Source organism: Campylobacter sp. RM12640 (genome assembly GCF_020137595.1).
In the GTDB taxonomy this organism is placed as follows: domain Bacteria; phylum Campylobacterota; class Campylobacteria; order Campylobacterales; family Campylobacteraceae; genus Campylobacter_E.
On sequence record NZ_JACGAU010000004.1, the window covers coordinates 57,672 to 114,899 of the forward strand.

The 57,228-nt window shown below is 27.6% G+C and carries 58 protein-coding genes (1 of these 58 cut by a window edge); 14 read left to right on the forward strand and 44 right to left on the reverse strand.

All coding sequences use genetic code 11. The features are described 5' to 3' along the window. The 21 genes from AVBRAN12640_RS02245 to AVBRAN12640_RS02345 form a co-directional block, all read right to left on the reverse strand. Positions 1-896: the 5' portion of a CCA tRNA nucleotidyltransferase gene (locus tag AVBRAN12640_RS02245; RefSeq protein ID WP_336608616.1), read on the reverse strand. Its footprint begins 166 nt before the window's first position; only the first 896 of its 1,062 coding nucleotides appear in the window; the start codon lies at positions 894-896; the stop codon falls past the left edge of the window. Then, the gene (locus AVBRAN12640_RS02250) at positions 896-1,264 is read right to left on the reverse strand and encodes a CiaD-like domain-containing protein (RefSeq protein WP_214117842.1); all 369 of its coding nucleotides are present in this window, start codon (positions 1,262-1,264) and stop codon (positions 896-898) included. Before AVBRAN12640_RS02250 ends, AVBRAN12640_RS02245 begins: the two co-directional genes overlap by 1 nt. After that, positions 1,261-1,503 (reverse strand): hypothetical protein, encoded by a 243-nt coding sequence (locus AVBRAN12640_RS02255; RefSeq protein ID WP_214117843.1) that lies wholly within the window; start codon positions 1,501-1,503, stop codon positions 1,261-1,263. Before AVBRAN12640_RS02255 ends, AVBRAN12640_RS02250 begins: the two co-directional genes overlap by 4 nt. Next, positions 1,503-2,540: a 3-isopropylmalate dehydrogenase gene (leuB, locus tag AVBRAN12640_RS02260; RefSeq protein ID WP_214120498.1), complete on the reverse strand. Its 1,038-nt coding sequence runs from the start codon at positions 2,538-2,540 to the stop codon at positions 1,503-1,505. Before leuB ends, AVBRAN12640_RS02255 begins: the two co-directional genes overlap by 1 nt. Further along, the gene (locus tag AVBRAN12640_RS02265; RefSeq protein WP_214117845.1) at positions 2,537-3,013 is read right to left on the reverse strand and encodes a 3-isopropylmalate dehydratase small subunit; all 477 of its coding nucleotides are present in this window, start codon (positions 3,011-3,013) and stop codon (positions 2,537-2,539) included. Before AVBRAN12640_RS02265 ends, leuB begins: the two co-directional genes overlap by 4 nt. Positions 3,014-3,022: 9 nt before the next feature. Further along, on the reverse strand, positions 3,023-5,986 hold the full coding sequence (locus AVBRAN12640_RS02270) for a S8 family serine peptidase (RefSeq protein ID WP_336608615.1): 2,964 nt from the start codon (positions 5,984-5,986) through the stop codon (positions 3,023-3,025). Then, positions 5,976-8,732 carry a S8 family serine peptidase gene (locus AVBRAN12640_RS02275; RefSeq protein WP_336608614.1) on the reverse strand — a complete coding sequence of 919 codons (2,757 nt, stop codon included), beginning with the start codon at positions 8,730-8,732 and terminating at the stop codon, positions 5,976-5,978. The genes AVBRAN12640_RS02270 and AVBRAN12640_RS02275 overlap by 11 nt, the downstream gene beginning before the upstream one ends. Before the next feature lie 9 nt (positions 8,733-8,741). Beyond that, positions 8,742-9,059 carry an AzlD domain-containing protein gene (locus tag AVBRAN12640_RS02280; RefSeq protein ID WP_214117848.1) on the reverse strand — a complete coding sequence of 106 codons (318 nt, stop codon included), beginning with the start codon at positions 9,057-9,059 and terminating at the stop codon, positions 8,742-8,744. Next, positions 9,044-9,700: an AzlC family ABC transporter permease gene (locus AVBRAN12640_RS02285; RefSeq protein WP_214120295.1), complete on the reverse strand. Its 657-nt coding sequence runs from the start codon at positions 9,698-9,700 to the stop codon at positions 9,044-9,046. The genes AVBRAN12640_RS02280 and AVBRAN12640_RS02285 overlap by 16 nt, the downstream gene beginning before the upstream one ends. Beyond that, positions 9,697-9,855 (reverse strand): hypothetical protein, encoded by a 159-nt coding sequence (locus tag AVBRAN12640_RS02290; RefSeq protein ID WP_214117850.1) that lies wholly within the window; start codon positions 9,853-9,855, stop codon positions 9,697-9,699. Before AVBRAN12640_RS02290 ends, AVBRAN12640_RS02285 begins: the two co-directional genes overlap by 4 nt. Before the next feature lie 154 nt (positions 9,856-10,009). Beyond that, entirely contained in the window at positions 10,010-11,569 is a 1,560-nt protein-coding gene (gene rmuC, locus AVBRAN12640_RS02295) for a DNA recombination protein RmuC (protein ID WP_336608613.1), read from the reverse strand. Next, on the reverse strand, positions 11,559-12,269 hold the full coding sequence (kdsB, locus tag AVBRAN12640_RS02300; RefSeq protein WP_214120293.1) for a 3-deoxy-manno-octulosonate cytidylyltransferase: 711 nt from the start codon (positions 12,267-12,269) through the stop codon (positions 11,559-11,561). Before kdsB ends, rmuC begins: the two co-directional genes overlap by 11 nt. Next, positions 12,266-13,642, reverse strand: coding sequence for a threonine synthase (thrC, locus tag AVBRAN12640_RS02305; RefSeq protein ID WP_214117853.1), 1,377 nt, complete (start codon positions 13,640-13,642; stop codon positions 12,266-12,268). Before thrC ends, kdsB begins: the two co-directional genes overlap by 4 nt. Then, positions 13,642-13,932, reverse strand: coding sequence for a divalent cation tolerance protein CutA (gene cutA, locus AVBRAN12640_RS02310; RefSeq protein WP_214120292.1), 291 nt, complete (start codon positions 13,930-13,932; stop codon positions 13,642-13,644). The genes thrC and cutA overlap by 1 nt, the downstream gene beginning before the upstream one ends. Further along, entirely contained in the window at positions 13,904-14,845 is a 942-nt protein-coding gene (locus tag AVBRAN12640_RS02315; RefSeq protein WP_214150325.1) for a tetraacyldisaccharide 4'-kinase, read from the reverse strand. The genes cutA and AVBRAN12640_RS02315 overlap by 29 nt, the downstream gene beginning before the upstream one ends. Next, positions 14,845-15,972 (reverse strand): DegT/DnrJ/EryC1/StrS family aminotransferase, encoded by a 1,128-nt coding sequence (locus tag AVBRAN12640_RS02320; RefSeq protein ID WP_214117856.1) that lies wholly within the window; start codon positions 15,970-15,972, stop codon positions 14,845-14,847. The genes AVBRAN12640_RS02315 and AVBRAN12640_RS02320 overlap by 1 nt, the downstream gene beginning before the upstream one ends. A 2-nt stretch (positions 15,973-15,974) precedes the next feature. Further along, positions 15,975-16,682, reverse strand: coding sequence for an NAD(+) synthase (nadE, locus tag AVBRAN12640_RS02325; protein ID WP_214117857.1), 708 nt, complete (start codon positions 16,680-16,682; stop codon positions 15,975-15,977). A gap of 38 nt (positions 16,683-16,720) precedes the next feature. Then, complete coding sequence (locus tag AVBRAN12640_RS02330) at positions 16,721-18,511, reverse strand: penicillin-binding transpeptidase domain-containing protein (protein ID WP_214117858.1); 1,791 nt, start codon at positions 18,509-18,511, stop codon at positions 16,721-16,723. A gap of 3 nt (positions 18,512-18,514) precedes the next feature. After that, a complete protein-coding gene (fliE, locus tag AVBRAN12640_RS02335; protein WP_214117859.1) occupies positions 18,515-18,814 on the reverse strand; it encodes a flagellar hook-basal body complex protein FliE in 300 nt (99 codons plus the stop codon). An 11-nt stretch (positions 18,815-18,825) separates the two neighbouring features. Beyond that, complete coding sequence (gene flgC / locus AVBRAN12640_RS02340) at positions 18,826-19,317, reverse strand: flagellar basal body rod protein FlgC (RefSeq protein WP_214117860.1); 492 nt, start codon at positions 19,315-19,317, stop codon at positions 18,826-18,828. A 10-nt stretch (positions 19,318-19,327) separates the two neighbouring features. Beyond that, on the reverse strand, positions 19,328-19,798 hold the full coding sequence (locus tag AVBRAN12640_RS02345; RefSeq protein WP_214117861.1) for a flagellar basal body rod protein FlgB: 471 nt from the start codon (positions 19,796-19,798) through the stop codon (positions 19,328-19,330). A 138-nt stretch (positions 19,799-19,936) separates the two neighbouring features. Here AVBRAN12640_RS02345 and AVBRAN12640_RS02350 point away from each other — a divergent pair, with 138 nt between their 5' ends. The 6 genes from AVBRAN12640_RS02350 to AVBRAN12640_RS02375 all read left to right on the forward strand — a co-directional run bounded on the left by AVBRAN12640_RS02350 (position 19,937) and on the right by AVBRAN12640_RS02375 (position 25,157). After that, a complete protein-coding gene (locus AVBRAN12640_RS02350; RefSeq protein WP_239803527.1) occupies positions 19,937-20,437 on the forward strand; it encodes a Rieske 2Fe-2S domain-containing protein in 501 nt (166 codons plus the stop codon). A 2-nt stretch (positions 20,438-20,439) separates the two neighbouring features. Further along, a complete protein-coding gene (locus AVBRAN12640_RS02355) occupies positions 20,440-21,660 on the forward strand; it encodes a cytochrome b (protein WP_214142682.1) in 1,221 nt (406 codons plus the stop codon). Next, positions 21,660-22,730 (forward strand): c-type cytochrome, encoded by a 1,071-nt coding sequence (locus AVBRAN12640_RS02360; protein ID WP_336608612.1) that lies wholly within the window; start codon positions 21,660-21,662, stop codon positions 22,728-22,730. The genes AVBRAN12640_RS02355 and AVBRAN12640_RS02360 overlap by 1 nt, the downstream gene beginning before the upstream one ends. Before the next feature lie 197 nt (positions 22,731-22,927). Further along, on the forward strand, positions 22,928-23,989 hold the full coding sequence (locus AVBRAN12640_RS02365) for a hypothetical protein (RefSeq protein ID WP_336608611.1): 1,062 nt from the start codon (positions 22,928-22,930) through the stop codon (positions 23,987-23,989). Positions 23,990-24,218: 229 nt separating this feature from the next. Then, on the forward strand, positions 24,219-24,767 hold the full coding sequence (locus AVBRAN12640_RS02370) for a hypothetical protein (RefSeq protein ID WP_336608610.1): 549 nt from the start codon (positions 24,219-24,221) through the stop codon (positions 24,765-24,767). Positions 24,768-24,779: 12 nt separating this feature from the next. Next, entirely contained in the window at positions 24,780-25,157 is a 378-nt protein-coding gene (locus AVBRAN12640_RS02375) for a hypothetical protein (RefSeq protein ID WP_336608609.1), read from the forward strand. Positions 25,158-25,472: 315 nt separating this feature from the next. Here AVBRAN12640_RS02375 and AVBRAN12640_RS02380 read toward each other — a convergent pair whose 3' ends face one another. From AVBRAN12640_RS02380 to AVBRAN12640_RS02405, 6 genes are all read right to left on the reverse strand, one after another. Further along, positions 25,473-26,363 (reverse strand): radical SAM protein, encoded by an 891-nt coding sequence (locus AVBRAN12640_RS02380; RefSeq protein WP_214149766.1) that lies wholly within the window; start codon positions 26,361-26,363, stop codon positions 25,473-25,475. A gap of 84 nt (positions 26,364-26,447) precedes the next feature. After that, positions 26,448-27,074, reverse strand: a complete 627-nt coding sequence (locus AVBRAN12640_RS02385; protein ID WP_214117868.1) for a helix-turn-helix transcriptional regulator — start codon at positions 27,072-27,074, stop codon at positions 26,448-26,450. 71 nt (positions 27,075-27,145) lie between these two features. Beyond that, positions 27,146-28,417, reverse strand: coding sequence for a D-serine ammonia-lyase (locus AVBRAN12640_RS02390; RefSeq protein ID WP_336608608.1), 1,272 nt, complete (start codon positions 28,415-28,417; stop codon positions 27,146-27,148). A 9-nt stretch (positions 28,418-28,426) separates the two neighbouring features. After that, positions 28,427-29,725 (reverse strand): GntT/GntP/DsdX family permease, encoded by a 1,299-nt coding sequence (locus AVBRAN12640_RS02395; protein ID WP_239803520.1) that lies wholly within the window; start codon positions 29,723-29,725, stop codon positions 28,427-28,429. A 250-nt stretch (positions 29,726-29,975) separates the two neighbouring features. Beyond that, positions 29,976-30,977 (reverse strand): sugar phosphate isomerase/epimerase family protein, encoded by a 1,002-nt coding sequence (locus tag AVBRAN12640_RS02400; RefSeq protein ID WP_336608607.1) that lies wholly within the window; start codon positions 30,975-30,977, stop codon positions 29,976-29,978. Position 30,978: 1 nt separating this feature from the next. Next, the gene (locus tag AVBRAN12640_RS02405; protein WP_336608606.1) at positions 30,979-32,271 is read right to left on the reverse strand and encodes an MFS transporter; all 1,293 of its coding nucleotides are present in this window, start codon (positions 32,269-32,271) and stop codon (positions 30,979-30,981) included. A gap of 166 nt (positions 32,272-32,437) precedes the next feature. Between AVBRAN12640_RS02405 and AVBRAN12640_RS02410 the strand changes: the two genes are divergently transcribed. The 5 genes from AVBRAN12640_RS02410 (at position 32,438) to AVBRAN12640_RS02430 (ending at position 36,890) form a co-directional block, all read left to right on the forward strand. Continuing rightward, on the forward strand, positions 32,438-32,794 hold the full coding sequence (locus AVBRAN12640_RS02410; RefSeq protein WP_214117879.1) for a RidA family protein: 357 nt from the start codon (positions 32,438-32,440) through the stop codon (positions 32,792-32,794). 109 nt (positions 32,795-32,903) lie between these two features. Continuing rightward, on the forward strand, positions 32,904-33,893 hold the full coding sequence (locus tag AVBRAN12640_RS02415; protein WP_214117880.1) for a GMP reductase: 990 nt from the start codon (positions 32,904-32,906) through the stop codon (positions 33,891-33,893). Between the two features lie 344 nt (positions 33,894-34,237). Continuing rightward, on the forward strand, positions 34,238-34,711 hold the full coding sequence (locus tag AVBRAN12640_RS02420; protein ID WP_336608605.1) for a hypothetical protein: 474 nt from the start codon (positions 34,238-34,240) through the stop codon (positions 34,709-34,711). After that, on the forward strand, positions 34,708-34,905 hold the full coding sequence (locus AVBRAN12640_RS02425; protein WP_336608604.1) for a hypothetical protein: 198 nt from the start codon (positions 34,708-34,710) through the stop codon (positions 34,903-34,905). The genes AVBRAN12640_RS02420 and AVBRAN12640_RS02425 overlap by 4 nt, the downstream gene beginning before the upstream one ends. 341 nt (positions 34,906-35,246) lie before the next feature. Continuing rightward, positions 35,247-36,890, forward strand: coding sequence for a methyl-accepting chemotaxis protein (locus AVBRAN12640_RS02430; RefSeq protein ID WP_336607307.1), 1,644 nt, complete (start codon positions 35,247-35,249; stop codon positions 36,888-36,890). Positions 36,891-36,932: 42 nt separating this feature from the next. Here the strand turns inward: AVBRAN12640_RS02430 and AVBRAN12640_RS02435 are convergent, their stop codons facing one another. From AVBRAN12640_RS02435 to AVBRAN12640_RS02485, 11 genes are read right to left on the reverse strand one after another with little or no spacing between them, the layout of a single operon-like run. Then, positions 36,933-37,691 carry a 5'-methylthioadenosine/S-adenosylhomocysteine nucleosidase gene (locus AVBRAN12640_RS02435; protein ID WP_336607306.1) on the reverse strand — a complete coding sequence of 253 codons (759 nt, stop codon included), beginning with the start codon at positions 37,689-37,691 and terminating at the stop codon, positions 36,933-36,935. Next, positions 37,688-39,052: a uracil-xanthine permease family protein gene (locus tag AVBRAN12640_RS02440; RefSeq protein WP_214117884.1), complete on the reverse strand. Its 1,365-nt coding sequence runs from the start codon at positions 39,050-39,052 to the stop codon at positions 37,688-37,690. The genes AVBRAN12640_RS02435 and AVBRAN12640_RS02440 overlap by 4 nt, the downstream gene beginning before the upstream one ends. A 1-nt stretch (position 39,053) precedes the next feature. Beyond that, entirely contained in the window at positions 39,054-40,172 is a 1,119-nt protein-coding gene (locus tag AVBRAN12640_RS02445; RefSeq protein WP_214149779.1) for a GDSL-type esterase/lipase family protein, read from the reverse strand. Continuing rightward, a complete protein-coding gene (locus AVBRAN12640_RS02450) occupies positions 40,169-41,089 on the reverse strand; it encodes a DUF459 domain-containing protein (RefSeq protein WP_336608603.1) in 921 nt (306 codons plus the stop codon). The genes AVBRAN12640_RS02445 and AVBRAN12640_RS02450 overlap by 4 nt, the downstream gene beginning before the upstream one ends. Further along, on the reverse strand, positions 41,089-42,426 hold the full coding sequence (locus tag AVBRAN12640_RS02455; RefSeq protein WP_336608602.1) for an MBOAT family O-acyltransferase: 1,338 nt from the start codon (positions 42,424-42,426) through the stop codon (positions 41,089-41,091). Before AVBRAN12640_RS02455 ends, AVBRAN12640_RS02450 begins: the two co-directional genes overlap by 1 nt. Position 42,427: 1 nt before the next feature. Continuing rightward, a complete protein-coding gene (locus tag AVBRAN12640_RS02460) occupies positions 42,428-43,408 on the reverse strand; it encodes a UDP-N-acetylglucosamine--N-acetylmuramyl-(pentapeptide) pyrophosphoryl-undecaprenol N-acetylglucosamine transferase (RefSeq protein ID WP_214149782.1) in 981 nt (326 codons plus the stop codon). After that, the gene (locus tag AVBRAN12640_RS02465) at positions 43,405-44,586 is read right to left on the reverse strand and encodes an FtsW/RodA/SpoVE family cell cycle protein (protein ID WP_214117889.1); all 1,182 of its coding nucleotides are present in this window, start codon (positions 44,584-44,586) and stop codon (positions 43,405-43,407) included. The genes AVBRAN12640_RS02460 and AVBRAN12640_RS02465 overlap by 4 nt, the downstream gene beginning before the upstream one ends. 2 nt (positions 44,587-44,588) lie before the next feature. Further along, positions 44,589-44,810 carry a hypothetical protein gene (locus tag AVBRAN12640_RS02470; protein WP_214117890.1) on the reverse strand — a complete coding sequence of 74 codons (222 nt, stop codon included), beginning with the start codon at positions 44,808-44,810 and terminating at the stop codon, positions 44,589-44,591. Further along, positions 44,807-45,742: a UDP-3-O-(3-hydroxymyristoyl)glucosamine N-acyltransferase gene (gene lpxD / locus AVBRAN12640_RS02475; protein ID WP_267524846.1), complete on the reverse strand. Its 936-nt coding sequence runs from the start codon at positions 45,740-45,742 to the stop codon at positions 44,807-44,809. The genes AVBRAN12640_RS02470 and lpxD overlap by 4 nt, the downstream gene beginning before the upstream one ends. A 1-nt stretch (position 45,743) precedes the next feature. After that, on the reverse strand, positions 45,744-46,205 hold the full coding sequence (ilvN, locus tag AVBRAN12640_RS02480; protein ID WP_214117892.1) for an acetolactate synthase small subunit: 462 nt from the start codon (positions 46,203-46,205) through the stop codon (positions 45,744-45,746). Then, positions 46,202-47,905 carry an acetolactate synthase large subunit gene (locus AVBRAN12640_RS02485; RefSeq protein WP_239803509.1) on the reverse strand — a complete coding sequence of 568 codons (1,704 nt, stop codon included), beginning with the start codon at positions 47,903-47,905 and terminating at the stop codon, positions 46,202-46,204. Before AVBRAN12640_RS02485 ends, ilvN begins: the two co-directional genes overlap by 4 nt. 267 nt (positions 47,906-48,172) lie before the next feature. Between AVBRAN12640_RS02485 and AVBRAN12640_RS02490 the strand changes: the two genes are divergently transcribed. Both AVBRAN12640_RS02490 and AVBRAN12640_RS02495 read left to right on the forward strand, forming a co-directional pair. Continuing rightward, a complete protein-coding gene (locus AVBRAN12640_RS02490) occupies positions 48,173-49,744 on the forward strand; it encodes a methyl-accepting chemotaxis protein (protein WP_442862375.1) in 1,572 nt (523 codons plus the stop codon). Beyond that, positions 49,741-50,517, forward strand: a complete 777-nt coding sequence (locus tag AVBRAN12640_RS02495) for a tetratricopeptide repeat protein (protein ID WP_214117895.1) — start codon at positions 49,741-49,743, stop codon at positions 50,515-50,517. Before AVBRAN12640_RS02490 ends, AVBRAN12640_RS02495 begins: the two co-directional genes overlap by 4 nt. Before the next feature lie 21 nt (positions 50,518-50,538). Here the strand turns inward: AVBRAN12640_RS02495 and AVBRAN12640_RS02500 are convergent, their stop codons facing one another. The 6 genes from AVBRAN12640_RS02500 to AVBRAN12640_RS02525 all read right to left on the reverse strand — a co-directional run bounded on the left by AVBRAN12640_RS02500 (position 50,539) and on the right by AVBRAN12640_RS02525 (position 55,906). Beyond that, positions 50,539-51,858, reverse strand: a complete 1,320-nt coding sequence (locus AVBRAN12640_RS02500; protein ID WP_214117896.1) for a DnaB-like helicase C-terminal domain-containing protein — start codon at positions 51,856-51,858, stop codon at positions 50,539-50,541. 81 nt (positions 51,859-51,939) lie between these two features. Further along, positions 51,940-53,019: a flavodoxin-dependent (E)-4-hydroxy-3-methylbut-2-enyl-diphosphate synthase gene (ispG, locus tag AVBRAN12640_RS02505; protein ID WP_336608600.1), complete on the reverse strand. Its 1,080-nt coding sequence runs from the start codon at positions 53,017-53,019 to the stop codon at positions 51,940-51,942. A 1-nt stretch (position 53,020) separates the two neighbouring features. Next, positions 53,021-53,740 (reverse strand): transporter substrate-binding domain-containing protein, encoded by a 720-nt coding sequence (locus AVBRAN12640_RS02510; protein ID WP_267523204.1) that lies wholly within the window; start codon positions 53,738-53,740, stop codon positions 53,021-53,023. 9 nt (positions 53,741-53,749) lie between these two features. Then, complete coding sequence (locus AVBRAN12640_RS02515) at positions 53,750-54,454, reverse strand: transporter substrate-binding domain-containing protein (protein ID WP_214119994.1); 705 nt, start codon at positions 54,452-54,454, stop codon at positions 53,750-53,752. An 8-nt stretch (positions 54,455-54,462) separates the two neighbouring features. Further along, the gene (locus AVBRAN12640_RS02520; protein WP_214117900.1) at positions 54,463-55,197 is read right to left on the reverse strand and encodes an amino acid ABC transporter ATP-binding protein; all 735 of its coding nucleotides are present in this window, start codon (positions 55,195-55,197) and stop codon (positions 54,463-54,465) included. After that, the gene (locus AVBRAN12640_RS02525; protein WP_250325159.1) at positions 55,190-55,906 is read right to left on the reverse strand and encodes an amino acid ABC transporter permease; all 717 of its coding nucleotides are present in this window, start codon (positions 55,904-55,906) and stop codon (positions 55,190-55,192) included. The genes AVBRAN12640_RS02520 and AVBRAN12640_RS02525 overlap by 8 nt, the downstream gene beginning before the upstream one ends. Positions 55,907-56,288: 382 nt before the next feature. Between AVBRAN12640_RS02525 and AVBRAN12640_RS02530 the strand changes: the two genes are divergently transcribed. Then, positions 56,289-57,228, forward strand: a 940-nt coding sequence (locus tag AVBRAN12640_RS02530) for a cache domain-containing protein (RefSeq protein ID WP_336608599.1), incomplete at its 3' end; no start/stop codon positions are given.

Sequence of the window (57,228 nt, forward strand, 5' to 3'; positions counted from 1 at the left end):
ATTTTAATAGCAATTTTGCATAAATTATAGTCATTTAAATCATTAAAATTTGGCTCTTTTGTTAAAAAGAAAAGCATTTTTTTATAAGGCATAAATTGATAATATATATTAAAATAATCAATAAAATAAAAAAACATTAAAGCAAATCTTTTTTCCTTACAAACTAAATTCTTATTATCTTTAATCTTTTTTAAAACAGCAAAAAATTCATATTTGCTAACGCTAAAACCAAAACATTTTTCAAATAATTTTAGCTTATACAAATAATAAAGCCCAATTTCAGGGTATTTTGCTTCAAATAATTTTATTAATTCATTATAAATTCTATCCTTGCTAAGGTTTGAAATATCAATTTTTTTTAGATACCTTAAATCCTTTTTCTTAGTCTTTAGCTTAAATCTTGCGATAAATTGAATAAATCTTAAAAGCCTTAGCGAATCTTCTTTGAATGTAGAATAATTCACTATTCTAATTAGCTTTTTTTTACAATCTTGAATGCCTTTATGTAAGTCTATTATTTCTTGTGTAAAAATATTAATCATTATTGTATTCATACGAAAATCTCTTCTAAGCGAGCCTTTGTATATGCTTTTTTCAACTTTTACACGAAAATCCGTATGTAAATCGCCTGTTTTTTTCTCTGTTCTTGCAAGTGCTAAATCATAATTTGCTTTTTTATATACAAAAAAACTTTTGCCTACACCTAAAGCGTTTAATTCTTTAGCAATCTGCTCCATTTTACTAGGACTTACATCATAAATCTCTATATCATAATCATTTGTATTATTACTTAGATAAATATCTCTAACACAACCACCCACAAAATAAGCTCTTTTTGTGTATTTTGATAAAATTGATTGTATTGTTACAAAAGTCTCATCATCCCAAGGAAGCATTAATTTTTTAAACGCTCTTCAATACTTGCTAGTAAAAATTCTATAAAAGATATTGTTATTTCTAATCTTTTTTGTAAATCTTCTTCATTTTGCTTGGTGTTTAAAGCTTCAAAAAGAACTAAAATTCTTTCTTTAATTTTCAATAAATATTGCTTTTCATAAGTTGATAGCATAGCTGTGCTAGTAGTTTCTTTAGCTCTTTGAATATCTTCAATCTTAGCTATTATCTCTTCTTCGCTACTGATTTCATTTACTGCTTTTACTTCATTTATTTGCTCTTCTTCAGTTTTTTCATATTCTTTTTTAATCTCTTCTGCTGCTACTTGAGATAATCTATCAATCATTTGTGATAATTCTTCATTATTCATATATTTATTAGCCACCTTTTAAACTCATTATATTCTTGTTCGCTTTTAGCATTCATAAAAAAATCATACATTAATAAATTAAGCTCAAGTTTATGCACCTTAGCACCACTTAATCTATAAATACCTTCTTTAGCTGCTTGATTGTTTTTATCACGCTTTAAAATATTTTTATATATTTCAAGGGCTTCTTCTCTTAGCCCTTGTTCTTCATAAATCTTTGCTGCGGTAATTGTTTGCATTAGCAATACTTCGCTACTAATTCGCCCATTTCTTGGGTATTTAATTTAATTTTTGCATTAGCTAAATCAGCACATCCATAGCCTTCGCTTATTACTCTTTTTACTGCATTTTCTATTTTTGATGCTGATACTTCATCGTTTAATGCAAATCTTAACATCATAGCAGCACTCAAAATTGTAGCAATTGGATTTGCTATGCCTTGACCAGCAATATCAGGAGCACTTCCGTGAATTGGTTCATAAAGTCCAACTTTTCCACCTATACTAGCACTTGCAAGTAGTCCGATTGAGCCAACTACCATACTAGCTTCATCACTTAAAATATCTCCAAATAAATTCTCTGTTAAAATCACATCAAATTGCTTTGGATTTTTAATAAGTTGCATAGCAGCATTATCTACATACATATAGCTTAATTCAACTTCAGGATAATTTACAGCCAACTCATCGCAAACTTCTCTCCATAAAGCCGAAGTTTCAAGCACATTAGCTTTATCTACCATACATAATTTTTTGCGGCGTTTCATTGCACTTTCAAAACCAATTTTTGCAATTCTAATTATCTCATCACGAGTATAAACCATTGTATTATAAGCTCTATCTGCTAGTTTTTCTCTAGGTTGTCCAAAATAAATTCCACCCGTTAATTCTCTTACTACAAGTAAATCAACGCCTTTTACAACACTAGCTTTAATAGTGCTAAGCTCTTCAAGTCCATCATATACAAAAGCAGGACGAAGATTTGCAAATACTCCTAAAGCTTTTCTAAGTGCTAATAATCCACTCTCAGGTCTTAAATGGCGTTCTAGCTTATCCCATTTTTCTCCACCAATTGCACCAAATAAAACTGCATTAGAATTTAATGCTACATCAATAGTTTCTTGTGGTAAAGGAACTCCAACAGCATCAATCGCAGCCCCACCCATTAAGCATTCAGTATATTCTAAATCAGGGCGAACTACTTTTAAAACTCTTATAGCTTCATTAATTATTTCAGGGCCTATTCCATCGCCTTTAATTACACAAATTTTATTCATTTTGCAACCTTACTAGCGTATTCAATCAAACCACCCGCATTTAATAATTCTTGCATAAATACAGGGATTGGATTTATTTTATAGCTTTCGTTTTTTGTGATATTTTTAATAATTCCATTTGTAATATCTATATCTAACTCATCATTTTCTGCAATTTTATCAGTATCGTTGCACTCTAATATTAAAAGTCCAGTATTATATGCGTTTCTATAAAAAATTCTCGCATAAGTTTTTGCGATTACACATTTAATATTTGCAGCTTTAATAGCAATTGGTGCGTGCTCACGACTAGAACCACAGCCAAAATTCTCTCCTGCAACTATGCAATCATTTTCTTTAATTTCTTTAAAAAATCCAGGTCTAGCATCTTCCATAACATAACTAGCTAATACTTTTTCATCACTTGTATTTAAATATCTTGCGGCTATGATTAAATCTGTATCTATATTATCGCCAAACTTAAAAACTCTCATTAAAGCTCCTTAAAAATTATAATTAATACCCAACATAAACTTATTAGCAAAATAATCTTTAGCATAATTTAACTTATAATTTATCCCAAGATTAAGCCTATCGTTAAAAGAATAACCTAAACCTAAATTAATATTAGTTAATAGTTTTTTTGAAAAACCATTACTAATATCAATGCTATTTTGATAGCTTATATTTTTTGCCTTTAATAAATAATGTTTGTAAAAATTATATTCTAAATCAACACTAGCTAACAAGTTTAAATAATTTAAATTTTTCTTATACTCAAGTCCTATATTTGAATAAGTAAAAAACTTTTTAAAGCTATTAACACTTACGCTAAAATCATTACCTAATTCATTAAAAGAATTTTGTTTATAAAAAATACCATTTAAAGCGACAAAAGGATAAAAATCATTCAATTTATAAGCAAATTTTAAAGTATATGCTAAAGAATTATCATAAAATTTCGCATAATTGCCAAATCTTTCTGTCTTATTTAAAGTATTAATATAACTTAATTTATTATTGATATAAAAATCATCTAAATTAAAATTCGCATTAGCAATTAAGCCAAGAGTTCTTGCATTGTTTTTAAAATCATCATTATAAATATTTGAATTATTATAAACAAAACCTAAAGCGAATTTAAAATCATCTTTTATTAAAGCATTGCTAATTAAAGTCTCATTTGAGCTTTCTTTTAAAGAATTAATTTTATTATATTTATAACTTTGTTCTATATTAAAATCATCTTTTAAATCATTTGCTTGAATACTTTTAACCTTTGCAATATTCATTAAACTATTATCGTATAAATCATTAGCAAAAAGCTTATTTGTATTTTTTGCTAATTCGTCTTGGGTAGTATTTAAAATACTAGCATAAAACAAATCAGCTCTTCTTAAATTGTATTCAGCTTCGCTTAAATGCCCATCTAAATTAATATTATTATAAGCTAAATCATCGCTTGTTTTATCTCTTTTACCAACTTCGTATTCTAAATAATTATCAAGTTGATTAAACAATAATTGATAATTTTTGCTTGCAAAATCATTTAAATTATTAATTTTATTTAAATCAATTCTTTTAACCATAACGCTTACTTTATCATTAGTATAAGTTGGCTCATTAATTTCTAAAAAGGTTACTAATGATTGCACTGATTTAAATCTATTTTCAATGCTTTTTGCCGTTAGAATATCTACATTTTGACCTTGAGTTATATTTGCACCTGATTTAACACCTACTAAATTAAATTCCCCGTCTAATTTAGCATTACCTAAAACTCTAAAACTCTCGCCTAAATTAGAATAAATCTTGCTATTTGCACCTAATTCAAGGCTACCTAAAGTTAAACCTTCGTTTATTAAAACACTATTATTTGTAATACCACTTGCAGTTGTATTGCTTACTCTTAAAACACCATTTGTATTTGTAAAATGTGCTTGATTTTTCTTACCAGTTAGCCACAATGTGCCGTTTTTAATCTCGCTATTACCTTTAAAAGTATTATCCCCACTTAATACTAAAGTCCCAATTCCATCTTTAATAAGACCAAAATCACCTTTAATATTATTTGAAAATACATATAAATTATCTAAATCCACATTAGCATAAAAGTCTTTTCTAAACTCAGCAACCCCATTCATAGCACGAGTAGGATTTAAAATCCCTACCCCAAAACGAGCCTTAATATCATCAGCATTATTTGTAGTGCTTGTAACCTTAAATGCGGTTGTAAATAAACTCTCTTTAATATTATCATTACTCATCCAAGGGTATTTTTCATAAATTAAAGCCGCCACACTAGCAGTTATTGGGGTGCTATAACTTGTGCCTTCAATTCCATTTATTTCAAAAGGAGCTGAAATACAATCATCCCAACCATTTTTCTTGCAAGTATTTCCGTGATGAAAAACTTCTTTAATTGCTCCATCATTATCTTGTATGTAAAAATGCTTTCCATATTCATCTACTCTTGCAGCATTGGTTTTATATCCTAAAACAATTACCCAACCTTTTCTTAAAGGACTATCAAGTGGGATTGCGTGGGTTGTAAAAGGCTTATTAATATTATCAGTAATATTACCTGCTGCGTTAAAAACTAAAGCATTATTTTTCATAATTGCCGTATAAAATATGCCTGTATTTGGACTTGAATAATCTAAATTACTATATTCATAAGATTGATTAAAAAACCTAACTCCACTATTTGATAAAGCATCAATTGTAGCGGCTAAATTAATATCATCGCCAATTTCACTTTTACTAATAGGATTTACTATATTTGCAAATTTAATCTCACTTGCAATTGTATTTGCAGTATTCATTACATTTTTGCCGTGTAAAATAGGGCTATTATTGCTATCTTTTAAAAAAGAATTTGAATAGTTTTTACTTATAAAATTATCATCATCTATCCTATTTGCCAATGAATTCCATTTAGTTTGATTTGTCTTTTTATAATCAAAATGCTTATTTACTAAGACATTTTTTAAATCATCAGTCCCCGAATCATTTACCCCGATAATTATTCCTTTTCCTAAAAAGCCTTGATTCCAATTAGGGCTAAATCCATAGCTAGTTTGATTATTATTTGACCTTGAAACTTCTTTGTTTGAATAGCTTGATGGATTATTTGCACTTTGAAAAGTAGCTAAATTTGTATCATAAAGCTTAGCAAAAACACTAATAGTAGCAGTATCAGTTTTAGTGTTTAACTTAGTGGCTATATTGGTTTTTTTAGGTGTATTAATTACAGGCAAATTAGAATAATCCGAAGTTATTTTGGCATTTTCAACTATGTTTTGAAAATTCTCATTAGTTGATACTTTAGCTGTAGGTTTATGTGGTCTTGAAATAGAAGTATTTTGTGAAGATTTTATATTAGGAGTTTGAGTATTAGCTTCGCCTCCACCACCACAAGCACTTAATAAAAATATAGAAGCAATTAATGATAGTTTAAAATTCATATAAAAATCCTAAATTAAATTTATTTGCAAAATAATTCTTAGCAAATGAATTATTATAATCAAAATTAAAATTAACTTTATCATTTAAACGATAAGATAAATTAATACCTAAATTAAATAAATATTGTTTATAAAAGCCATTTGATATTTTTAATTCATCAGAAAAATCATATTTAGCTAAAAAATAATAATCTTTATTGAAATTATATTCTAAATCAGCATAAGTTTTAAGATTTAGCTTTTTAAAAGCAAAATTAGAATTAATTCCTAAATTAGCATAATAAAAGTCTTTATTAAACTTATTAAACGATAAAGCTAATAGATTGCTATTTTCACTAAAACTATCTTGAAAATACTTCAAATAATTTAACCTAAAATAAGGACTAATATTATTATTTAATCCTAATTCACTTGAGATTAAAAAGGCTTTATTTTTAAATTTTGAGCTTAAATCAAATCTATTTGCATTATTTTTAATATCAAAATATGAAATCAAATTCTTAGAATAATAATCATCTAAATCTATTTTATAACCTGCTAAAAAGCCTAAAGTTCTTGAAGTGTTTTTAAAATTATCATTATAAATCCTAGCGTCATTATAAACAAAAGCAAGACCTAAATTATCAAAATTATTAGCTATTTTATATTCACTTGAACTTTCTTTTAAATCACTAATTTTATTGTAATTATAACTTACTCCAAAATTATCAAAACTTATTTTATTTAGTGATTTTATCCTTGCGATATTTAAAATTGAGTTTGTATAAATATCTTCTGCAAATAATAATTTCGTAGTAGATGCTAATTCATCTTTTGTTGTATTTATTATCGCATTTGCAATCATATTGTATTTTAAAAACTCGCTTTCGCTTAAATTACCATTTAAATTCACTTCTTTATAATTTGCCTTATCCAATGGTAAATCAGGCTTTTTTGTTTCATAAAGTAATCTATCAAATTTTGAAAATAAACTTGTGTAATTTTTCTTAGCATAAGCATTTAATTCAGGTAAAGTATTTAAATCATCAATTTTATCTACCTTAATACTTAAATTATTTTTATCATATATTGGTTCGCTTAATTTCAAAAATGTAGAATTTGGTTTTATATTTTTAAACTCACCTTCAATACTTCCTGCTGTTAAGATATTTTCTCTTTCTTTATTTAAAGTATAGCCGTATTTAACCCCAACTACATTTAAATCCCCATTAAGTATAGCTTTATTAATTACATTAAATTTTTCGCCTATATTTGTATAAACTACGCTTGTATTAGCTAATTTTAGATTATTAACTTCCATTCCTTCATTAACTAAAATTCCATTATTAGTTAAATTTGCAGCACTAGCATTACTCATTCTTAATATAGAATTATTAGTAATACTAGCTTTATTTGAATTACTAAGCCACAAAACACCTTTTTTAATACTTATATCTCCTGTAAAAGTGTTTGCTCCACTTAAAGCAAGAGTTCCAATCCCATCTTTAATAAGCCCTGCATTACCACTAATATCATTTGAGAATACATATAAATTATCTATATCTACATTGGCATTAAAATCATGCCTTAAACTTGCAACTCCATTCATTGCTTTTGCTGGATTTATAATGCCTTCTCCAAAATGAGCTTTAATATCACTTGCACTTGCTCCATAAACCTTATAAGCTGTTGTAAAAATACTCTCTTTAATATTATCATTACTCATCCAAGGATATTTTTCATAAATTAAAGCACCAAGAGTTAAAATAGCTGGGGCACTAAAGCTAGTTCCTCTATTATTATTTATTAAAAAAGGAGCTGCTATACAATCATCCCAACCATATTTTTTGCAAGTATTTCCTGCAGAATATACATATTTTTTAACCCCATTATCCATAATATAATAAATATTTTTGTAATCTTTTTTTGGTTTTTCATCATAATAACCAAGTGCAATTATCCAACCTTTTCTAAGTGGGCTATTAATAGGTAAAGCATGAGCTGAAAAATCTCCTGTTGTTTCCTCATTTCCCGCTGAACTAACTATAAGAGCATTATTTTGCATAATTGCTGGATAAAAATTCCCAACTAATTCTTCGCTTTTATTAATTTCGCCTATTTCTGCAAAAGAACGATTAAAAAACCTTATCCCACTATTTGATAAATAATCAATTGTAGCGGCAAGATTTATATCATCTCCTGAACTTAACTTATTTTTATATGCATCAAGTAAAGGTAAAGGCACATTAGCAAATCTTATATCCTTTGCTAAATGATTTGCTGTATTCATTACTAGCATTCCATGAGTTGCTTTTGCTTTTGTTTTTTCATTAATCAAAACAGAGCTTTTGTAAGTGTTAGCAGTAAAATTAGTATTTTTTAATCTATAATCTAGTGATTTCCAATGTTTTCTATCTACTTCTTTATATTCATAATGATTATTAAAAGCTAATTTGCTTAAATCACTTGTCCCTGTATCTAGGATAGCTAAGATTATTCCTGTTCCTAAAAAACCTTGATTCCAATTAGAGCTAAAGCCTATATTTGTAACATAGATTGATGAAGAATTTTGCGGTGTGAATTTTAAATAACTACTATTATATAAACTATCTTCTAAATTAAAATTAGCAGTAGGCAAATAATTTGTATAATCTTTATTAATTGTGCTTTGATTATTTGAATTATTTGGCTCTACACTAGCAGCACCACCGCCACCACCACAAGCACTCAAAAACAATAAACTAAGTAATAAAACACTATATCTCAATGTAAATTCCTAAAAAATAATTTCGTGTAAAACATAAAAAACACAAGTTGCTAAAATAATGCTAATAAAACCTTTTTTAAACATTATATGAGAGATTAAGGCAACAAGCCCAGCTACTAAATAATCACTTGCATAAGGTGGGTTTTCATAATCTAAGCCTTTATATAAAAAGCAAACTAAGATAACCATAATCAAAAGTGGCATATGTTTTTCAAGATACATTAAAAGTTCATTTGGTTTTTTTGTCCCAAAAAATATATAAGCTAAAGCCTTTAAAACAACAGCACTAAAACCAGCAATTAATAAAGCACTCATCGTATAAGACATAATTTCTTTCCTAAAATCAATATAAAAATTCCTGAAAAAATACAACTTAACATCATATATTGTTTATCTATGAAAAATAAACCTATAAGCCCAAGAGTTAAGGCTATGAAAAATACTTTATTTTCTTTATGTTTTATGTAAAGTTCGTAAGCTAAAACTATAAATAAAGCATTTAAAGAAAATCCTAAAGCACTATAATCAGCCTTAGCAAAACTTGCTATAAAATACCCTACAATACAACCAAAAATCCAATAAAAATGATTAAAAGTTAGAATTAATACGGCAGTTTTTTTATCATAATCTTTTGCACTAAGTAAGGCAAAACTCTCATCAGTTAAAGTAAAAATCGCATAGTATTTTATAAAGCCTAAATCTCTAAAATATTTTAAAGCTCCTAAAACATAGAAAAAATGTCTAAGATTTAGCAAACTTGAAGCTATTAAAATCTCTACTAAACTAGCACCAGAGCTAAGTAAAGATAATAATAAAAATTGCAATGACGCAGAAAAAACAAAAACAGCAGCCACAAAAACTTCAAAAAAACTAAAAGAATTTGAATAAGCAAGAATGCCAAATGCAATACCAATTACTATATAAGCAACGGCAACGGCAAAAGTATCAATTAAAGCTTGTTTTATCATTTTGTATACTTTTTGATATATTCATCTACATTGCTTACTTCTTGTTTTTTTATAACTTTTTCTTGTTTTACATTATTATCATCATCTTGAAAATATATGTAATCAATCCCAAAAAGTATTCCTATAAATATAATTAATGGTATTAAAAAAATCATTTTCTCTCCTAAATGTATGCTTATAAATAATAACAAATTTTTTTAAAAAAACAATTCAAAAATTTTAAAAAAATCCCCTTAAAATAGAACTTTTAAAAGGATTTATAATTTATTATTTAATTCATAAAACTTTTAAAAATAATTAATACTTTAATTATTTTTCATCAATCAATCTAGTAATTTCACTATCTTTTAAATCTTTTGCTAATTCGCTTAATTCTTTTTTGTTTTTAATACCTAAGGCTTTTAGATTTTCTAAACGAGAACTAATACTACCTTTACCATATAAATGAGTATCAATTTTTAAAAAACCATTTTCGCATTGTTTTTTTAATTTTTCATAATCTTCATAAAAACTAGCGTATTTATCATAAAATTTACCAAATTCATTAAAGACTTTTAAAGCGTTTTGATTTACTTCATAGTTTTTCCAGCCAAAATAAATCATTTTAAGTCCCATAAAAAGCGTAGTAGGACTTACTAAAAATATCTTTTTAGCTTCGGCTTTTTTAAAAATCTGCGAATCACTTTCTAAGGCTAAATCTAAAATATTTTGATAAGGCACAAATAAAATCACATATTCATTTGCAAAATCAACTGCTAATTCATAATCTTTTTTCGCAAGTTCATTTATCCTAGCATTTAAATTATTTGCAATTTCATCTTTATAAACTTCTAAATTATCACTACTTGGTAAAGAGAACTTAGAATCAATAATAACGCATTTGTTAGGTTCAAAATACACAATCGCATCTGGTCTTTTTGTATTATTATCACTATCTTTAAAGCTTTCTTGCATAAAAAAATGCTCGTTTTCAATAAGCCCACTAGATAATAAACACTGCTTAAGCATAATCTCGCCAAAATCCCCACGAGCCTTTTTATCACCTTTTAAAATATTAGCAAATTCATCAGCCTTTTTGCCTAAATTCTGACTTGTTTCAAACATTGTTTTTATATTGTTTTCTATACTTGTATTTTGCTTTAATAAAGCTTTTTCATATTCGCTAATTTGCTCTTTTAAAGGGCTAAAAATCTTGTTTAAAAGCTCATTTGAATTATTTAATAATACTTTTGTGTTTTCTTCATAAATTAATTTTGAGCTTTTTTCATTTTGCTCTTTTAGGTTATTCTCTAAGGTTTTTAAAGTATTTTCATATTTTTCTTCTAAAGATTTTAAATTGTTTTCATACAATTTTACTTTTTCGTTTAAAGCTTCGTTTTTAGCATTTTCTAAATGGTATTTAGAAGATAAATTATCTAAAATATCTTTTGTATTTTTTAAGTTTTCACACTCTTTTTCAAATTGCTCTTTAGTATTTTTAAGCTCTTCATTTAGCCTTGAAAGTTCTGTATTTAAAATTTCATTTTGATTACGCTTGTTTGCTATTTCAGCATTTATAAAATTATTCTCGTTTTTTAATTCTTTATAATCATTTTCAAGATTACTTATTTTTTCGCTTAAAGCCGAGTTTTGAATATTTAAATTATTTCTTTCATTTTCAATTTGCACTAAATTATTTTTATAATTATTTAATTCTTGTTTTAAATTCTCACTCAAAACACTCAAATATTCTTTATCTTTAGCAAGAGATAAAAACTCGTTTTTAAGCAAGCTCTCACTCTTAAAAATATTTATATAACGAATATAAAAAATAATGCAAACTATAAAAAATACAATACTAATAATGGCTAAAATTAGCTCATTTGTCATTTTCTAAAACCTGCAATAATCTTTCATAATCAGCCTTTGTATCAATACCAAAAGACTTTGTATTAATCTCACACATTTTAATGATTTTGCCATTTTCAATAGCTCTTAATTGCTCCAATTTTTCAATATGTTCTAAGCTTGATTTAAGAGTTATAAATTCTTTTAAAGACTTAGCTGTATAAGCGTATATGCCTAAATGATGATTGTATTTTACACCCTTTTTATCTCTATCATAAGGAATTGGTGCTCTTGAAAAATATATAGCATTTTGCTTAGTATCAAGGACTACTTTTACCATATTTTCATCACTTGGAGTATCTTTTATAGTATAGCAACTCGCCATAAAAAATTCATTCTTAAATTCATTGCAAAATTCTTTAAACTTAATTAAATTGCTAAGCTCAAATAAAGGCTCATCTGCTTGAAGATTTATAATTAGTTCATCATCATTAAGACCTAAAATATCAACGCATTCAGCTAATCTTTCAGTCCCACTTTCGTGAGTTTGCTTTGTTAAAATAGCTGTTAAATTATATTCTTTTGCTAATTCTAATACCTTAGAACTATCAGTGGCAATCACAACCCTATCAGCCTTACTAGCATTTAAAGCTGTGTAAATACACATAGGAATGCCTTTGATTGGCACTAAAATCTTTTCACTAAAACGACTTGATTTAAGTCTAGCAGGAATTATAATCATTGTTTTATCCATTCTATTATTGTTTTTTTAATCTCATCTACTTTTATATCTTTTGCATAATAATTAGTTGAATTTAAAGCATTTAAAAGACTATCATTCAGCTTATAATTATACTTTTTAGCCAAATCTTTAATGCCACTTAATTCATCTTTAAATATGCCTAAAGCTTTTTGAATACTAGGGGTAAACTTAGTCCATTCAGCAGTAGAGCAAATCACATTAAAACTATCATCAAGAGCATTAATAGCTGTTGCTGTGTGTGGGTCTAATAAATAATTTTTATAAGCTTTAATATTTTCTAAAGTTTCGGTATCACTGCATTTATAAGCTATAAAATGCTCTTTTAATCTAGCAAGTTCATCTTTAGTGATTTTAAAATATTTATCACTTTCAAGACTTAAATATAATTGTTTAGTTCTACTAGCTCCGAAGAAATAATACATTAAGCGTTCAAGATTTGATGATTTTAAAATATCCATAGCAGGAGAATAAGTGCATTTAAACTCACGATTTCTTAAATCATATTCACCTGTAGTAAAGAAATCATAAAGAATTGTATTTTCATTGCTTACGATTTTGATTTTATCTATATTTGCACCCATTTGCTTAGCATAAAAACAAGCAAGTGCATTACCGAAATTCCCACTAGGAATTATCACATTTATTGGGTTTTTGTATTGAAGACTAAGATAATAATGATATAGCAATTGATAAGTAATTCTTCCGAAATTAAGTGAATTTGCAGCACTTAGATTTAAGCCTTGATTTTTTACAATTTCTTTAAATTCTTTATCATTTAATAGATTTTTTAATGTGCTTTGAGCATCATCAAAATTACCATCAATTGCTAATACTAAAGAATTACCATAATCTACATTAGCCATTTGACGCTCTTGAACAGCACTTGTTTTTCCTTTTGGGAAAATACAAACTACTTTTGAACTTTTGTTTTTACTAAATGCACTAAGAGTTGCTGGGCCTGTATCTCCGCTAGTAGCACAGATAATTAAATGCTTATCATTATCCATAAGTCTTGCAAGTGGTGCTAATGCTAAGTCCTTAAAAGCTCTAGTTTTTCCGTGAAATAATTCACATATATCAGTTTTACTATCAAGTTTTTTGATAACAAAAGGCTCTTTAGTATCAAAATCTAAATATTCATCTAAACTCTTTTCAAAATTACTCAAATCATCACTCAAACTTGAAAAAATCTTTTTAGCAAATTCTTTATAACCCAAACCTTTTAATTCATCTTTATTAAATACTTGCAATTTACTAGGGCAAAACAATCCCCCATCGCTTGAGAGTGGGTTTTTAAGTGCATTTGCAAAATCACTTGTAATGTTTTCATCTCTACTTGAATAAAATATCATTATTTCTCCTTTAAAAATTCTAAATACTTATCTTTTGCTTTAAATTTATAATACACAAACTCAAAACATTCGTAATTATGGTGTTTTTTGATTATTTTATAAACCTTTTTTATATTTTTTGATTTTATTTCTAAACTAAACTCATCATCATTAATAATTTTTCCGTCCCATTTATAAATACTTGTAATTTTAGCAATATGAATACACTTGCTAAGCTCTTTTTTGATTATTTTATTTGCAATTTTTTTAAGCAATTCTAAATCATTGCTGGTTGTCTTTATAAGATACATTAAATTCCTTTAAATAATTAAATATAGCTGTTTTTAACTCATCAAAAATTATTAATTCTTCATCAATTAATATAGTTTCTAAATTAAAATCTTTTATTTTTACATAATCTTTTTTAGTTAGCAAAATATATTTTGCATTGTGCTTTTGCATAAGATTTATTAGCTCTTCTTTATTAAAGCTTGAATGGTCGTTATAAAAATAATAAGCTTTTACTAAATCTTTATATTGCAATAATCTAAAAGGCTTTGCAATAGCTGATATTAAAATCATATCTTCTTTAATGTCTTTAATAAAAGAAGTCCTTTTAAAATGTAAATCTTGATAAGCATTAAAATCTGCAAATTTTTCATAACTTTTAGGAAGTCTATAAGCTCCACTTGGAAGGGTAAAATTATATTTATATTTTATATTTGAGTTTAATAAAATATCAAATTTTTTTATATTTGTCTTAGAAAAAGCATCATCTAAAATAATACATTTTGCACCCAAACTAATAGCCTTTTGAATGCCTTTAATTCTATCTTCACTAACTATTACATTTGCTTTTGTAAATAAAGCGTGTTCTAATGCTTCATCACCTGCGTTTAAATAATCGCTTAGAATTTGATTATGCAATTTTACTACAAGCAAACCTTTGCTTTTGCGTTTATAACCACGAAGAATAATAAAAATATCATCGTTATAAATAGGATAAAGCATATCGCTTAAAGCCTTGCAAAATGGGGTTTTACCATTACCGCCTACGCTGATATTTCCTACGCTAATTATTGGAATTTTAAAATCATTTTTCTTTGTAGATTTAAAGTTTTTACTAGCAATAAAAGAATATATATAAGAAAACGGCAAAAGAGTGAAAATTAAAATCTTTTGCCATAAATTAGGATTAAAAAAATATCTATCAATAAAACCCATTAAATCCAGCTTGAATCAAGAGTTTTTATAGCATCACAAACTCTTTTTACATCTTCATCGCTAAGATTTATATGAATTGGTATTGATAAAATCTGAGCATAGTTTGCTAAAGCATTTGGAAAATCATTGATTTTTAGATTATATTTTTGTTTATAGTAGCTTAAGAAATTTAAAGGTATAAAATGAATTCCTGTATTTATCCCCATTTCTTTTAGCTTTTTAGCAAAATTATCTCTATTTTTATCAACCTTTATTATGTATCTTAAAAATGTGTGTTCTGGGGTTGTTGTAGGTAATTTAATATGTTTTAAACCTTTTAGCTCTTCATTATAAATATTTGCTATTTCTCTTCTTCTTTTTAAGTAATATTTATAATTTTTTACTTTAGATAAAGCCAAAGACGCACATACTTTAGTGATTTCATACTCGTGTCCAATATCTGTTACATCATAAAAATATCCAAGATTGCCATCATCTCCCCAAGCATTTGATGAAATTCCATTTGAGTTTAATAATTTTGCTCTTTCATAAACTTTTTCATCATTAATTACTAAAAATCCGCCTGCAAACACAGGGTCTTTTCTCATAGCATTAAACCCAAAAGAAGATATTAAATCCTTAGTTCCTACTAATTCGCCTTTATACTCCATACCAAGTGCAAAACCACAATCATTTATTACAGATACATTGTATTTTTCACATAAAGCTCTAATTTCATCAAGTTTTGCTGCAAGTCCTGCGGTATGATTTACAAAAACTGCTCTTAATTTCTTGTGATTATGTTTAATTAGTGCTTCTTCTAAACTCTTTATATCAATATTAAAACTATCAAGCTCAACATCTACAAAAATAGGTTCAGCATCAAAATATCTAATACTTTGAGCAATTGTTGGAAATGAATTTACAGAGCAAATTACCTTATCTCCACGCTTTAAATCAATCGCACTTAAAGCTAAATGGTGTGCTGCTGTGTGATTATTGGTTAAAACTATACGAGAACCTTTATAAATTTCACTTAAACTATCTTCTAATAATTTAATACTATTTATATCATTATCTAATGATTTAATTAAAAACTCTTTATCATCTTCTGTAATTACATTTAAAAAACAAGAAATTTCTTTCATATTTATGACCTTTTAAATATTTTTATATTTTCTCTTTTGAACTTATTTTTATTTATTCTATCTAATAGTTTTATATAATTATTATCAATTATATTTTTTTCATAATTTTTTAAAAACTTATCAATTTCTGTATAAGTAAAACCAATATCACTCTCATCATCTTGACCTTCATAAAGGTCTGCACTTGGTTTTTTACTAATTATATTATTAGGTAGTTCTAAAAATTTAGCAAACTCAAATAATTCACTCTTGTAAAAATCACCTAAAATATTAAAAGCACAGGCTAAATCTCCCCAAATAGTGCCATATCCTAACATTAATTCACTCTTATTGCTTGTCCCTGCTACTAATAAATTATGCTTAGCTGAATAATCATATAATAAAGTCATTCTAATCCTAGCTGCAAAATTTCCTATTAATACCTTGTCATTAGAACCACTTGCTTTAATAAATTCATCTAAAATATTTTGAATATTTATAATTTCATATTTTAAAGCATATTTATTTGCTAAATTAATAGCGTCATCAAGATTTGTTTTATTTGAAATATTAGTAGGCATTATAAGACAATGTGGCTTTTTTTCGCACTCGCTTAATATTCTTAATACAATAGCACTATCAAGCCCACCACTAAGCCCTAAAACAGCACCATTAAAATTTTTTAATATTTCATTAGCAAATGAAATCATTTGATTTTTAATATTTTGCATTATTTATCCGTTTTTAGGGGCATTTTATAAAATAAATATTAATCAATTCTATTATAACTTGGCTTTAAAAAACCATCTTCTATTAATTGATTAATAGCAAGTGCTGCAACAGGTAAAGCTGTTTGGGCTGCATAATATCCTTCTTTATCTTTATCAGGACTCATTACTAAAACACCAATTGTGTATCTATTGTTTTCATCATTTGCAAAACCGAAGAAATTTGCATTATATTCTCTTTCATATTTTCCACTAACGCTAATTCTTGCCGTTCCTGTTTTACCACCTACACTAATTCCTAAAGGCCAATATTTTGCTAAAGATTTTTGATTTGCAGTTTTTATTAATATCCTATTCATCTGCTTTGCAATTTCAAGTGGCAAGACTTCTTTTTCTGTTTTAGTATATATTTCTTTTAATTCCTTATCTTCATTATAATATTTAGCAATTTTAGGACTAATCCAAATTCCACGATTGTTAAATACATTATAAGCTGCTAAAAGTTGTATAAAGGTGGTTCTAAAACCATATCCATAAGCCATAGTATTTTTTTCTACTTCATAAGTTTTTTTAGCATCTTTTATAAAACCTGCTTTTTCATAAGGCAAGTCAATACCAGTTAAATTTCCTAAATTAAATTCCAAATAACCATTAATTAATTCTTTTACATTTTCTTTATTAGAAATTTGAACCATTCCTATATTTGATGAATGAACTATAATATCTTCAGCAATCATACTATCCATAGGATGTGTATCTGTTATGTAAAACTTATCAAGCTTCATTCTTCCGCCATAAGTCTTTACCCATTCAAAAGGGGTTATGCGATTTAGTTTTAATAAATTAGCAAAAGCAATTGGTTTAATTACCGAGCCTGGTTCGTATTCAAATTCTACAGCATCGGTATTTAGATACGATAAATCACTTTTTCTATGATATGGGTCATACCTTTTGCTAGTTGCTAGTGCAATTACACTTGCATCTTTGCTATCTAAAATGCCTATTATTACTTGCTTAGCACCAAAATTTTTTCTAGCAACACTTGCTATATTTTCTAACCCTTTTTGAAGCTTTAAATTTACATTTAAATATACATTACTACCATTAATTCTATCACTTAAAAAGCTATCAGAATTTATAATTATATTTCCACCAATATCCTTACTACCTGTTATTTTATAATCACTTTTAGGGCTTAAATACTGCTCATAATATTTTTCCAAACCTTTTTTTGGAATATTTGAATATATTCCATCTTCTAAACTTAGTTGAGAATAACCAAGAATTGGGGTTAAAATATCTCCTTTAGAAAAAACTCTTTCTTCTTTATGTTCAATTATCTCAAGTCTTCTTGTGCTTACTTTTCCATTTGCATTTTTAAAGGATTTAAAAAATCCTGAAACATAAAGTTTTTTAGATAATTCTTGTAAATAACTTGCGGCTTTTGAATCAATTTCTTTTGATAAAACAAAATTATAAACCTTTTTTTGCTTTAAAGCTTTTAATAATCTTGCTTTAATATCTTTCATTTCTTTATCATCAATAAAGGCATAAATCTGAAATAATTTTAAAAAATAATCTAATTTATCTAAATTAATACTTCTAATATCAATTTCAGCTCTATAAATTCTTCTACTAGTTACTAATGTATATCCATCAGCACTAATAATATCTCCATTTAAAGCACCTACTCGCTCACCTCTTTCAATACTACCTACATTCCTTTCATTAGTTTTGCTTCTAACAAAAGAAAAAATAATAAAAAAAGAAGCGAGCAACAAAAAAAACAATACTATAAAAGTCTTTTTACTAGGCTCATAAGGTGTTTGCATTTTTTATATTTGAGTTCTACTTATCTCTTTGTATGCGTTAATAGCTTTATTTCTAACTTCTAACATAAATTTCATACTTGTTTCAGCCTTGTTAATAGCAATAGCTGCTTGATGTAAATCTTTCACATTTCCAGTAGCTACATCAGCCATAGCTTTATCTGATACAATTTGTTCTTTATTTAGCTCTTCTAATTCTTGTTTTAAAGCATCTGCAAATGAAAAACCATTATCAACTTTATTAGAATTTGATTTGGTATTTTCAATACTTTGAATCAAACTTGGATTGATTTTAATATTATTCATATTTTAAATTCCTATCTTAATAAATCAATAGCACTTTGAGCTATTGTTTTAGCACTTGTAAATGCTGCCACATTTGCTTGATAAGCCCTTGTTGCCTCAATTAAATTACTCATTTCTACAACAGGATTTATATTAGGATATGCTACATATCCTTTAGCATTTGCATCGGGATGATTTGGCTCGTATTTTAATATAAAATCCTTATCATCTCTTACTACTTTATCTACTACTACACCCATAACAGCAGGCTTTGCTTCAGGAAAATTTACAGGGTCATTTAAAGGATTTTCATACTCAAAAAAACTATTTTTAGAATTAATTTCTTCATTTAAAACATCATCAAAATTAACGGCTTTAAATACTACATCTTGCCTTCTATAAGGACCACCTTCATTTGTTCTAGTAGTATTTGCATTAGCTATATTTGAGCTAATTAAATTCATTCTAAATCTTTGAGCGCTTAGTCCATATCCACTAATATCAAAATCGCTTAAAAATGCCATAAATTATCCCTTAACTTAATTTAGAACTACTCTCAATTATAGTTCTTACAACTTCACTTTGTTTTTTTAGCACAGAATCAAGCGCACTAATCATAATTGCGTTTTTGCTTAATTCACTTGTTTCTACATCTAAATCAACGGTATTTGCATCATTTCTTTGCAAATGTCCATCTCTAGCAAAAATAGTTCCATTTTCGCTATTTTCAAATTCTAATGGTTGTAAATGCCTTTCATTAGTAACTGCTAGTTTATTACTCATACCTTTTCCAAAATGCATAAAATTTGTAGCTGCAATTTGTGCATTTTGTGTAGTTTTGTAAAGTTTATTTGCATTTTCGTTTAAGGCTGTTTCAAAATCAATATCTCTTGATTTATAAAAAGGAGTATCAATATTAGCTATGTTTGAGCTAATTAATTTATTTCTTAAATCTCTACCGGCTAAGGCACTTACAATCAATGGTTTAGATTTATAAAATTCCATTTTCTCTCCTTAAATTAAAATGCAAAAATCCCGTAGCAAATAATATTCCAAAACTATTAATAATAATATACTCTTGTAATATTTACCCAATTTTCACTAAACTAGCTATTTATTTTCAAATTTTATGAAAGGATAAGTATGGCTAGTAGAAGAAGCTTTATGGGCTTTACATTAGGCGCTGCTGCGGCTGTTGGTGGTGTTTTTACACTAGTGGGTATGAAAAAAACTTGGGATCCACTTCCTAGTGTAAAAGCAGCAGGTTTTACAACCGTTGATTTATCGCCTTTAGCTGATGGAGAGCTAAGAACTGTTGAATGGAGAAAAAAACCAATATTCATTCTAAAAAAATCAAGTGATATGGAACAAAGCAATACAGATATAATAGCAGGAGATGCAAGATATACGGTAGTAATTGGACTATGCACTCATTTAGGTTGTATTCCAGCATATCATTCAGCTGATAAAGAATTTGTTTGTGCCTGTCATGGTGGAAAATTTAATGTAAGCGGAAAAAATATGTCAGGACCACCTCCTAAACCACTTGAAATTCCACCTTTTTCAATTGATGGAACTAAATTAGTTTTAGGAGAAATTGGCAAAGAGTATGAAGAAATTATGAAAAATGTAGGAAAGGCTTAATCATGGCACATTTTGAAAAATCAAATGGAATTGTTGATTGGCTAGATCAAAGACTTGCTATCAAAAAATTTATGCAAGTTATGATGACACAATACTGGATTCCTAAGAAAATTAACTTTTTATGGGCAATGGGAGTAATTTTACTTACTATGTTTGCAATACTATTTATTACAGGACTTTTACTTGTAATGTATTATAAACCTGATGTTGCACTTGCTTTTGATAGTGTAAATAAAACTATTATGCAAGAAGTTGAATATGGTTGGCTATGGAGACATATGCACGGGGTTGCTGCGTCGGTAGTATTTTTAGTAATGTATATACACTTATTAACAGGTATTTATTATGGCTCTTATAAAAAAGGTCGTGAAATCATTTGGATAAGCGGTATGGTATTATTCGTATTATTCTCTGCTGAAGCATTTAGTGGTTATATGCTACCTTGGGGACAAATGAGTTATTGGGCTGCTATGGTTATTACTAATCTTTTTGGTGGTATTCCTTTCATAGGACCTGAATTAGTTGAATGGATTAGAGGTGATTACGCTGTTGGAGATGCTACATTAAATAGATTTTTTATGCTACATGTTTGCTTATTACCAATAGTTGTTATTGCATTTGTTGCAATTCACTTTTATGCTTTAAGATTTCCACATGTAAATAACGAAATTGCTGAAGAAATTGATTTTGATTTAGAAGCTGAAAAATATTTAGCTGGCAAGAAAAAAGAAGCTAAAGTTATATCGTTTTGGCCTGATTTCTTATGTAAAGATATTTTTTATGTTTGCTTATTTATGATTTTCTATTTTTATCTAGTATGCTTTCACTATGATTTTGCTATGGATCCAATTAACTTTGAACCAGCAAATGCACTTAAAACTCCACCACATATTTATCCTGAATGGTATTTCTTATGGAGTTATGAAATCTTAAGAGGATTTTCTTATGAAGTTGGTCTTGCTTGCTTTGGTATAGCTCAAGTAATTTTCTTTGTATTACCATTCCTAGACCGCTCAAATGTAGTAGCGCCTGCACATAAGCGTGGAGCATTTTTTGTATGGTTTTGGCTATTAGTAATTGATATGATTGTTCTTACTATTTATGGTAAATTACCTCCTGTTGGAATTAATAATACAATAGCAACTATTGCTTCTGTTACATTTTTAGCATTATTAATAGTAGTTTTACCAGTAATTACTCTTATGGAAAGAAAGGCTAAGTAATGAAAGAGTTAAAAATATTTGCAATATTAGTTATATTCACAGGTATTGTTTATTGGGGAGTTGAGCCTTACGCTCATTCACAAATGCACGAACATACTAGCGAAGTTAATTTTGATTTTAAAGCAGGCGATATAGCTCAAGCTGAAGTTGAATTAAAAAAAGCTAATGAAAGTGGTAAAAAAGATGATATTGATTTTGCTACAAAAAAATTAGAAGATACTAAAAAACTTTGGGCTAATGTTGATAAAATAGCTAGTTTAAAAACTGATGTTGAAGCTGGAAAGGCTGATTTTGAAGCTAATTGTGCTAGCTGTCATAGAGTTGAATTTGATGAATTAGTAGCTGCTGATGATGGAATTAGCGCTCAAGGTATTATTTATCCTGATTTAAGCACAGCAGGAGCTATTTATGATAGTAAATTCTTAATGGCAATTTCTCTTAATCCTGCACTTGCTATGAAAAATAACAAAAAATATAATGATGAAAATCCACACCCTATGATGACAGCATTTTTAGAAGATGATGGCAGTATAAGTGATGAAAATGCTCAATCAGTTGCTAATATAGTAGGATATTTAAATAGTATCGGAAAAGCTGCTCTTGAAGCAAAAAAAGCAAAAATTGCTAATGAAATAAATGCAAGTAAATTAAGCGATAGCGAAAAAGTTGCAAAAATTAATTTTGAGAACAAAAAAGTTATCTTTGAAGAAGCTTGCGGAAGATGTCATGATGTTAAATATGATGGTTTTATTGCTAAAGTAAATGGCGGAGATTTAAAAGATTATATGGGTTCAACGCCACCTGATTTATCAATAATAATTCGTGCTAAAGGAGATGAGTATTTACATAAATTTATAAACGATACTCAAAAACAACTTCCAGGAACTGCGATGCCTAGAGTTGGACTTAACGAACAAGCTCAAAATGATGTTGTTGCTTATTTAACTAGCGTTGGAGATAGTAAAAAAGCTGAACGCGAAGATTTAGGATACAAAATAATGGCTTATTTTGCATTATTAGCAATATTAGCTTATGCTTGGAAAAACGCAATCTGGAAAGAACTACATTAAAAAATTAAGCTAGGTTTTCCTAGCTTAATTTCACTATAATTACTCATATTCATAAAAACACATTAAAAGTATTAAAAATATTTAATTATCCATTTTAAATTCTAAGAATTTAAAAATCATATTTTAACTTTTAAACACACTTGCAAACCAAGAAATATTCTTAAATAATGCTATGATATGAAAAATAAAGGAGAGTTATGTTTAAAATATTAATGATTTTACTAATTACAAATATTTATTCATATCAAATAAATAAGTTAAAAATAGAGCTAGATAGTATTTATAAAAGCTTTCCTTATATTACAAAAGAAATTAAGCAAGACCAAGATGAATTTTTAAAAAACATTAGTAATTGTAAAGATGATAATAATTGCATTATAAATTCTTATAAAGCTAGAATAAAAGAGCTTAGCACTAGTCTTGAAAACTCAAAAACCTATCCTAAAGAATTAATAGAACATATAAAAATAATTCAAGAAAACTCAATAGAATGCAATAAATATAACTATATGCGATATGAGCATGGACAATTTATTGATGAGCCAGAAAAATGTAGAAAATTACCAAAACTAAATAATTTTTGGCAAGATTTTTTTAGATATAAGGATATAAAAATAAAGCCAAAAATTATAGATGCTAAGCCTTACGCAAGCCAAGAAGTAAAAGACACTCTTAAATACTGCTGGGATTTAGGGCTTGATAGAAAAGTTTATAAGTATATAAAAGATTATAGTTCAAATGATAGCAATGATAATGTTAATTATCGTTTTATAGAAGTTGATAAAAATGGCGAACTTTATATTATAAGTAAAATTAAAGGTAAAAAATACATAGAAAAACATAAAAGTATAACTATAAGTGATGTAATTTTAAATGATAAAAATTATTTAGCCTTATCAGGAGAATTTGGAAATATATTGTTTATAGAAAAAGATTTTTGCAATCACCCTATGAAAAATAAGGATTTATTAAAGCTTTTAAAAAAATCTAATAAGATGAAAATATCAAATAAATATTACGAAGAAGCAAAAGAAACTTTTATTATAGAGTATAAGGGTAGTGATTATATTTTAAATTATCATAAATTTAATAATTTAAATCATATTAGATATGACAATTATTATAGTATAACTTTTATTGATATTTTAGATATGGTATCTAATGTAATTTATCAACCATATTCAGAAAAAACTATTGATAGATGTAATAAATTTAAAATTTTTGGCTGTGAAATAAATCTAAAAAAGGAGAAAAAATGAGTTGAAATAATCTGTATTAAAATTTTACAAATATTCAACTTATAAAACTCCTAATAAAGGCAAATGTTAAACAATAAAAAATATTTAATTATCCATTTTAAATTCTAAGAATTTAAAATCATATTTTAACTTTTAAACACACTTGCAAACCAAGAAATATTCTTAAATAATGTTATGATATGAAAAAATAAAGGAGTTTAAATGCTTAAAAAAAATTTGTTTATTACTTATGCTAGTTTTTAGTTTAAATGCTTTTGAATTTGTTCATAAAGATAAAATACCAAAAACTCCTATATATACTTTATTTGATTTAAGCAAAAAAGGATCTAAAATTGAAATAATCTTTAAGCCACAAAGAAAAGATATAGGAGAGCATTTAGGACTTTATGCTTTTTATCCTTTGCGTTTTGAATATGGTAAAGTAGGTAAGAATTTTTACTCAGTTTATTTATACGATGAAAAACTAGAAAATGATATACGAAATAATCCTTATTATCCACTTGCTCTCGATATTAAAATATATGAGCTTACTAAAGATGGTGATGAGATATTAGTATTTGATAAAGTCGCTACACCAAATGAAAATACAAGAGTAAGTGGTAGAATAAGTATAAATATTAAAAATGAAAAGGTTCATGTAGCAATAAGATATCTTGGATTTTATTTTATACCTGAAAATAAAACATATAAAGCAGTCATTACAAATCTAATAGATGATGATAATATAAGGGGTGATTTTACAAAAATCGCAATTAAAGTTGATAGAAGCAAACATTAATAAGGAGAAAATTTGAGCGAATATTTAACTTCTAGTAATTTTACGCCTTTATTTTATTTAAAAGATAAAAACGCTTATATTACTAGCTTAGTTCATTCTAGCGCTTTGTTTATTTGCTTTTGTGTTTTTATGTATATTGGTAATTTTTCTATGAAGGTTTCTAGTATTAATTTATTTATTATTGCTGCATATTTTGATGAGCGATATTTACATTATAAGTTTAAAAAACCTAATATTATATATTTTCATAAGGATTTTATTTATTGTATTAATCATAGTTGTAGGCAAAGAGATGAGCTTAATGAGAAAGAAAAAACAATATATTTAAAAATGCTAAAATCTATAAAACCTGCCTTAATATTCAAAGCAAACAACAATTATATAAATTAAATAATTTTTTGAGTATATTTTATATTTTTATGAGTGTTTGTAATTTTATACTTTTAGTATTTTTTAAAAATATTTATAAAATTTTTACTTTAAATAATCAAAGATTTTATGATACTTTACTATTAGAAGATAATGAGAATATTATTTGTATTTATATGAATAATTCTAACTATTCGCTTTTGTATGAATATTTTTTAAATAATTTTAATATTGATATAACAAAGCTTGATGTTAAAATCAAGCCCTTTTTATTTTATTCGCACTTGGTTTATAAATACACTTAAAATAAGTAAATTAATCACAATAGCTTTTATATTAATTAGAATTTGATTTGTTTAATTTATAAAAATTAATATCATTTATTTTCACACATTTTATTATATTTTTATCTACTAATTCATCTAACATTTTTATATCTTTTTCATCAATTTCTTGTGAGCTTAATGGTCTTAAACTAATAGTTTTAAGCAAATCATCATATTTATTTATATTAGTATTTCTACTCATAATATTAACTTTTATATTAGTTATCAAACTAGCCAATTTACTTAATTTCTCAAAACTTGCAGCCTTTACATTATAATCACTCGGTCTATCAATAGTTCCTAAATCAAGTCTAGTTGCTTTAATATCCTTTAAAATATCATTTAAAGCAATAAAATCCTTTTCATCATCATTAATACCATCTAAAACCAAGCATTCTAAAATCAACTCACCTTTATAAATTTGACTAAATTCTTTTATACCTTGAACTATTTTATTTATATCTATATTCGTTCTATCAATTTTGCGAAATACCTTAGGATTTACACTATCAATGCTTAGTTTAACGCTATCAAGATTTAATAATGCCTTTTGAATATTTTTATCAAAAATTGTGCTTGCATTACTCAAAATTAATGATTTTGCATTCTTTTTAACTTCATTTATTTTTATAATCAATTCATCTAAATATGGATATAAAGTAGGTTCGCCATTTGCACTAATGCTTATATAATCGCAATCTTTATGTATTTTCAAAGCTTCTTTTAACTCATTTATTATATATTCAACACTTAAATTTGATTTATTTTCATATTTTAATTTAGCTTTTCCAAGTTCACAATATAAACAATCAAAATTACAACATTTCTCATTAGGGCTTAAATCTATACCTAAAGACTTTTTAAATCTTCTTGAATTAACTGGGCCAAAAATTACTTTCATAAAAATACCTTTAATATTAATTACTATTGAGATTTTAGCACTAAATACTAATGGAATTTAACTTAATCAAGCGTTTATGCTTGATTAAAATTTTTGTTTAGATTTGTTTATACAACGATATATGCTTGATTCTGAAAGATTTAAAAGATTAGCTATTTCTGTAATTGAGCCTTTTATATTAAAAATACCTTTTTCATAGATTTTATCTACTATTATTTGTCTTTGTTTTGGTTTTAGATTAGTATTTTTTAGCTCATTTACGCTAAGCCCTGTTAATTCTTGAATTAGCTCATTTAAATCAAGGCTCAAAACTTCTTCATAAGCAGCTTCTTCTACAGGTATATCACTACCTAATAATTGTGCTGCTATATTTTCCATTCTACTTTTATCGTAGTTTATACATAGCATTCCACTTAATTTATTGCCTTCTTTGATAAAAAATGTGCTACCTCTTATATTTTTTCCACCTGCACTTGCTTTATAATTGCTTAAAAAATCTCTTTCTTCATAAATCTTTTTATTAACAAGCTCAAGTGCAAATCCTGTAATAGGAGAATTAATACTTCTTCCGCTTATGTGATTATTAGCAATTTCTGCAATACTCATTCCATCATCATTTATATCGTGCAAAACTATTTCATAATCCTTGCCTAAAGCTTGTGCTAAAAAATGCACTAATTTTATATATTCTGTTCTTGTTTGTTGATTCATAAAGCCCTCGGTAAATGTTTTGTAAATTATAGTTGCGTAAAGTAATTATAAGCCCTATTTTAGGGCTTATTTTATAATAATTCATCTCCTGTTTTAATAAATTCAGCCATTTCAGCGTCTGGCACCATACTTCCACCTGTTGCCCATATTAGATGAATTGCGTTTTTGTGTTCAGTTTTAAGCTCATTAGAAATCATTAAGCCTTTAACCCCAGCTAAAGCCGAAGGCTCAAGCTTAATACCTTCGCTAGATGCAAGTAAGCTTAAATATCTATACATATTCTCATCACTTACCGTAAAACTTCCATCAATTACACGCTCAAGTACTTTGCCTACAAGCCCACTCGCACGACCAACAGCAAGCCCATCAGCAGCCGTAATATTATCAAGCCCAATATCAGCTACACTTATATCATTATGTTTTCCGGTAGCAAGTCCAAGTATCATACAAGGACTATGCGTTGGCTCAGCAAAAAAGCATTTTACACAATCGCCAAATTCAGCCTTAAGCCCATAAGCAACCCCACCAGGACCACCACCAACACCGCAAGGAAGATAAACATAAAGCGGTCTATCTTTGCTGATATTAATATCTAATGCTTGCAATTGTCCTTTTAATCTCTTTGCAGCAACGCTATATCCTAAAAATAAATTATGCGAGTTTTCATCATCTATAAAATAACAATACGGATTATTTTCAGAACTTTTTCTTCCTTGCTCTACTGCGACGCCGTAATCATCTTCATAAGTAATCACGCTGCATCCGTGCTCTCTTAGCATTTTTTTCTTCCATTCTTTAGCACAATCACTCATATGAACTTCTACTTTAAAGCCAAGTTTTGCACTCATAATTCCTATTGAAAGACCAAGATTACCTGTTGAGCCAACTGCTATTTTATATTTACTTAAAAATTCTTTATATTTTGGATCGGCTAGTTTTGAATAATCATCTTGAATACTTAGCATATTATTTTCTATTAGCAAATCTTCTGCGTGTTTTAATACTTCATATATTCCACCACGAGCCTTAATAGAGCCTGATATTGGTAAATGCGAATCAAGTTTTATATAAACATCGCCTTGAATACTAGCACCACTTAATTTTTCTAACTCTTTTTTATAATTATTCACACAAGCTAATGGGCTTTCTATAATACCATTAGTAATATTTGTAGCAGGGAAAATTATCTTAAGTAAAGGTGCAAAACGATTAAGTCTAGCCCTTGCATCATCAATTCTATCAAGCTTAATAGCACCTTTGTTTAATTCATTTAATACATCATTGCTTAGATTTGTATTAATCCAACTTGTTTCTTTCATTGCTTTTAGATTTTCAATTAACATTTTTACTCCTTATAAAATTATTGATAAAACATAGCTTAAGATTAAACCACTTATACTTGCTACTAAAGTCGCACTTGTAAAATACTTAAACATAGCTTTTACGCTCATTCCTAAGCTTTCTTTTACTAGCCAAAATAAGCTATCAGTTACTATAGTACAACCTATAGCACCACTTCCTATTGCAAGGCATAAAACTTCTTTACTAACATTACTATCCATTTGTAAAACAATTCCTGCTGCACTAATCATAGCAACCGTTGCACTTCCAACACTAGCATGTAAAATAATAGCAATTAACCAAGCTAAAAATACAGGATTTAAACTCAAACTTCCTAAAGTCTGCTTTAATGCTTCGCCAATGCCTGAAGCAATTAATATCTCATTAAAAGCTCCACCTGCTCCTATGATTAATAAAATTGAAGCAATTTGCGTAAATGAATCCCCACTAAAATCCATTAAATTTTGCATAGAATAGCCTTGCTTTAAGCCTAAAGTATAATATGCTACAAAAACACTTATTAATAATGCGATAATAGGATTTCCAATGAATGCAAATACTGCATTATCTTTAAATACTAAAGTCTTAAGCAACATTAAAACTAAAGGCAAAAGTATTGTAAAATAAGTAATTGCTGTGCTTGGCATAGAGTTATAAGTAGAACTTGTATTATCAAAAACACTCATCTCATTATCTTTTGAAAAATCAAAGAATTTCAAAAACAAAACCCCACCTATAAAAGCACATATCATACCCACAACTATACTCATCCAAATTACTTGACCTATATCAGCACCTAAAGTAGCTACTATGCTAGTAGCTGCTGGGTGTGGTGGCACCATACAATGAACTGCCATTAGTGAAGTTGCTAATGCTATGCCTATTTTTATTCTGCTAACACCTATTTCTTTAGCTACAACTAAAACTAAAGGCACTAATAAGACAAATCCAACCTCAACAAATACAGGAATACCAGCAATAAATCCAACCAACATCATAACAATATCAGCTCTTTTTTTACCAAGTAGATTTAGTAATGATAGGGCTATTTTTTGCGCCCCGCCACTAACTTCTAGCATTTTTCCTAAGATACTTCCACAACCAATAATAACAGCTAAAAATCCTAGCGTCCCACCTACTCCATTTTCAATAATAGAACCGATTTTTGTTAAATCAACACCAGTTATAAGTGCGACAAAAATACTTGCTAAGCTTAATGATAAAAAAGCGTGGATTTTAAGTTTTGTAATACAAAACACAACTAAGGCAATAGAAGCTATTAAGACCGAAATTAAAGCAAAATTGCTCATCTTTTCTCCTTTATTTAAAAATCATCATTTGATTATACCCCCCCCCATCTTTAAAATTTTCTTAAAATAATAATTTTTTTGATTTTTTTTAATAAATTTTCTTAATTTTTCTTACTTTTTCATAAAATATTACAAAAAGTAACAAATTTTTATTAATTTTAGAAAAAATAATAATAAAATTTTATTATTTTTATATAATGAAGATTTAAAATTCTAGTTGCTTAATATAGCAACTAGAACAACAAAACAATTATAAAATTGTTTTAAGATATTTAAGACTATTCTCTACACCTTGTTTTTGTAATTTTAATAATTTATCTAAAGCACTCAAACTTACCTCTTGTGGGTAATAATATTGCATTGCTTGTAGTTCAGGAAATAATGGCTGCTCTATTTTAAAAGCACCTTCTCCCAAATTATTAACACCACCTGTTCCTACTTTCCTTTTAAAAGTAGAACAATAAGGATAACAAGATTCTATATTTATATGTTTTAAACCATATGACTTTAAAACATTTATACAAGATTTTATATCAATATTTCCTTCACCTAATGGTGTTCCTGATACATAATATTCATTATTTTCTTGAAATATTATATGATCTTTACAATGAGTGGTTATTGTATATGGTGCCATATTCTTACAAGCTTGAAGTGGTTCTTCATACGCCATCATAGAATTTCCGAAATCAAACAATAATTTTACCTTATCGTTGTTTACCTTTTTTAATAATTCAATCATTTCAAAAGATGTTTGATATTCGTGATTTTCAATAGCTAAATTAACTCCATATTCATTTAATAATGGAATTAACATTTTTATATCTTCAGAAAATTTATAAAATTCATCAATATTAAAATCTGCAGTTATTTTAGAATCATCATATGCACCCTCACTACCCTTTGTAATATTTAGAACTTTTTTAGTAATAGGAACATAACTTCTTATTATGCTAGCCTCTAAAATAGAGGCCACTTCGCAAACTTCTTTCATTTTATTATATTCAAAACCTTTAGTATCAATTTCACAATACATATTATAGTTTTTTAGCTTTTTAGATATTTTCTTTAAATGCTCTAAGTTGTTACTACCTAACGTTCCCCAATTTTCATCAAGTCCATAATCTTTAATAATATTAATAATAACCCCATCAAAACCTAAATCTTTAGCAAAATCTATATAGCTAAAAATATCCATTTTATTATTTTGAAACCATAAATGCATACTTTCAGTTTCTAAACCTATTTTCATATTATTCTCCTAAAGCTTCTTTTTTTCTTTTTATCATTTTAAGAAGCAAAGTAGTAACTAAAATTCCAGCTAGTGCAAAACCAACCATTATAGAAAATACAATTTTATAACCTGTTATACCAGGGTTTGTATCAATAATGTATCCATATAATGCAAAACAAAATAGTTGTGGAGAATAACCAAAAATACAAGCTATACTCATAGCAGCACCACTTATTTCTCTTGGAATTCTAATTTCATCAACAGGAGCAAAAAATGTAGCTCTCATTGTAAAAACAATAGCACCAAACCCAAGTGTTAATGTCATACCAAAATAAACATTCATATTATCATGTGGTAATAATATAAAAATAACCATAGCTAAAGCTGCAGCAATTAAAGCATATCTTAAATATTTTGTTGCACTTTTACATTTTTTATCTGCCAAATATCCACCAATAGGCCCTCCGACCATTTTAAGTGTATATTGATTTATAATTCCATAAGCACCTACTAACGCAACAGGCATTGCATAAATATCTTTTAAGAAAGGTATAAAATAAGTTAATCCACAATAAATTGAGTAAATTGTAAAAATTGTTAAAGATACAACCCATATTTCAGGTGTTTTTACAGCTTTTATTACACCATTCCAAGCAGCTTTGTTTCTGCTAATTTTATTTCCATTTTCATCTACTTCTTGAACTTTATCATCTTCTAATAGAAAATAACTTGCAATTCCAGCGATAGCAACAGAAGCACTATAAAATAAAATACCACCTTTAAGACCAGCTGCCCCACTTCCTAATAAAGCAAAAATACCTAAAGCTGAAAAAGCTATTATAGTATCTACAACACCACGACCTGCTTCTAAAAATCCAAACAATCTTCCTTGTTGACTTGAATCACCAAGCAATCTTATAGCTTTTAATAAAACAGGCCAATAAACAACTTCACCAAAAAAGGCAAGCAATCCCCAAGCAGCCAATATACCATAATAACTAGGAAATGTTGAAATATAAACGCCAATTATACCAATAGAAACCAATGAAATTGGTATGAGTATTCTTTTAGAAAATCTATCTGATATATAAATAGAAGCAAAATTACCTACTGTTTGAACAATTCCATAAACCGATAAAGCAACACCTATTTGAGTATTACTAAGATGCATAAATTCTTGCATAGGAACATAAAAAGCATCTTTTAAAGATGATAATTTAAACACCGTTCCCCCACCAAAAACAAGAACAATAAAAGTAAACCACCTTATGCTTTTTGTAGCATAGTTGGTATTTTTAGAATTATTTTCCATAAATTCTCCTTTAAATTTAATTAAATTAATAAAAAATTATTATTAATGCTAATTTTTGCAAAAAAATTATTAAAAAATCCTTAATTATAAATATTTTTTATTATTTTTTATCAATTAATATTTTTTTGCTAATATTTTTGCAAAATTTTTCAAAAAAGGAGAAAAAATGAATTATCCAAAGGCTATTGGACCTTATAGTGTGTGTGGTAAATCAGATGATTTAGTATTTGTTAGTGGTCAGCTACCAATTGACCCTAGTACAGGAGAGTTTGTAAAAGGCGATATTAAAGAGCTTACAAGACAAAGTTTAAGAAATATAAAAGCTATCTTAAACGAGCAAGGTTTAGATATGAATAATGTTATAAAAACAATGGTTTTATTAGCTGATATAAATGATTTTGCAGCAGTTAATGAAGCTTATGCTGAGTTTTTTAAAGAGCCTTTCCCTGCTAGAAGTGCATTTGCAGTAGCAGCATTACCAAAAGCATCAAGAATAGAAATAGAAGCGATAGCTAAAAAATAATTCCGGTGAAAATCCGGATTTAAATTCCGTAAAGTATTTTTACTTTTAAAATCAAGTTTTTATTAATTGTTTATAAGATAAAATCAGTTCTTTAATTTAAGGAGATGAGATGTTAAATAATTTATTAGTATTTGATTATGAAGACGTGCAATTAATCCCTGCAAAATGTATAATCAATTCAAGAAGCGAATGCGATACTAGCGTAAGGCTTGGTAATAGAACTTTTAAACTACCTGTAGTTCCTGCAAATATGCAAACAATCATTGATGAAGAATTAGCGATTTCATTTGCTAGAAGTGATTATTTTTACATTATGCATAGATTTGAGCCTGAAAAAAGATTAGACTTTGTAAAAAAAATGCAAGAATTAGGGCTTTTTGCGTCAATTTCTGTTGGCATTACTCAAAAAGAATACGAATTTATTGATGAATTAAAAGCAAATGAACTATATCCTGAATATATTACAATTGATATTGCTCACGGACATAGCGACAATGTAATTAAGATGATTAAATACATTAAAAGCACATTAAAAACTAGCTTTGTAATAGCAGGAAATGTCGGAACTCCTGAAGCTGTTAGGGATTTAGAAAATGCTGGAGCTGATGCAACTAAGGTTGGTATTGGACCTGGTAAGGTGTGTATTACTAAGCTTAAAACCGGTTTTGGGACTGGCGGTTGGCAGCTTGCAGCACTTCGCTGGTGTGCTAAAAGTGCTAAAAAGCCAATAATTGCTGATGGTGGTATTAGAAATCACGGAGATATAGCAAAATCAATTCGTTTTGGAGCTACTTTTGTAATGATAGGCTCATTATTTAGCGGACACGAGCAAAGTCCTGGAAAAACCATAGAAATTGATGGCAAAAAAATGAAAGAATATTATGGCTCAGCAAGTGAATTTCAAAAAGGTGAGCGTAAAAATGTAGAAGGTAAAAAAATGTATGTTCCATTTAGGGGAAATATTTTTGATACCTTAAATGAAATGAGAGAAGATTTGCAAAGCTCAATTTCTTATGCAGGTGGAAAAGAACTTCGTGATATTAGAAAAGTTGATTATGTAGTGGTTAAAAACTCAATCTTTAACGGAGATACTATCTAATTAATAAATTTTCCTAATTTAGCTATAAATTAGGAAAATCCATACTATATTAAATAATTTTTTTAATTTAAATTCCAAACTAGTAATTATTTTGATTAAGCACAAAATATAATATTTTGCCTTATAACGACATTTAATATTTAATTCACATAAAAAAACTTATTTTTAAACTATCTAATTAATCTTATTAACTTTTATTAATGGGGGGGGGTATTACAATAAATTTTATTTCATTAAAGGAGTTAATATGGATAAAAATTACGATGCTATCTAACTAATTTATTTTAAAACTAAAAAATATAAAAAATCTAAAAATTAAAAAAACTATTTTGAAAGGAAAAACAATGAAAAAATTATTAAGTTTAACAACAATGGCAATGATTGCGTTAGCAACTCCAACACTAAGTGCTGATACAACAGCTAACAACACTACTAAAAAGGTAAAACAAGTAGATTATTCAAAGATGAATTATTTACAACTAAACGATACTTTTTCGGATTTAACCATAAAATTATCTCGTAAATATCTTATGGAGATGCCCTTGGTTACAATAGCGGCAAATGGTAAATCGGATGCAGAATATATAAAAATAAAAAATATTTTTCAAAAATATGCTGATGAATGGACACCTTTTATACAAGAAGTAGAAAAACGTATAGAGAAATACGACGAAAACCATGAAAATAACAAAAGAGCTTACAATGACTATAAAGGGTTACTTAAAAATATAAAATTAAAGATTGATTCAACAGAAGCTTATTATGTAAAACAATATAAAGAAGCCTTAGATAGACAAAAAGCAATGGAGGCTTATTGAAAACACTGTTGAATTCAGATAATATTATTGACACTAAACTAGCTAATACAGTAATAGACACACTTATTACAATACTATCATATATACTAGCATCAATTATAGCATTCACTATAATTGATGCTATAATTGAAAAAACTTATAAAAACAGAAAATTAAAAAGGACTTACAATGGGATTAGGTCAATTTTGGTATAAAACAAAAACCTAATCCATAAGCTATCTTGCTAAATTAATTAAAATTATTAAACTAAAATTGAAATTATCAAAAAACCTTTAAAAAAATAGATTTAAGCACCTTAAAACACAAAAGCTATTAATTAAAAGGCTTATGCAATTAATTCCTAATTTAAATTCTTTTAATTTTAAAATATAAAATCATCATAAGATTGAATTTCAACTAAAATTCCTAGTTTATATGCTTAAATTAAACTTAATTAATTCATATATTAAATTATCATTATAATTTTTCTAATTTTTATTTTGCTAATTAATAATTTTTATTATAATAAAATAAATTTAATTTAAAAGGAAATAAAATGTTAGGGAAAAATCTTTCTTTAAAAGCTCAATTATTCATTGGTTTTGCTAGTATTCTTGCATTTATTTTAATCATATTTTTTAGCGGATATATTAAAATTAATAGCGTAAATAATGATTTAAACGAAATTAGCGATGTAAATGCTGTAAAACAAAGGTATGCAGTTGATTTTAGAGGTAGTGTGCATGATAGAGCAATAGCTATTAGAGATGTTGTTTTATTAAGTGATAAAAACGAGATAAATAATGCTATATCTTTAATTGATAAATTAGAAAACAATTACAATATAGCAGCTAATAATATGGCAAAAATATTTGCAAATGCTAATTTGGTAGATGATAAAGATAGATTGATTTTAGAAAAAATTAAAGGCGTAGAAGCAAAAACTCTTCCTTTAATAAAAGAAATAATTCAATATAAAAACAATAATGATACAAACAAAGCTCACGAAATATTATTATCTCAAGCAAGAGATAGTTTTGTTACTTGGCTAAATGTTATTAATGAATTTATTGATTATCAAGAAGCAAAAAATCAAGCATTAACAAAACAAGCAAGAGGGACAATTAGCAGCTTTTTAAGTAGTAGTATAGCAATTAGCATAGTTGCATTTTTAGTAGCGATTTTCTTAGCACTTTATATAACAAGATTGATTATTAGCTCACTTGGTGGAGAAGTAAAAGACGCAGTTAAAGCAGTAATTAGCATATCACACGGGAATTTAGATACTAAAATTGATACTAAGTATAAAGATAGTATGCTATATGCTTTAAAAGAAATGGAAAATAAATTAAAAGATATTGTAGGAGAAGTAATTCATTCTTCAAAAGAATTAGAAAATAGTGCAAAAGAAGTAACAAATGCTTCAAATAATGCTAGTAAATTATCAAACGAACAACAAAACAAATCAAGAGAATCTTTAGAAAATATAAACAATGCTAGAATAGCTATGCAAGATGTATTAAATATAGCAAATCAAACTAAAGAAAATTCTCAAAAAACGGTTGAATTATCAAATAATGGAATTAATTCTATGAGAACTACAATTAAAGAAATAGAAAAAATCACAGAAACCGTGCATTATTCTTCAGAGCAAATCAAAATGCTAGATAAACACTCAACCGAAATTAGCAATAGTGCAGAATTGATTAAAGAAATCACAGAGCAAACAAATCTTCTTGCATTAAATGCTGCAATTGAAGCAGCTCGTGCAGGAGAGCATGGGCGTGGATTTGCAGTTGTAGCTGATGAGATTAGAAAATTAGCAGAAAAAACTGACACAGCAACAAATGAAATATCAAATATGATTTCAATAATACAAAGCGAAACTCAAGCAACGGTTGATGCTATTCAAACAGCAGTTCCACAAGTAGAAAGCGGAATGAGACTAGCTAATGAAGCTAATTTGATTTTAGAGCAAATCAGCCATCAAGCAAATGATTCATTATTAAAAGCTAATGAAGTAAGTAACGCTGCTAACGCACAAGTAGAAAAACTTCAAAGCCTAAATAACGATATGATAAGTATCACAAAAAGCTCTGAAAATACCAATAAATCTATGCAAGAAAACACACACGCAGCAAATAGCTTAAAAGAAATTGCAAATACCTTAACACAACATATAAAATATTTTAAAATATAAAAAGATTTTTATCCTAGTTTTTGCTAGGATAAAAATTAAATATCAAAACTTATCAATAATCTTTATTAATAATTCTTGTAATTTAATAGCAATACTAGGAGTATAATCAATATCTTCAATCAAATTATCAGATACAATTCTAATAGCTAAAAACGGCACATTAAAAGCTTTAGCAACTTGAGCAGCAGCTACACTTTCCATCTCTTCAACGCTTGCATTATAGGTTTTATTCCAAAGATGAAGCATTAAGATTTCTTTATTAAACGCATCAGCACTAGCTATATTTACCTTTAAAACTCCTTTAGGAGCTAGGCTTATGAATTTATTTACTAAAGTTTCATCACTTGTAAAATACTCATTTTTTAAATCTTCATTATTTGTATCTAGCAAAGTTAGTGGAGCTATCATTGGCTCTTTTGCTAAAGGGTTGATAGTATATAAACTCTTAGGAGTTTTGTAAGAATTTGCATTATAAATTCTATCTCCTACAACTATATCTCCTAATTTAAGACCTTCTACAATAGCACCTGCTGTGCCTTGATTTATAATAATATCAGGCTTAAAATAAGTTATGCCTAAAGTTGTGGCTGCTGAAGCATTTACAAGACCTATTAAAGTCCTTGATACTACAATATCTTTTCCTTTAATTTTGCCTTCATAAAATATATAACTACCTATTTTAACTACCTTTTTATCGCTCATAGCATTTACTAAAGTATCAATCTCAATAGGCATTGCACCTTGAATTAAAATCCTAGCAAAAATAAAGCTAGGAATTAATAATATTAATAGTTTTCTCATTTATTATCCTTAGGTAATAAAATCTCAAGCAATATAGCACTAAATCCTGCAGTTGCAACTGCTGAGCCAAATAGATTTTTAAACACATCAGGTAAATGCTCTAAAATAAGTGGTTGAGTGCTTACTCCTAAACCTAGAGCAAGTGAAATTGAAAGTATCATAACAGAACGCTTATTTAATTCTTCTCTTGAAATTATTTTAATTCCAGTTGCAGCAATTGTTCCAAACATTACTAAAATAGCACCACCAATTACAGGTTCAGGTATTCTTAAAGCAAACTCCGCAACAATAGGAAAAATCCCGCAAATCATAAGCATAATACAAACAATATATCCAACATAACGACTTGCAACCCCGCTTAGTGCGATTACTGCGTTGTTTTGACCAAAACAAGAATTTGGAAAAGTATTAAAAAATGCTGATACTAAAGAGTTAAACCCATTAGCAAATACCCCACCCCTTAATCTTCTTTCGTATATTTCGCCTTTCATTGGCTGATGACTTAGCTCACTTGTAGCACTAATATCGCCAATGGTTTCTAGTGAAGTAACTAAAAATATTATCGCAAATGGCAAAATTAGGCTAGTTTCTATGCTAAGACCATAAAACAATGGTTCAGGAACTATAAATAAATTAGCTGAATGCACATTACTTAAATCAAATCTACCTAAAAATGTAGCAAGTATTAAACCAATAATAATTGAGAAAAATAAAGCTCCAACTCTAAAAATAGGCTTTTTAAAAGAGTTAAATACTACAATTGATAATAATACTACCCCACTTAAAGCTAAGTTTTCTAAACTTGCAAATTGTAAATTCGCAGGAATATCCTTGCTCATACTAGCAAATCCACCGCCTGCACTAATAAGTCCTGCACTAATTAAAGTAAGACCTATTATCATTACAACAATTCCACAAACTAGATTTGAAATAATTCTTTTCACATATTTTAAACTAATTGATACTAGCATTTCAGTGATACTACATAACATAAGAGTTCCAAAAATTGCTGCTAAAATCTCTGCATCACTTAGGTTTTGATTTCTTAATACTAAGCCACCTGTAATGATTGCTGAAACGAAATTAAAGCTTGTTCCTTGAACACTTAATAAACCTGAACCAATTTGAAATTTTCCGACCTTTAAAGTCATCATTTGAATAAATCCAGCTACCCCACTAGCAAATAATGACATAGAAATAATCCTAGTAGCATTTTCAGGGCTAAGTCCTAATTCTTTTCCTATTAATAATGAAGGAGTTATTACTGCTACAAACATAGCTAATAAATGAACAAGTGCAGCTAAAACAGCACGCACAAACGGAGGCCTATCTTCTAATTTATATATTAATTCATCTTTCATTTTATTCCTTTGTAATCTTTAAAAACTCTAATAACCTAAATGCTACATACTCATAGCCCGACTTAGTAAGATGTGTATTTTTTAATGATTTTTTATCATTTATCCAAGCAATTTTTCCCCCTTCTTTTTGCATTAAATTATCTATATCAAAAATATAAACACCACTTGTCTTTGCCACTTGTTTGATTAAAGTTTTTACTAAAGCATTATTCTCTCCTTTAACATAGTTTTTATTCACAAATAATGTTGGTTCTGGCGGGATTAATAATATTATTTTTGATTTTTTTGTTTTGAAAAGTTCTATAATATTTAAATAGTTATTAATGAAATTCTCTTGATTAATCTTATTTGACACACTCTCATTTGTGCCAAAAGAAAATATTATTAAATCATAATCTAGTTTCTTAGCAACACTTTTAGCTAAGTTATAATCTATTCTTGAATAATTAAAAATACTAGCTCCATTAATACCTAAATTATCAATATAACTAGAATTATTAGTAATAAAACCACCGATTTTATTTGCCGTTGTAGAAAAATTAATCTGATTTGTATTTTTTTGATAATTTTTTATATTCCAAATTCCTGATTTAAATTCTAAATACTCAACATTATTAGCCTTGAATTTAAGATTTATATTAATTTCACATTTTGCATTGCAATTTGCATTAATTCCACCAAAACTTAAATTAGTTTTTGTATTTATCAAATACTCTACATTAAATCCTAAATTATTATAATCTGCTAAATACTGATTGTGCCATTTAGGTAAAATCGCAGGAACAAATCCTAAAGAGTGAATATTTAAAGCCTTTCTAAAATATTCGGGAATATAATCACTTGCTAAATGAGAATCTCCTATAAATGCTATTTTTTTATAAGGAATTAAAAGATTGCTTTTAGGTTTTACTTGGATTTCTTTTGGTTTATCAGGCTGAAAATTAACTAAATTTGTTTTAACTTTTGCTTCTTTGCTTACAAGAATTTCATTTTGGCTTTTTTGAGATATTTTAGGGGATTTATAAATCTTATCTGTTTTTATCTCTTTTATAAATAAACTATCCACATAACTACAAGATGAAAAAAATATAACTATACTAAGATAAATAATAATTCTCATTGTATTTCAACTGTTTTAAAAAAATCTTGTGAAATCAACTCATACCCAAGTGGAGTAAAGTGTATGCCATCATTTGACCTAATCCTTTTGCTTTTGCCATCTATCTTGATATAAAAATCAAAATGCTCGGTTAATACAGAATCTAATTTTATAAATTGATAATTATTTTTTTTAGCCAATTCATAAAATACTTCATTTAATATTTTTATTTTTTCATTTTGCTCATCGTTTTTAACTACAGGTAATTCATACCAAAAAATATTAGCGTTATAATCTCTTGTAATTTTTACAAGTTCATCAATTCTTTTTGTATAAAAACTCTTCCATTCACTATCGCCAAATTTTAATACCTTGTTGTTTTCATTAGCATTCCATAAATCATTTACACCTACTAAAATTACTACATTTTTAATTGCACTTTCTTGTAAAGAAGATTTTAAAACCTTTGCATAATCATAGTATTTTTTTCTAAGTAATCCTGTGCTTTGCTTTGCTAAATTCTCACATTTAATATTTTGTTTTTTTAAAGAATTGCATATACTTAGCCCAACACCTTGCATTAAACTATCGCCTAATAAAATTACTCCATTATTTTTACTTAAAACTAATTTTTGATTATTGTGAATTTCTTGTTTAGCAATTAGCTTAATCATATATAAAGTATCAAGATAGCATTTATGAAATACCTTTATTTTATTATTGTTTTCATTGCTTATTTGTGGTTTTATTTCTTTTACCTTTGTAAAAAACACATTGTATTCTAGGTATTCTTTAAATTCATTGCTTTTTTTAAAAAATGCAAAATCAAAATCTATATTTTTATGATAATTTACTTCATAATATTCTTTTAAAGAGTCGTTAAATAAGCTAATAAAAATAATGCTTGAACTAATAATTATTAAAACAAATTCTCTCATTAAAACCCTGCATATATAAAGTTAGGAATTCCACTTGGCATATAAATAAACACAATTAATAAAACTAGATTAATTACAATAATTTTTATAAAAATATTTAAATGTCTTAAAATATTTACAACCAATGCTAAGTGGTTTTTAGAATAAAAATTAATTATAAATAAAACAAATACTACTAAAAATATATAAATTTCTCTTTTATCAATGAAATTAAATTTCAAGAAAAATGAAAAATATTCTCTAACCTCATCAAAACTCACAAAATAAAAAAAGCTCCAAACAATACTAATATAAGTAAAAGTTATAAATGAAGCTACAAATTTATTAAACCTATAAGAAAATAAAGAAATAAAAATCAGCCCTAAAGCGTGAGCTAAACCCCATAAAGCAAAATTATACGAATTTCCGTGCCAAATACCCGAAATGACAAAGGCAATAATAATATTAAAACTTGTTCTATTTACCCTATTTCCACCAAGTGGAATATAAATATAATCACGAATAAAACTTGATAAACTAATATGCCATCTTTTCCAAAAATCTTGAATGTTTCTAGCTTTAAATGGATTATTAAAATTCTTAGGCAATTTAAAGCCAATCATTAAAGCAAATGCGGAAACTAAATTAATATAAGCACTAAAATCTAAATATAATTTGATTGAATACAAGTAAAAACAATTTAATAAACCTAAAAAACTTAAATTATTTAAATCATTTAAAAATGCGTAAAAATACTTATCCACAATAGGTAAAATCAAAAATACTTTTACTAAAGCAAACAATAAATTAGCTAGTATTAAATCCTTGTGTTTAAAGCGTTTTAAAGTATTAAATTGCTTAATAAAATCAACATATCTAAATATAGGACCACTAACAAAAGTAGCAAAAAAACTAAGATAAGTAAAAAGCGTTAAATAATCAACTGGCTCTTGTTTTTCTTTATAAACCCAAACAATATAAGTAATTGCATTAAAAGTATAAAAACTAAGCCCTAAAGGAAAAATTATATCAGCAATCATAATATCAAAATAGCTTAGAACATAATCAACACTATCTTTAATGCTTGAATAATATTTGAATATACATAGATTTAACACTATAAAAAATATAGCAGTATAAAAGATATTTTTAGTATTTCTAACATAAACGCTCAAAGCAAAAAAATGAATAAAAAAGCTAAAAACAAGCACTACTAATAAGCAATAAGGATTAAATAAATATAGTATTAGTATATTAAACCCTAACAATAAAGCATTTTGCTTATTTTTGCCTAGCAAATTAAATACAATGAAAAATATAAATATTAATATTAAAAACTCAACAGAAAAAAAGCTCAAATCAATATTCCTTTAAAACATTTGCTAAGAATTTAGCACCATTTACATTTTCATATTCATATAAATTATTAGCATATTCTAAGGCATTTGTTTTAAGCAAATTCAATACAAATTCTTTATTTAAATTCTTTTCTTCACAAATAAATGCTAGTTTGTTTTCTACTAAATGCAAGGCATTAAAATATTGATGATTTTTATAAGCATATTTATACGGCACAAAAAGTGTTGGCAAAGCTATATTTATTAGCTCAAAACTAGCACTAGCACCTGCTCTACTAATAGCAAAATCAGCTTCTTGCATATATTTATCAATCTCTTTTGAAAAACCTATTAGTGTTGGTTTAATTTCGTATTTCTCATACGCTTTTTCGTATTTATCATACTCTTTAGCACCACATTGATGAATTAATTTAATATTTAATTTTAATAATTCAGGATAAAGCTCTAATGCAAAATCATTCAAAAATCTAGCTCCTTGAGAGCCACCTATTATTAAAATTGTTTTAATTTCGGTTCTTTTTCTTTTATTGAGTGCAAATTTTTCTTGCACAGGGTAAGGGCAAAACTCTTTTTCATAAGCTGAAAAAAACCTTTTAGCAAATGGTTTTGTAAGGCGATTTGCAAGACCCATTTTTGAGTTTTGTTCGTGAATTATTAGTGCTTTAAAACTAATAATTGCAGCTATACTAGCAGGCACACTTGAATATCCACCAACGCTTAAAACACAAGTAATTTTATGCTTTTTAAATATTTTAAGGCATTCAAATACTAAAGCTATTAAAGAAAATAAAACTTTAATCTTGCCTAAAATTCCTTGATTTACGAAACCACTACTTTTTAAAAAATAGCAATTGCTACCTTCAAACCATAAACTATCTTGTCCTTTAGTGCTACCTATATAAACAAACTCATCTAATTCTTTTGACACAGCTTTAGCTACTGCTAAATGCCCGCCTGTTCCACCACCAGTAATTGCTATCATTCTTTATTTTCCAAATTAATATTTTCTCCTGTATTTTTAAAAATACTTAATAATATTCCAATAGCTATAGAATTAGCCAACATAGAGCTACCCCCATAGCTTAAAAATGGCACTGCAATTCCTTTTAAAGGAATTAAAGAAATAATTCCACCAATATTCATTAAAAAAGTAGCCATAATACAAACACCATAGCCTATACAAAACAAATAATTTTGCTTATTTTTCATATAAGTTGATAGTTTTAATACCGAAGCTATTAAAAAACCAAACAATAAAGAAACAAACAAAAATCCTAAAAATCCTATTTCTTCGGCAATGCCTGATAAAATAAAGTCAGTATGAACCTCACTTAAAAATCCTAATTTAAAAACCCCTAATCCAAATCCTTGCCCTAATAAATCTCCATTTGTAATAGCATTTAAACTATGTGATATTTGATAAGGCTCACTTGAATGGGCTATTTTAAGACTTTCTTGAATGCTTTCAGGGAAAATTGGTAAAACAAAATCTTGAATACTACCCCACCACTCAAGCCCTCTTTCAAGTCTTCTAGGATTATAAGCTATTAATGAAATTCCAGCAGCAATTGCAGCTAAAAATAAATATAAAATATTTCTAAATCTAACCCCAGCAGCTAATGCCATAATAAACAATGTAACAGCAGTTACAACACATTGTCCTAAGTCATTTTGAGTAATATAAGCATAGCCAAAAATAAAACAATATATAGCTATAGTTGGAGCTAATAATCGCAAATCTTGTAAAAATTTTCTTTTATTTTCATCAATCTTTCTTGAATATGTAAAAGCCAAAAAAGCTATAAAAGAAATTTTTACAAATTCTAATGGTGCAATGGAAAAACCAAAAAGCCTAATCCATCTTCTAGCTCCTTTAGTTTCAACAACTAACGAAGCAGGTAAAAATGGTAAGACAAAACAAGCTAAAACACTGCAACCTAAAATAACATATAAAATTCTATAACAAGCCTTTTCGCTAATTAATTGAAAGGTAAAAATAATAAGCACTCCAACAATTGCAAAAAGGGTTTGAGAAAATAAAAAACCATAAGGAGATTTTTGTCCCCCATAGTTAAAAAAACCCATAGAAAAAACAAAAACTATGCTAAACATCATAAGTATTAGCACTATTTCAAAAATTCTTAAATGGGTTTTAATCAATTTTATTGCCTTTTGCCACTAATTGATTGTAAAGCTATTATTAATTCATCTAAATTTTCATAAGGAATATGAACTTTCCATTCTGGAATATTTTCTTTTAAACACACTGCTATGCTTAAAACATCATTGCTACCATCTCCATAAGGGTTTTTAATATTAGCTAATGATATTTTGCCACTTTGAGTGCCTTTGAGTAAAATTGAACTAATTAGTTCAGCTTTCATTTATTAATCCTTTTTAATTTTGCTTGCATTTTTAGCCACTCACTTTGCTCCATTATAGGAAATCCACCATAAACCTTGCCACCAGCTAAATCTTTACTAACTCCGCCCCTAGCAGCAATAATAGCACCATCGCCAATTTTTAAATGCCCACTCGTTGCACTCTGACCACCCATTACAACAGCATTTCCAAGCTCACTTGAACCCGCAAGTCCTGTTTGAGATACTACTAAGCAACCTTGACCTAAAACACAATTATGTCCTATTTGAACTAAATTATCAATTTTAGTGCCTGTTTTTATAAGTGTTTTTGAAAATACTGCTCTATCAATACAAACGCACGAACCAATCTCAACAAAATCTTGTAATTCTACATAACCATTATGATAGATTTTAAAATGTCCTTTGCTATTACTTGCATAACCAAAACCATCGCTTCCAATAACACTTCCAGCGTGAATTATACAATGATTTCCTATTACACTATCATTGTAAATTGTAACATTTGGGTATATTATTACATTATCTTTAATACAAACTCCATCGCCAATATAAGCACCTGCTAAAATAGTGCAATTACTTCCTATGCTAACATCTTTACCTATATAAACATTTGGCATTATTGTTGTATTTTCGCCTATAATTGCGTCTTTACCAACTCTAATTAAATCCTTAGAAAATACCTTACTAAACAATGCAAAAATATATTTTGGGTCTTCACAAATAACTGCTTTTACATTTGTTGGTAAAAGATTTGCTAATTTTTCACTAATTAATACTGCACCTGCTTTAGTAGTTTTTAAAGCATCACATTCTTTTATACAAAAACTAAGCTCATTTTCATTTGCATCTTCTAAGGAATTTAGATTTGAAATTTGCATTTCAAATTCTATTTTAATTCCTATATTTTCACATAATTCTTTTAAACTCTTCATATTAATTTTCCATTAAAACAACGCCGCTTCTAGCACAATCTTTAGGATTGTATTTTTTAATCGTCTTTAAAAAATTATCCACTCTATCGCTAGTATCATTTACGCAAATTGTCATATATTCATCATTTGAGTGAGCTATTGTTCCATTATAGCCTTTTAATAAACTATCAAGACCAGCTAGATTTTGGTCTATATTGATTTTTACCAAAACACATTCACGCTCAACAAATTCGCAATCTTCAAAAACTTTATAAGTAGAAATTAATTTGTGAAGTTGTTTAGTAATTTGCTCAAACACAGCTTCATCTCCACTTGTAATTATATTAATTCTTGAAAACTCTGTCCCTGCAATAGGAGCAACAGTTAAGCTATCTATATTATAACCACGACCAGAAAATAACCCTACTACTCTACTTAAAACCCCGTGTTGGTTTTCTACAATAACGCTTAACGCCCTTCTCATTTGCTATCCTTTGTGATTAATTTTTGTGGTAATATCATATTATAAATTGCAGCACCTGCTGGAACCATTGGTAAAACATCTTCAAATCTTGAAATAACAACATCAATCACGCAAGTTCTAGGGCTTTTTAAACATTCGTGATATGCTTTAATAAATTCATCTTTACTTTTTACTCTAAAGCTATCACAGCCAAAACTTCTTGCTAACATTTCATAATCAGGTTGCACATCTTCAAGATTAGTTTCTGAATATCTTTCATTATAAAATCTAGTTTGCCATTGACGAACCATTCCTAAATAAGCATTATTTAAAATAATATTAATTACTTTTTTACGCTCTGCAGTTAATGTCATTAATTCTTGAATATTCATCAAAAACGAACCATCACCAGCAAAATTAAGAACTACTTCATTATTTTTTGCAAATGCAACTCCTAAAGCAGCAGGAATTGAATATCCCATAGTTCCTAAACCACCACTTGTGCTAAGTCTTCTTGGCTCATTGAATTTAAAAAATTGTGCTACCCACATTTGGTGTTGCCCTACATCGGTAATAATATTTGCATTAGGAGTAATTTTCGCACATTCATTAATTACCCATTGTGGTTTTAAGATTTCATCGCTATCTTCATAACTAAATGATGGATATAAACTCTCGTGTCTATCTAAAACACTATGCCAAGTTGATAAATCAAATTCAAATTCTTTTACCTCATCTAAAAGATCGCTAATAACACTACCAACATCTCCAACTATAGGAAAATCAGCTTTAATGATTTTAGAAATTGAAGTTGGGTCAATATCAATATGAGCAATTTTTGCTAATTTTGCAAACTCGCTAGTTTTACCTGTAATTCTATCATCAAATCTAGCACCTAATGAAATTAATAAATCACATTCGCTCATAGCCATATTAGCTCTATAACTTCCGTGCATTCCTGCCATTCTTAGATTATACGGATTATCGTGTTCTAATACCCCTAAACCCATTAAAGTGCAAACCGCAGGAACTTTAGTTTTTTCCACAAATTTACGGATAGCCTCGCTAGAATTTGAACTAATACAACCACCACCTATATATAAAAGTGGTTTTTTAGCTTCCATTAAAGCACTTGCTAGGCGTTTAATTTGTCTTGGATTGCCTTTATAAGTTGGCTTATATGTTTTCATATTTACTTCACTAGGATATTTAAATTCGCCTTTAATAGCTGTAATATCCTTTGGAATATCAATATGAACAGGCCCTGGACGACCACTTCTTGCTATGAAAAAAGCTTCTTTTAAAACTCTTGGTAATTCTTCAATAGTTTTTACTAAATAAGAATGCTTTACACAAGGCCTACTCATTCCAACTGCATCAATTTCTTGGAACGCATCAGTTCCTATTAGTGAATTTGCAACTTGAGCTGAAATTAAAACCATAGGAATACTATCAGCATAAGCTGTAGCAATCCCTGTTAAAGTATTTGTAAATCCTGGACCACTTGTAACAATAGCAACTCCAACTTTACCACTAGCCCTTGCATAGCCATCTGCTGCGTGAGCTGCACCTTGTTCGTGACGAACTAAAACATGTTTAAAATCATTTTGTTTATATAATTCATCATAGATATTTAAAGCTGCTCCACCAGGATAACCAAAAACTACTTCAACACCTTCTAGCTTTAAAGCTTCACAAATCATCTTTGCACCTGTAATCATACTGCCTCCATTAGGTTTTTTCTTAGGATTTAATCAAATTTTGCTTATTTAATAATTAATACAAATTAAAAAGAATGAAAAATGTAAAAAAAATAAAATTTAATTAATAAAAATTTATCTAATATATTTATTATTTACGAAAAATTAAAAGGATTTAGAATGAAAATTTCACTTAAGATTAGTATATTGGTATTTTGTTCATTATTACTATTAGTAGTATCACTTAGCTTTAATTCTAGTTTAATGTTTGATAAGTTAGAAAACAAAATGCTAACTGAAATTGAAAACGAAAGCATATATCTTAGAAAAGAACAAGTAAAAACCTTAGTAGAAAGTATGGTTCAATATACAAAAACAACATATAAAGATTTAGAAAATCAAAACAAATTAAAAGAATTTAATGACATATTAAAAAACAAATTAGATGAAGTAAGATACGATAACAATACTAAAGGATTTTTAGTATTTCAAGAAGATGGTTTAGTTGTGTATCACACACTAAAAGATTGGATTGGAACTAATAAAATTAATTCAGTTGATACCAATAATAAAGCTTTCATACAAGATATAATCAATGCTGGAAAAAATGGTGGTGGCTTTAGCGAATATGAGTTTAAATATAAAGATAAAACTACTAAGAAATTCTTAGCATATTCATTACAAGATAAAGCAAGTGGCTTGATATTTAGCACTGCAGTTGATTTAGATAGTGTTTATACATTTTTAGATAAAAACGCAAAAGAATTAGGCGAAGAACAATTTAAAGAATTAATAAAATTTATAATTATTAGTGCAATTATTTTCATAGTTTTAATGCTTATTGCATATATTTTCGCAACTTTATTTATATCAAAACCTTTAAAAATATTAGAGATTAAAGCAAGAGATTTAAGCAGTGGAGATGGGGATTTAACTAATAAATTAGAAGTGAAAGGAAATGATGAAATAGCTCACGCTTCAAGTGCTATTAATGAATTTTTAGAAAAAATAAGAATTTTAATCAAACAAGCTAAAAATATTTCTAACGAAAATGCTTCAATAGCAAGTGAATTAGGCAATACTAGTCTTCAAACAGGAAAACGCGCTGAAGAAGGCAGTGAAATAGTAAATCAAATAGCTAAAAAAGGACAAAATACCAAAGAAAGCTTGGAAATAGGAGTTCAAAAGGCTAAGGACGCTACTATAAAATTAGATGAAGCTTTAAATATGATGGAAACTTCAAATAAAGAAATTAATATATTAAGTAATAAAATCATACATAGTGCAAGTATTGAAAGCGAACTTGCTATGAAGATAGAAAAGCTTAGCACAGATGCTGATAATGTAAAATCAGTATTAGAAATCATTAACGAAATTGCAGACCAAACAAATCTTCTTGCATTAAATGCTGCTATTGAAGCTGCACGTGCAGGAGAGCAAGGTCGTGGATTTGCCGTAGTAGCTGATGAAGTAAGAAGCCTAGCTGAAAGAACACAAAGAAGTCTTAGCGAGGTAAATGCTACTATAAGCATTATAGTTCAAGGCATAAAAGACGCAAGTGAGCAAATGAGTATTAACTCAAACCAAATGCAAGATTTAAGTAATATTGCAAATTCTACTAAAGATAATATGAGTATTATGAAAAATAGCGTAGCAGAAGCTATTAGCTCAAGTGAAAAAACCGTGAATGATTATATAAATACAAGTAAAGATATGGAAGAAATTCTAAATAATTTAAACAATATGAATACAATAACGAACGAAAACGCAAGAAGCGTTGAAGAAATAGCTGGTGCAGCAAATCACCTTAGTGAAATGACTGAAGAGCTAAATAAAAAATTACAAGAGTTTAGAACATGAAAAAGATATTATTTTTAATTAGTATGAGTTTAGTATCAATGGCTGATTATTTAAGTGATTGTGAAAATAGCAAAATTCCTGCTGCTTGTTATAATCAAGGTGTAGTTGAATATAATCAAGATAATTTAGGTCTTGCTATAAGACATTTTACCCTAGCTTGTGATGGCGATATTTATAATGCTTGCTACAATTTAGGGGTAATTTATAGTAAAAATAACGAAAAAGATAAAGCAAGTAAATATTATGAAAAATCTTGCGATAATGGAAATTATGAAGCTTGCTTTTATGCAGGGATTAATACTCAAGATTTTAATAAATCAAAAGAATATTTAGCAAGAGCTTGTGAAAATAGCTATAAAGACGCTTGCTATAATTTAGGAATATTATTTAAGAAAAATCAAGAATTTGATAATGCAAAAATATATCTAAAAAAAGCTTGTGATGATAATTTAATCCCAGCTTGTTATGGCTTAGGCAATTTATATGCTAATGAAAAAAATAATAATTTAGCTATTAAATATCTATCAATTGCTTGCTCTGCTAAAGATTATAATGCTTGTTATAATTTAGGTAATGTATATTATGAATTAAAAGATTATGATAAAGTAGCTAGTTTGTGGAATCAATCTTGCGATAATAAAGACGCATACGCATGCAATAATTTAGGCGTTATGTATCATAAAAAAGATAAAAATATGGCTAAATTGTATTATAAAAAATCTTGTGATTTAGGAAACAATATAGCTTGTGAAAATCTAAAAATACTTGAATAATTTAGGAATTTATTTCCTAAATTAAAATTCTTCAGTCTCGCTTGGTTCGTTGTCTTTTCTAAACTCAAGTTGTAAAAATTTCGCTTTAGAAGCTTTAAAATCAAAATGAATTTCTTTTAATTCCCCACTTCTATTCTTAGCAATATCAAGTATAGCGTGGCGTTCTGCTAAAATAGTCGGATCATCATCAGCTTTATTAATAAATAATATCAAATCAGCATCTTGTTCTATACTACCACTCTCACGAATGTCTGAGAGCATAAGTTTTTTATTCATCCTAGAATCCACCGAACGATTAACTTGAGAAAGAGCTAAAATAGGGATTTTTAATTCTAATGCAAGTAATTTTAACCCCCTACTAATCTCGCTTACTTGAATATGTCTATCAGCCCTTGTATTTAGTGAGTTCATAAGCTGAATATAGTCTAATACACATAAACCTATATTGTTATGCTCTTCTTTTAATCTTCTTAAAGATGAGCGAAGAAATTCTATATTTAAATTACCCTTATCATAAATATATAAAGTCTTTTCACTAAGCATATTCGCACTCATTTGCATATTATTTATCTCATCTTCTGTTAATCTATCTCCTGTTAAGATATTTTGCAAACCTATTCCTGTATCTTGTGCTATTAATTTAGCCATTATCTTATAAGCTTCTGTTTCAAGACTATAAAACACTACTCCAACATCTTTTTTAAGTGCGTTTAGCAAAATATTTAAAGCAAATGTAGTCTTACCCATACCAGGACGAGCTGCAAGAATTATTAATTCCCCTGCTTTAAAGCCCTTTGTATAATGATTTAATAAAGAAAAACCTGTATCAACTCCGATTACATCTTTATCAATTATCTTGCTAACCCTATTTAATTCTTCATAAAACTCATTAACAGCAGTTCTTGAACTCTTTAAAGTATTATCACTAACGCCTGATACTAAAGAATAAATCTTAGCATTTAAATTATGCGTATAATCAATACTATCTTGCACACTGCTTAGCTCTTGTGTGCTTGTATTCATTAAAGAATTAAGCTGGTCTTTTACACTTAAATTCCTTAACATTTTTGAATATTCATCAACTTCTATGAAAGAATTTTGCTGCTCAAGTGCAGTCCAAAAACTATCCTTTGCACTTGCAAAAGAGATTTTTACTAATTTTAAATCCACACTCTCTCTAAGTCTTCTTTTATTTAATATAAACTCAAATATATCAGCGTGTAATCTATATGAAAAATCACTTGGCTTAATAATACTTGCGGCTATATCTATATTTTCATTATTTTCTATACAAGCTAATAAAATACTTTGCTCTAATTCAATATCAAAATACTTACTCATAATTCTTCCTTAATTCTTATTTTAATCTCTCGTAAAAATTAAAGAAATTAAAATAAGAATTTGAAATAGGAATTTCAAATTCTATTCTTCATAAAGTTTTGCTTCGTCTAATACTTCATCTAAAAATCTATCTACTAAAGTATCATATTTGCATTTTGCAACCACTTCGCCGTGTCTTATTACTAAGCCTTCATTTTTGCCAAATGCAATCGCTACATCAGCTCCTTTAGCTTCTCCTAAAGCATTTACAACACAACCCATTACGCTTATATTTAATGGTGCTTTAATGTGTTTTGTCTTTTCTTCAACCACTTTAATAGCACTTAACAAATCGCTTTGAATTCTTCCACAGGTTGGACAAGAGATTATATTTATACCGCTTTTTTGCACTCCACTATCTTGCAAAATCGCTTTAGCAACCCTTATTTCTTCGCTAAGCTCTCCTGTCATAGAAACACGAATAGTATCGCCTATGCCATTTAATAATAACTGACCTATAGCAATTGAGCTTTTTATTGTGCTATGAAACTTAGTTCCTGCTTCAGTTACTCCTAAATGAAACGGATAATCACACAATTCTCTTAATCTCGTATAACTTTCTATTGTGCTTTGTGCGTCTGAAGTTTTAATACTTATTTTAATATCCCTAAAATCAAAATCTTCAAGTAATTTAATATTATAAACAGCACTCTCAAGTAAGGCTTTTACACTTCTGCCGTATTTGTTTTCAAATTGCTTTTCAATACTTCCGTGATTTACACCAATTCTTATAGGAATATTTCTTTGCTTACAAGCATTTACTACTTCTTTTATATTTTCTTTGCCACCGATATTTCCTGGATTTATTCTAATACCATCTATAAATTCAGCACAATATAAAGCTAATTTGTGATTAAAATGAATATCTACAATTAGCGGCAGTGGGCTTTGCTTTTTAAGTTCTGCTAAAGCCCTTGCATCTTTTATATCCAAACACGCAACTCTTACTATATCAGCACCTGCTAATTTTAACTCAATTAATTGCTCTAAACATCCATTAATATCTTGAGTTTTTGTAAATAGCATTGATTGAACGCTAATTGGAGCATCACCACCGATTTTAACCCCGCCTACACTAATTTGCCTAGTTTTAAATCTAGGCTTAAAAAAATCACTTCTCATATTAATTTATATTGTATTTTTTAAGTAAAGCTTCATATTCGCTAGTTTTTATAAATTCTTCTAAAGCTTTATTTAATTTCTCTCTTAGCTCTACATTTTCATTTTTGCTAAACGCTATAGAAAATCCTTCTGTGCCATCATCTTCATTATAAAATTCAGCTAAATTAGGATATTTTGCTAAATATTCTCTTGCCACAAGTGCATCAAATGCTAAAGCATCTAATTTTTTATCATTTAAAGCCATTACTAAAACAACAGGATTTTCATTAGGTTGCACTAATGCACCTACTTGTTTTACTGCTGCTTCTTGAACCGTGCCTAATTGCACTCCTACTTTTTTACCTTTTATATCATCTTTAGTTGCGATACTGCTATCTTTATGCTTTAGATAAATTGTCTTAGCTTTATAATAAACATTGCTAAAATCACAAGCTTTTTTTCTTTGTTCGCTTGAACTCATAGCACTCATAATAGCATCAATCTTACCTGCTTTAAGTGCTGCAATAAGTCCATCAAAACTCATAGCTTTAAACTCATATTTTATACCAGCAATCTTTGCTAAATTATCAAATAATTCAGCATCAAAACCACTAATCTTATCATCAACTAACATATCAAATGGAGGATAATCAGGAGAAATCCCAACTTTATAAACCTTGTCATTTGCATATAAACAAGCACTAAAAACCAGTGCAAACACTACTAATAAAAACTTTTTCATAACTACTCCTTATAGCCCGTATTTTTTGATAAGCTCATCATACTTACCACTTGCTTTTACTTCTTCAAGGGCTTTATTAATTATATCAATTAAGTCTTTATTTTTATCCTTTGCAAATGCAAATGCAAAACCTAAAGCCCCGTCATTTTCTTCATAAAAACTCTCAATTTCAGGATTTTTTGCCATAAATTTCTTAGCCACAAAAGAATCAAAAACAACCGCATCTATTTGCTTATTCACAAGGCTCATAACAACCACTGCTGAATCTTCGTGTAAAATCACATTAGCACCTAGCTTTCTTGCAGTATTTTCTTGAATTGTGCCAAGTTTAACTCCTGTTTTAACACCTTTTAAATCTTCTTTTGTAGTGAAAATATCGCCCTTTCTTTTAAGATACATAGTTTTTCCAAAAAAATAAGGATTAGAAAAATCACAATTCTTCATTCTTCTTTCGCTAATACTCATTCCTGAAGCTATCATATTGATTTTACCAGCTACTAAAGATGGAATAAGCCCATCAAAACTCATATTAACAAATTCAATCTTAAGATTAGCAACCTTTGAAATCTCATTTACTAAATCAACATCAAAACCACTCAATTTACCATCAACCATCATATCAAATGGAGCGTAATTTGCTGAAATACCAACCTTAACAACTTCATTTGCATAAGCAAATAAAGTTATAAATAAAGCTAAAAAAATCTTTTTCATATCTAATCCTAATGATTTAAAACTTTGTTTAAAAACTCATTTAATCTAGCATTTGTGCTAGAGTTAAATACAACTTGTGGCGTATCATCTACTGCTATTTTGCCACTTTCCATAAAAAATACCCTATTAGCTACATTTTTTGCAAAACCCATTTCGTGAGTTACTAATATCATAATAGGAGCATTATCTCCACTTGCTATTTCTTTAATAAGTCCTAAAACTTCTCCTACCATTTCAGGGTCAAGCGCACTAGTTGGCTCATCAAATAATATAACTTCAGGCTCCATCATAAGGCTTCTTGCTATTGCTATTCTTTGTTTTTGACCGCCGCTTAATTTGTGCGGGAAGAACTCTTCTTTATCAGCTAAACCAACTTTAGCTAAAAGATTTCTAGCTTTTTTAATAGCTTCATCTTTGCTTAAAATATTTAAACTAACAGGGGCTAAAATCAAATTATCCAATACATTTTTATTTGCAAATAGATTAAAATGTTGAAATACCATTGATACTTTTTGTCTGTGCTTATTAATATCAATTTTTTCATCTAAGATATTTTCATTATTGATTAAAATCTCTCCACTACTTGCAACTTCAAGTTTATTTAAACATCTTAAAAATGTGCTTTTTCCACCGCCACTAGGTCCAATAATAGCAATAATATCGCCTTTATTAATCTCTACACTAATATCTTTTAATACTTCTAAATTCCCGTAATTTTTGCATAAATTAGATATCTTAATCATTTCTTTTTAGCCTCATTTCTAATAATCTTACAAAACAAGTAAATACTTTAACACTAGCATAATACACAACACCTGCGAAAATATAAGGCTTAGGGTCGTATAAAAGTGATTGAAAAATCTTGCTTTGAAAAGTCAAATCAACAACGCTTATAAACGCAACTACTGAAGTTTCTTTAAACAACGATATAAACTCATTTGCTAAAGCAGGAATGATATTTTTAACAGCTTGTGGAAAAACTATCATTTTCATAGCTTGAAAATGCGATAAACCCATAGACCTTGCTGCTTCCATTTGACCTTTATCAACGCTTTCAATCCCACTTCTAATAATCTCTGCAACATAAGCACTAGAATTAAGTCCTAAAGCAATAACAGCTACAAAAAATACATTTTCAACTTGAGCAAAAACCACAAATGCAAATATCATTAAAAGTAGCATTAATGGCATACCCCTAATTAAATCTAAATATTCATTGATTAACATTGTTAAAAATCTATTCCTAAGCACCAATAAAAACGCTAATAAAAATCCACCAGTAAGACCAATAATCAAACCAAGTGAAGTAAGTCCTAAAGTAGTGCCATAACTTTTAAGATAAGCTAAATGCTCTGCTTCGCTAAGTTCTTTAAATGGATAACAATAATAAGTAGTAATAATCACTATTGCAAGTGGAAAAATTACTTTAAAAATATTTTCTAAATTCTTCAATTTTTTTCCTTTAAACAAAATAATAAAAAGTGTAAAAACACAACTAAAAAACGATTATAAATTAATGAGTATTATGTAGATGACGAAGATGATGACGGATAGTAAGATATTTGTTGTGCTTGATTAAATCTATAATTTTCATCTTTTCGTCCTTTAAAAAAAATAAGTTTGATTATCTCTTTTTTAGCTTAATGATTTATTAAATTTATTAATTTTTAAGCTTAAAAACTTTTTTGTATTTTTTTAAGATATTTAAAATAAGAATTTAAATTAATGTAAATAATTTTTATCATCTAATAATTTATTTTATAATTTTATTTTTATTTAAGGTTGGGGGGGGGTAAAATTGGTATTCGATTTCAATTAAAAAAAGGATTACCAAATGAAACTTTCTTTCAAAATTTCATTAACAACTGCAAGTTTATTTGTAGTTTTACTTTTAGCTTTATCTTATATGCAAAGCAATAAAACAGAAGATATAATCATAAATAATTACGATTCTTCAATAGCAGGAGAATTGCAATTAAGAAATGCTTATGTTGATGAATATATCAAAACCCGTATTGAGCAAATTGAAAAAATTGCAAAAACTTTTGAAGATGCTGATGATTTAAGCCCAGAATTTATCAAGCAAATCATTAGTAGTGATAATAGGGTTTTAGATTTTCAAGGATTATTTATAGGCTTAGCAAATGGAAATGTTTATAAGGCTGAACCTGATTTAACTTTTAGATTAATCCCTAATTTTGATGGTAGAACTAGAGCTTGGTATAAAGAAGCAGTAGCTTTAAAAAAGGCTAGTAATTCATCAATTTATCAAGATGTCTCAAGCAAAAAATCAGCCACAACTATTTTTGCACCTGTGTTTAAAAATGATAAAATCGTAGCTGTAATTGGTGGAAATATACTAATAAATGATTTTAGCGATACCATTACAAAAATTAAATCTCATAATGATATTAGCACTTTAATTCTTGATAAAAATAATGAGATAATAGCTAGTGAAAACGCAAACGAATTAGGCAAACCTGAATGGCTTGATAGCCTAAATCAAAAATTATCTACGCTAAAAACTAATAAGAATTTAAATCATATTGTTTTTACAAAGGATAATAAAAATTACTTAGCTTATTGTATTATTAATGATATAAGTGGATTTAGTATTTGCACCATTATTTTAGAAGATGTAATAAATAATAGTGTAAATGATGCTAGAAATGCTACTTTAATAAGCTTTTTAATATTTTTAATAATAGTAATAGGATTTTTAAGTTTAATTATTAATTTTTATTTAAAACCTTTATCAAAAATCACACAAGGAC

Excerpts from the sequence above, each read along its gene's own strand:
- AVBRAN12640_RS02250 (WP_214117842.1), bottom strand. The coding sequence starts at position 1,264 with ATGAATAATGAAGAATTATCACAAATGATTGATAGATTATCTCAAGTA.
- AVBRAN12640_RS02255 (WP_214117843.1), bottom strand. The coding sequence starts at position 1,503 with ATGCAAACAATTACCGCAGCAAAGATTTATGAAGAACAAGGGCTAAGA.
- leuB (WP_214120498.1), bottom strand. The coding sequence starts at position 2,540 with ATGAATAAAATTTGTGTAATTAAAGGCGATGGAATAGGCCCTGAAATA.
- AVBRAN12640_RS02265 (WP_214117845.1), bottom strand. The coding sequence starts at position 3,013 with ATGAGAGTTTTTAAGTTTGGCGATAATATAGATACAGATTTAATCATA.
- AVBRAN12640_RS02270 (WP_336608615.1), bottom strand. The coding sequence starts at position 5,986 with ATGAATTTTAAACTATCATTAATTGCTTCTATATTTTTATTAAGTGCT.
- AVBRAN12640_RS02280 (WP_214117848.1), bottom strand. The coding sequence starts at position 9,059 with ATGTCTTATACGATGAGTGCTTTATTAATTGCTGGTTTTAGTGCTGTT.
- AVBRAN12640_RS02285 (WP_214120295.1), bottom strand. The coding sequence starts at position 9,700 with ATGATAAAACAAGCTTTAATTGATACTTTTGCCGTTGCCGTTGCTTAT.
- AVBRAN12640_RS02290 (WP_214117850.1), bottom strand. The coding sequence starts at position 9,855 with ATGATTTTTTTAATACCATTAATTATATTTATAGGAATACTTTTTGGG.
- rmuC (WP_336608613.1), bottom strand. The coding sequence starts at position 11,569 with ATGACAAATGAGCTAATTTTAGCCATTATTAGTATTGTATTTTTTATA.
- kdsB (WP_214120293.1), bottom strand. The coding sequence starts at position 12,269 with ATGATTATAATTCCTGCTAGACTTAAATCAAGTCGTTTTAGTGAAAAG.
- thrC (WP_214117853.1), bottom strand. The coding sequence starts at position 13,642 with ATGATATTTTATTCAAGTAGAGATGAAAACATTACAAGTGATTTTGCA.
- cutA (WP_214120292.1), bottom strand. The coding sequence starts at position 13,932 with ATGTATCTTATAAAGACAACCAGCAATGATTTAGAATTGCTTAAAAAA.
- AVBRAN12640_RS02315 (WP_214150325.1), bottom strand. The coding sequence starts at position 14,845 with ATGGGTTTTATTGATAGATATTTTTTTAATCCTAATTTATGGCAAAAG.
- AVBRAN12640_RS02320 (WP_214117856.1), bottom strand. The coding sequence starts at position 15,972 with ATGAAAGAAATTTCTTGTTTTTTAAATGTAATTACAGAAGATGATAAA.
- nadE (WP_214117857.1), bottom strand. The coding sequence starts at position 16,682 with ATGCAAAATATTAAAAATCAAATGATTTCATTTGCTAATGAAATATTA.
- AVBRAN12640_RS02330 (WP_214117858.1), bottom strand. The coding sequence starts at position 18,511 with ATGCAAACACCTTATGAGCCTAGTAAAAAGACTTTTATAGTATTGTTT.
- fliE (WP_214117859.1), bottom strand. The coding sequence starts at position 18,814 with ATGAATAATATTAAAATCAATCCAAGTTTGATTCAAAGTATTGAAAAT.
- flgC (WP_214117860.1), bottom strand. The coding sequence starts at position 19,317 with ATGGCATTTTTAAGCGATTTTGATATTAGTGGATATGGACTAAGCGCT.
- AVBRAN12640_RS02345 (WP_214117861.1), bottom strand. The coding sequence starts at position 19,798 with ATGGAATTTTATAAATCTAAACCATTGATTGTAAGTGCCTTAGCCGGT.
- AVBRAN12640_RS02350 (WP_239803527.1), top strand. The coding sequence starts at position 19,937 with ATGGCTAGTAGAAGAAGCTTTATGGGCTTTACATTAGGCGCTGCTGCG.
- AVBRAN12640_RS02355 (WP_214142682.1), top strand. The coding sequence starts at position 20,440 with ATGGCACATTTTGAAAAATCAAATGGAATTGTTGATTGGCTAGATCAA.
- AVBRAN12640_RS02360 (WP_336608612.1), top strand. The coding sequence starts at position 21,660 with ATGAAAGAGTTAAAAATATTTGCAATATTAGTTATATTCACAGGTATT.
- AVBRAN12640_RS02365 (WP_336608611.1), top strand. The coding sequence starts at position 22,928 with ATGTTTAAAATATTAATGATTTTACTAATTACAAATATTTATTCATAT.
- AVBRAN12640_RS02370 (WP_336608610.1), top strand. The coding sequence starts at position 24,219 with ATGCTAGTTTTTAGTTTAAATGCTTTTGAATTTGTTCATAAAGATAAA.
- AVBRAN12640_RS02380 (WP_214149766.1), bottom strand. The coding sequence starts at position 26,363 with ATGAAAGTAATTTTTGGCCCAGTTAATTCAAGAAGATTTAAAAAGTCT.
- AVBRAN12640_RS02385 (WP_214117868.1), bottom strand. The coding sequence starts at position 27,074 with ATGAATCAACAAACAAGAACAGAATATATAAAATTAGTGCATTTTTTA.
- AVBRAN12640_RS02390 (WP_336608608.1), bottom strand. The coding sequence starts at position 28,417 with ATGTTAATTGAAAATCTAAAAGCAATGAAAGAAACAAGTTGGATTAAT.
- AVBRAN12640_RS02395 (WP_239803520.1), bottom strand. The coding sequence starts at position 29,725 with ATGAGCAATTTTGCTTTAATTTCGGTCTTAATAGCTTCTATTGCCTTA.
- AVBRAN12640_RS02400 (WP_336608607.1), bottom strand. The coding sequence starts at position 30,977 with ATGAAAATAGGTTTAGAAACTGAAAGTATGCATTTATGGTTTCAAAAT.
- AVBRAN12640_RS02405 (WP_336608606.1), bottom strand. The coding sequence starts at position 32,271 with ATGGAAAATAATTCTAAAAATACCAACTATGCTACAAAAAGCATAAGG.
- AVBRAN12640_RS02410 (WP_214117879.1), top strand. The coding sequence starts at position 32,438 with ATGAATTATCCAAAGGCTATTGGACCTTATAGTGTGTGTGGTAAATCA.
- AVBRAN12640_RS02415 (WP_214117880.1), top strand. The coding sequence starts at position 32,904 with ATGTTAAATAATTTATTAGTATTTGATTATGAAGACGTGCAATTAATC.
- AVBRAN12640_RS02420 (WP_336608605.1), top strand. The coding sequence starts at position 34,238 with ATGAAAAAATTATTAAGTTTAACAACAATGGCAATGATTGCGTTAGCA.
- AVBRAN12640_RS02430 (WP_336607307.1), top strand. The coding sequence starts at position 35,247 with ATGTTAGGGAAAAATCTTTCTTTAAAAGCTCAATTATTCATTGGTTTT.
- AVBRAN12640_RS02435 (WP_336607306.1), bottom strand. The coding sequence starts at position 37,691 with ATGAGAAAACTATTAATATTATTAATTCCTAGCTTTATTTTTGCTAGG.
- AVBRAN12640_RS02440 (WP_214117884.1), bottom strand. The coding sequence starts at position 39,052 with ATGAAAGATGAATTAATATATAAATTAGAAGATAGGCCTCCGTTTGTG.
- AVBRAN12640_RS02445 (WP_214149779.1), bottom strand. The coding sequence starts at position 40,172 with ATGAGAATTATTATTTATCTTAGTATAGTTATATTTTTTTCATCTTGT.
- AVBRAN12640_RS02450 (WP_336608603.1), bottom strand. The coding sequence starts at position 41,089 with ATGAGAGAATTTGTTTTAATAATTATTAGTTCAAGCATTATTTTTATT.
- AVBRAN12640_RS02460 (WP_214149782.1), bottom strand. The coding sequence starts at position 43,408 with ATGATAGCAATTACTGGTGGTGGAACAGGCGGGCATTTAGCAGTAGCT.
- AVBRAN12640_RS02470 (WP_214117890.1), bottom strand. The coding sequence starts at position 44,810 with ATGAAAGCTGAACTAATTAGTTCAATTTTACTCAAAGGCACTCAAAGT.
- lpxD (WP_267524846.1), bottom strand. The coding sequence starts at position 45,742 with ATGAAGAGTTTAAAAGAATTATGTGAAAATATAGGAATTAAAATAGAA.
- ilvN (WP_214117892.1), bottom strand. The coding sequence starts at position 46,205 with ATGAGAAGGGCGTTAAGCGTTATTGTAGAAAACCAACACGGGGTTTTA.
- AVBRAN12640_RS02485 (WP_239803509.1), bottom strand. The coding sequence starts at position 47,905 with ATGATTACAGGTGCAAAGATGATTTGTGAAGCTTTAAAGCTAGAAGGT.
- AVBRAN12640_RS02490 (WP_442862375.1), top strand. The coding sequence starts at position 48,173 with ATGCTAACTGAAATTGAAAACGAAAGCATATATCTTAGAAAAGAACAA.
- AVBRAN12640_RS02495 (WP_214117895.1), top strand. The coding sequence starts at position 49,741 with ATGAAAAAGATATTATTTTTAATTAGTATGAGTTTAGTATCAATGGCT.
- AVBRAN12640_RS02500 (WP_214117896.1), bottom strand. The coding sequence starts at position 51,858 with ATGAGTAAGTATTTTGATATTGAATTAGAGCAAAGTATTTTATTAGCT.
- ispG (WP_336608600.1), bottom strand. The coding sequence starts at position 53,019 with ATGAGAAGTGATTTTTTTAAGCCTAGATTTAAAACTAGGCAAATTAGT.
- AVBRAN12640_RS02510 (WP_267523204.1), bottom strand. The coding sequence starts at position 53,740 with ATGAAAAAGTTTTTATTAGTAGTGTTTGCACTGGTTTTTAGTGCTTGT.
- AVBRAN12640_RS02515 (WP_214119994.1), bottom strand. The coding sequence starts at position 54,454 with ATGAAAAAGATTTTTTTAGCTTTATTTATAACTTTATTTGCTTATGCA.
- AVBRAN12640_RS02520 (WP_214117900.1), bottom strand. The coding sequence starts at position 55,197 with ATGATTAAGATATCTAATTTATGCAAAAATTACGGGAATTTAGAAGTA.